This window comes from Halomonas sp. AOP7-B1-5 (genome assembly GCF_052353045.1).
Classification (GTDB): domain Bacteria; phylum Pseudomonadota; class Gammaproteobacteria; order Pseudomonadales; family Halomonadaceae; genus Vreelandella; species Vreelandella colorata.
Map to the genome: position 1 here is coordinate 1 of NZ_JBQTDC010000035.1, position 42,233 is coordinate 42,233.

The following is a 42,233-nucleotide window of genomic DNA, read 5'->3' on the forward strand; positions in this document are numbered from 1 at the left end:
CATGGACCCTTTGGTTTCAAAAATAAATCCAGCTTCACAAAACCGCATAGAAAAAGCTGACGAAATGCTGGACCATGTTAAGCCGCTGAGAAAGTATTTACTGGCATTCTTTATTATTCTTGTTGGAGATCCGTAGAGGCTTTTGGCAAATTCAAAAAGTTCCTCACCGTCATTCTCCCAATTTACCACAAAATAGTTATTCCCATACCATCGCTTAAAGCTTCCTCCTTTAGTGCATGGGAACCATTTTTTCCCAGATGATACAGATGCTTCCCTACTACTGCACCCCATCCCCAGTCTATTAAAACTTGGTTCATGCCACAGCCTTAGAAATCTATCATTATCACTTGTTTGCAAACCGGCGCATGGGTGAGCAATATCTTGGATGCGCTTTTTTTCTGAAAAAATATCTCGCAGCGTGTTGCTAATCCAGTAGGCAATTGGGTTCCCCGGGATTTTCTTGAAATCATCTGGCTTGGACTCATGAAGCCACCCACATTCTCGATTTCTAATGGCCTCTCGAAGTGCAAGTTTTTTCTCATCCTCAGACTTCCCATCTACTAGCCGTAAATATGAACCGAAGTGATCAGGTTTAGCCATTTTCTCCATTACAAAAGCGGTAGCTGAGACGACCTCCCCGCTAATACTGTCGAACGCTCTTCCACCAAGGTGCGCCATTGTGATGATAGTTGTATGCTTCAGGAGCCATTCACGAAGCTTTTCGTAACTGGAAAGGAACATCCACGACTGCATATTGATCTGGGCATTGTAGCCAAGCGGCGCCAGAAGGCTGAAAGCGTGTTCCATAAAGATGGCAAACAAATCTGACTTGCTGTTGGGGTATGCTTTTTTGGCGTAGTCCTTTAGTGCCTTGTTCATCCCCTTACTGCCCATATAGGGCGGATTGGCAATAACTGCATCATACCGCTGCGCCAATACCCACGCCTGCTGCACGATTGGAATCAGCTGCCTGGCTGCGGTCTTTTGTAGGATATCGCCGCTGTCGGCGAGCTCGGTGATCTCCTCCAGCAGGGTCTTAAGCGGAGTTTCGAAGCTGTTGGGTACCTCGATCAGGGAGCCGAAGGTCTTGGCGTCCTGGAAGCGCTCGATCAGATCGACGATGGCCTTGTAGGTACTGTTGTTATCAGGGCCAGCGTTGCTGGAGAGCTCCTTCTGCTCGCTCTCAAACAGGTTCTGCGACTGGCCCTGGTGCCAGTCACCGGTGAGGTTGAGGTCACGCCACAGGGTGCTGGCATCCAGGTGCTGGGTGCTCTGCAGGGCCATTACGTTGAGGCGGACACCTCTTGCGAAGATCCGGCGGTCGTCTTCGCGGGCCTTCATCAGCAGCGCGAAGCCGGCGAGCTGGGCAGCGCGGTCGTCGATGTCCAGGCCGAACAGGTTGTTTTCCAGAATCAGCTTGGGGATGTCGCGGGTACGGTAGCCACGCTCTTCGTAGATGGCCTTCAGCACGTTGTAGGCCTCGACCAGGATATGGCCGGAGCCGCAGGCGGGGTCGAGTACCTTAATGGTCTCGGGGTCGATGCTGGCCGGGGTGATGGCATCCAGCTGTGCCTGCACCTCAGGCTCCTGCTCGGCGGGCTCGATGTAGTACGGCATCTCGGCCTTGAGCGTTGATGTGGGGTAGGTTTGCAGCCACTGGCGGCCTACCGAGTTCTGCACCAGGTATTGAACGATCCAGTTGGGGGTGAATAGCTGGGTGGCGGCGGGAATGTCTTCGCTTTTCACCACCTTACCGATCACTTGGTCTTTTTTCTCACTGATGTAGAACTGGTAGAGCCAGCCGATCACTTCTACATCTTGCCAGTCTTCCTCGGGAATCGCCTCGACCAGCTCACGGATCAGAGAGTCGGTCTTGGTGAGGTTATCCGGCAGCAGCAGCTCGCTGGCGTCGTCCAAGGGTTCGAACAGAAACGGCATGGCGGCGTGCAGGGCGTGGCACTGGGCGAGTAGCAGCTCGCGGTAGAGGGTTTCATCCTGGGTGCCGTCGAGCTTGAGTTCGCGCACGCGGGCGGTGTCCAGCCCTGGCAGGTCTACCTCTAAGCATTCCTCCAGAATCTGGAACTGCCCGGCTTCGCCCCCTGCCCCGCTCAGCACGCGGCGGCCGTGGTCTAGGTAGCCGTGAATCTCCATATAGCGAATGGCGCACAGGCGGTTGAACCAGCTATAGGCGGCCTGCTCTATCGCTTGGGTAAAGCCATCGCGCTGCACCCACGCGGCCAGCGCTTCCCGTGCGCCTTTCAGGTGGGCGGGCACGGTGTGGGTTTGGCCATCCTGAGCGGTCATCACCAACACATCGCCCTTTTGCTCCAGGGGGGCAATCACCACACCGCCTTTGCCATCTGGGCTAATGCCCACACGAGCCGCCTGGCGCGTCATGGTGTCGATAAAGCGGGCGCGGGCTTTGGGGGCGTATTTTTTGATGTTGGCGGTGTTCATTGTGAATCCTTGAAAGTGTCTTGCAAAAAGCGCTGGCCTTTAGGCGTTAAGCGGTATTGTTGAAGGCGGCTATTGGGCTTTTCGGGCAGCGTCATTTCAATCAGCTGCTGCTGGCGTAAATTGCCTACTTGTTTATTGAGCTCACCGGAAACGCCCTTGTGACCCAGCTCACGCGCTATGGCAGCTTTACCCAGCGGCTCCTGCTGCAGTATCAACAGCACTCTGGCTGCCAGCGCTGACTCTAGCCGTGACTCTAGCCGTGACTCTAGCCGTGACTCTGACTGCACTGACTCAGCCTGGGTCACTGAAGCTGACTGCTGGATAGAAACCGGCGTTGCCAGCCGAATACTCAAACGCACGCGGTTGGCAATTTCTTCAATATGCGGTTCAGGCAGCCCTTGGACTTGGGCTTCCGAGAAAATACGCTTCACACCGCTGCCCCACTGCTCTATCAGCCCAAGCTCACGAAATACGCGGGCAATCACTGGGTTGCGAATCATCGAAACGCCGCGTTTCATGTCTTCAATCGTCATGCCGGGCATCAATAGCCCTGGGCTTTCAATCTCGATACGGTCATCAAAAAACGCAATGCGTATAGGGCTGCCCCTTTGGGAGTAGTCGCTGTGTACCAAGGCGTTAATAATCGCTTCACGCAGGATGGTCAGCGGGATACTCCACACATCGCGGCGACGCATGGCGCCAAACTCTGCCTGCTTGAAAGCATGTTTTTTGAGAAACAGCTCGATGTCATCAACCGCTTGGGGTAACGGCGCGTGAATATCTGTCTGGTCGAAAATCTCGACCTTATCGTTACCGCGAAAACGCCCGCACTGAATCCAAGCATCTTCAAAGTGCCATTGGCGCTCGCGGCCAAACAGCAAAATTCCGCCCACGCTGGGTACTAGGCGACCTTGATAAGAGACAAGTAGCCGTAACGTGCGAAGCTTATTGTCATCAAGCAGTTGTTCGCTGCGAAAGGCTTGCTGTATGGCGTTTTGGTCAAGGTCGTCACGGCTCAGCTCAGGCATGAGCTGAACGTCAAAGGTGGTTCCGCTCGCTTGGCGCTGCATTTCTTGAATGAGGGCCAGCCCCGCCTGCCGATTGCTAGAACCAAGTCGCACCAGCACACCATTTTCTTCGCCAAGCGCTTTGAAAAAGTGTGGGCGTGCGCTACTCAAAAACACCTCAATACACACCAGGGTATGTTCGCCCACGCTCACCAGTTCAATATTAGGCAGTAGCCGGGGGTGAATAGCATCCGCGATCATGCTGGTCAGGCGCTCTTCCATATCCAGCGGATCATCCACGCCTAGCACGGTGCCATCATCGTCAACACCAATGATCAACTGGCCACCGGCCGTATTGGCGAAGGCAACCAGTGTTTTCATCAGTGGCTTAGGCGATGATAGGTCGCGCTTGAACTCAAGCTGCTTGCCTTCTGGCTCGCTTAGGCGCTGTTCAATGGTCGCGGTGGTCATAGGTGTCTCGTTGACTTTTCATGTTTCTTTCCGCTTCGCTGTCCCGCGTCCCAGGACACGGGACGGCAGTGAACAGGCATATTGCCCGTGTCAACAAAAATCGTTCGAACACTAACGCACCTGTACCCGTTTGCCCGCTGAAAGTGACCCTTCCAGCTCTTTTCTCAGCTCGTCCATAAACGCATCGACTTCCGCTTGGCTTTCCAGGTACACCCCACTATGCACGCGGCTGAGTACGTCGCTTACACGCACTCTTGCCACGGGTTTGGGGGCATTTACCGCCGCCGGTGCTGTTTCGGTGTGCGGGTCGTACGTTTTATCACGTGATGCCGTTTGTGGGACTGGCTTGGGGTTCTCTGATGTTGGTGCCGGTGTTGTGGTGTTTCCCGCAGGCGCAGGCGGCTGCCGCTTGGCCGCCTCAGCCTGGGCGTTGTGAAGCGCATCCAAGCTTTCTTCTTCTAACTCGACGGCAGTTTCGGTTTGCAGCTGGTAGATTTGCGCGACGCTGACCGATTGACTGACCGAGGCTTTAAGCTGCTGCAGCGGGTGCAGCAAGCGGTTGCTGAGCTCGGCGGTGCCAATGCCGCTTTTGGCAATTTCAGCGCTCACCTTGGCAATGCGCGTGTCGATACGGGCAATGGCGTGCTGGCGTTTTTCATCCACGAGGCCGCTGTTAATCTCATTCAGCGTACGTACTAAGCCATCCACCTTGTTGAGCATGGCGTAGGGTGCTTCGGCGCGGTAAATACGCTCACACTCGGCCAGCGCTTGCTGGGCCTGGGTGTTTTTCTCAAGCTCTAGGCGGTTCACCGCAAACCGGTTGAGCGCTTGTTCTAGCTGCTGCCAGGTGGTGAGCTGCTTAGTAAAGAAGTCGTTGAGATCGCGGTAGTCTTCTTCAACATCGAGCAGCGTGTCTTGCTGGCTGGCGACGGTTTTGAAGAAGTCGAAGCTGTCGTCCAGGCGCAGCAGACGCTCCACTTCCCGCAGTGAGTTGTCAATGGCATTGCGACCGGGGAAGTTGCCCACGTCGGTTTTGCTTTTATACGCTTCTAGCTCCCGCCGCCAGTGGGATAAGCGGTCTACGTAATAGGTAAACAGCTCTTTTTCACTGGTGGGGCCTAGCTGGCCAAACAGCTCTTTGGTGAGGTTACGGGCTTTGTTGAGCACCGCATCTTCGGTTTGGCGCTTTTTCTGGAGGCGGACTTCACTGCGGCGGCGGGCGTTGTTGAGTAGCTCAAAGGCTTCTTTACCGTTGAGCGCAGGGCCAGCGGTGTGGAAGGTTAAGCGCCCAGCGGCATGCAGGCGGCCCAGAATCAGCAGCGTTTCGCCTTCCGGCCAGCCGAAAGGTCGATTGCTGAAGCGCTCAATCAGCGGGTTCAGCGGCACCGGTTCGCCGCCATGCAGCGAGATATACTGCTCTACCTCTTTCACCGCTTGAGCGTTGCCCTCTTCACCATCCAGGTTGAGGTTCTGGGTGCCCAGGTCATCGGCGGTTAATACGGCCTGCAGCTCTCGCATCGGCTCCGGGCTAAGCGCCGTGAGCTGGCTCAGCTTGTTGTAGGTGTTTTCCAGCAGGTAGCGGCAGGCCTCATCCAAGCGGGTATTCAACTGGTTGCGGTTGAGATCGAGCTTTTGCCCGAGCGCGTACACATCGGCATCCAGCAGCATCTCTTCCAGGCGTACCCGCAGGCGTTTTTTACGCTCTTGGTTTTCACGGCCACGGTCGGCCAGAATGCGCTCTACGCTGTGGTCGTTGGCCGATAGGTTCAGGCGAATAAACTTATCGGTTTTCAGCAGGGTACGCAGTTCATCGGTAAAGCGCTTATCGTCGGGCAGCTTAATCAGCACCTGCCCGCCGTTATCGCCGCTTTTGTGAATGCAGCCTGCTTCGCTTAGCTGTACGTACTCCACGTCCAGCGGCGAGACTACCTCTACCCTTAGCTGGCTTTGATAGCGGCCATCCAGGGTGTGGCCATCCAGGTAGCGGCCAATGCTATAGTCGGTTTTGTTGACCGGATAGCGGTATTTGTTGCGGTCACGAAACGAGTCTTTGAAGATCAGGCTGGAAAGCTCTTTGTTCTCGTCGCTGCTGGTGACTTCCGTGGCTTTGATCTTACGGGTGATGTCACGCTCTTCATTGGTGAGGAACTGGTACTCATCACCGTTACGGGTTATCAGGCTCTCTTTTTCCAGCCGTGCCAGGGTCGCTTCCAGCTGCTCCCGAATGGCTATGCGGTCATCGTCGATTTGGGTCAGTGAGAGCGTCACCAGGTTATCGACCGTACCCTTCACCAGATCCACATAGCGGATCATAAACAGCGTGCGTAGGGTTTCGACATCAAACGCCTCTAACACGGGGTTTTCGCTGGCCTGATCAATGGTGCGCTTCACCGCTGTATCGAGAAAACCTTCTACCGCTGTGTAGAAGCAGTGCATTGGTACTAGCGCGCCAATCGCTTTCTCCTGCACGGCTTTGGCGGCCATGTGGAACGCATCGAGCATGGAGCGCTCGCCATAGGCTAAGTGAGCGCCCGTCGCCCCTACCTTGCGGATCTCTTCAAAGACTTTTTGCACCAACTGGAAGTGGTACGGCACAAAGGGGTAATTGGCGATAAAGCTTTCCACGCCTTCGATGTTTTTTAGCGTGGGGCCAGAGCGGTCAAAGGTCAGTTGGTTACGCAGAATGGAGCCTTTGGCCTCAAACACGCCTTCAAGCTCGGCGCGTGCCGGGTCGGTTTTCACCAGCAGGCGCTTACGGATCACTTCGTCAGAGTTGGAGCTTGAGAGCGATAAGCGGGTTTTGAAGCGTCCGGCGATTTTGGAAAAATCGTTGGCTTTTGAGGCGGTCATTTCGCCTAGCACGGCATCCATATCCGCCTGGGAGGTGACCACGATCCAGGCACGCCCACCGCAAATCGTGCCCAGGTTTTCGGTGAGCGTTTGCAGAGTCAACATTAAGCGTGTGTCGCTACCAATGAACTGGCCAACTTCATCCACCATGAACACCATGCGCTGGGTCGCTGACTGCGACTCCAAAAACTCTTTCACCCAGTGGCAGAAGTTCTCTACCGAAACGCTGAAGTTGGTTTCAGATTCCTCAAACCATTTATGCGCCGCTTCAGGAGAGAGATCGAGCGCCGCCCCAATCGCATGCTCGATATCGTCCTGGTAGAACTGATAGCCGTCCCGCTCGTCTTCCCACACCACACCACTGGCCTCGTTAAAGGCCTGCTTAAAACGCTCATACACACCGCGTTTTTCTAGGTGGCGCTCCATATGAGCAATGTGCGGGTAATCAGAGCTAAAGCCTTGGTGCTCGTTAAACACGCGCAGGAAGACGTTCAGGATGGGGTTGCCGTCGTCATTCGAGCTGGCCTTGCTGTCGATGTTGAACAGCACCACGTGGGCAGGTTCACGAACGGCCTTGTTAATGTCTGCCCGGATAGAGCCGTCTACCAGCTTTTGCTCATCAAAAAAATCAGCGGCTCGCTTGGCTTGTCCGTTGGCATCAAACGCTTCTTTATTTTCCAGCAGATAAGAGAGCGTTTTCAAAAAATGCGATTTACCTGAACCAAAGAAGCCACTCACCCAAACGCCCACGCGGTTGGCGATGGAGGGGTCATCTAAAGGGGTGGTGTAAGATTCAAAAAAAGCGCGAAAGTGCTTTTCTAACTCGTTGGTGACGACATACTCATCCAGCTCTTGGTAGATGGTTTCCTGGTCACGCTGGTCGGCTTTGACCACGCCGTTGATTGACCGGCTAAGCGGTTTGAGGAAGAGCTCTTGAATGTGCATATCTGTCCTGTAAATGTTTAAACCCTGGGTGTTTCAGGCTGAGAGGTAAAGCGATATCAAAGACCACTACTCACCAAGCGAACGTAATAGACGGCATGACGTCATCTGTTGCGCTAGGGAACAAGCGCAAACGCACGGTAGTAGTTATTGCTTTTGATCTGCTTAAACAGCGACATCGTTTGCCCGTCGTAACGGCCTGGGTAGAAGAGCACCAATGGTTTATGGCCAAGCGGCCCGTGTAGAGCATTTAGCAAGCTGTGCGCACGCACCATGGGCCATAGGCTGCCGACACCGGTGAGCAAGACGATATCAGGCTCGTGCGACAAAGAGTGTCGGATGAGGTACGGGGCGAATTTGTCCATGTGCAGCGGCCCACGCAGCGCCTTCAGCAGTGCTGCATCGCCTTTGCTTTTTTGCATGGCAATGGCTTTGTCTAGGAAGCCGCGCTCGGCCAGGTAATCCTTTAGCACTTCCAGCAGATTGACCTGCGCTATTTTAATGTCGGGGTGCTGGCGTGCCATTAACGAGGGGAGGAAATTCAAGTAGGCACGCACCTGGAGTTCATGTTCAGGGGCGTAATCAAAAATCCAAAAGCCAATTTCGTTACCCAGCCCCTGGCCCGCTAAAAAATCGGGCCGAGTGATTTTCTCAGCGACTTGGTTCAACCGTGCCCGTAGCTGATCATCCTCGTAGTGGCTAAAACCGCTGGGGGGTGGGTAGTGATTGCTCTGTGACATGCGGATGCGTCCCTGTGTCTAGCATGTTTGATGCAAAGCTTTTTCTAATACAGAAAGCTGATTGGGTAAGACTATGCCGCTAGACACCTGTGTTGCAAGGTCTACTTAGTCGTGTTTTGACGTGAGCACGGTTTTAAAGAAAAGAACGAGGTTAAGAAGGCAACATGAATATTACCGCAGCCGGCGACAACATGTTTGTAGTCGTTCGTGCTGGTAGGTTTCAAGCAAGCTTTTTACTTCTGGCCGCAGCAGCAAGGGCTGTAACTTGCGCGAGCGACTGGATGCCAATACGCCGACGTCGGCCAACATACGGTACACCACCTGCCCCATTTTACGTCTAGAGCTTTCCGCCCACCCTGCTATTGCTTCATCGCGGTGGGCACGCTCAGCTAAAAACTCATCCCATTGGTAGGCCTGGAGCGCCTCCGCCTGAGTTAAAAATGCATCAGTGACGACACTTTCAAGAAATTCAACGAGCAACAGATTACGCGCCATAGTTGCACAGAAAGACACCTGCGTGGCGACCTGGTCGTCGCCATCGCGCAGCGCTTGCCAAAACGGTGGCTCCAGCTTCTCTAAGCGCTTACGAATAGCTTGCCCAGCACGTTTAGCAGTAGCGGGACGGTTCTTCTGGAGGCGGTTATCAATGATGATTGCCTGGTGCCACTGCTCTTCATCGGCATCAGACAGCAGCAAATCGGCAACGGCACGGCTTTCGCGCACCATCAGTCCACCGCCGATCAGGTCAGAATTGTAGCTGAAAGAAGTCAAAAGGTGCTCATCAAGGTCAATTACGTTGGAGTTGCAGGCGGCTGATCAGTAACGAGATCAGCTTTCGCTAGGCGCACTGCCCTTTTTAAGCTGTTCCAACAAGCGTTGGCGTTCTGCAGGGTCGAGTTTATCTAACTCAAGGATCAATTCTGCCACGGTATCGTCTTCGCAGAAAAAATAGGGAATCGGCACCTCTAGTGCCTCTGAAAGCCTCTTCAGCAACTGGAAATTGGGCGCATGCTGCCCCTTTTCATACTGCGTCATACGCGCACTCGCCAAATTCGGCTCCATGCCGAGGTATTCACCCAACTGCCTTTGTGTCATACCCGCTGCTTGCCTGGCGGCTCTCAAGCGATCTGGAAGCGGACTGTCCATGAAAACACCATCGCTACTTGGAAAGCCGTTAGGCTAGCGCAAGATGACACAAAAATATGCTAAGAGATTCTTAGCAAGAATGCAATAATGTTTTGAAAGTGCTATCATTTTGATTTAACAAAAGGAAATTTTTTCGGTAATTTGCTAATTTTTAGAAAATAATTCTCTAGTCGAAATTTTCCGACCAAACTGAGTCCCTATAAAAGTCTCAGACTCAACCGATGAGTAGCGATTATAAGATGCATATCGAGATACTTCGCTCAGTGGGACATCATCAATAGGCAGCTTGAATGGATTATCTTTATCAAAAAAAACGTTATCCAAAACATCAACAAAATGCTGCTTATGAACAGTATTATCTCCCTGCGACAAGGCTAAAAAAAGAACCTCATCGAGAATGTGTTTGATTTTTCTTACCTCACCTCGCGTTGCAGAAAAAAGTGGAAAGAGTATCTCATCACTATGAAGTGGCGGCGGTTCATGAAAGCCCATCCTTAGCGCCAAGCCTTTTAAAAATCTAACAAACTCTACACGATCGCTTTGTTTAAAAATTTTAAAATACGGCAGTTCAATTGAACACATTAATCGTGAGGCCCATTGAGGCTCGTTAGATATTTCAGAAGCCCAGGGCATACCTACTAAAACGATAGGTATACAAGCCTGCTCGCTGATCAACTTAAGTCTATTGGCAACACGTTGACGATCTTCAACCGACTTAAACTCTATTAGCTCTTGAAACTCATTGATGATAATTATTTGTGTTTTGCATTTCTTTAATACTTTGACTAATGCTTCTGCTAAACCCGTTTCACGACGACTACCTCTTCTTGCTTCCGAGCCAAAATGCCCCAAATCGCTCAACAATTGAATCATCATTTTTTCAACATCAGGCTTGCTTGGTATGCGCGAAACGAGTACTGGCTTTACTAGAACATCGCCCTCTCTGTAGCTTGGAAATGCCGAATAAAACTCATTGATTAATTTACTTTTACCAGTCCCTGTATCTCCTAACAGCAACATACACTGCTGCTCTCCGCCTAATAATTGATTATTCTTCAATCGATTCAAAGAACTCATCGCCTGTATTAAAGCTGCATGTTGGACAAAACAGTTTCTAAAACCAATTAACTGACTACATTTAGCTTCAGACAGTATGTTGCTCATTAATAAGGCTCCACATCATCAGCAATATCGTGCCAATCATCAATAAACTCAATTTTCTTTGAATCCGTTAAGCCGCCTCCTGAAGAATCATACATAGCGTTATCTCTACTTTTCATGTCACGATGCACACTTTCAAAAGTCACATCACTCTCACTATCCACGCCTATGAAAGCAGCAACGCTTTTCATTCCTTTTAGGCTACTTCTCTTCTTGACTAAAGCATTTTCCCTTATATCATCCATTCTCTCGCTGAGCTTCATATTTGCAAGGGCAAGCCCCTCATGATCGGTATTAATTTCGATATGATTATTCCACAACCTTCTCATAACTTGGTACTGGAAAATAGAGACACCATCTAACTGAAACTCCTGGCTAGTAGCATTAACTTTGACATACTTCTCCAAACTAGGTAAGAATACATACACAAAAGAAACATCAGACGGGTCTCGCTTAACACAAAGCTTATGTTTTTTCTGACCGGGGGGCGGTGGGTGATGTTTTCTGAACTCCACCAACATTTCGCTGCTATAGCTGATATGATCCACTTCTATACCAATTGGTCGTAAATCGCGATAGACGGTAGGAAAACTTTCGATTTTAAATCTTTGTTTTTCAGCACCTTGGTAAACAACCGGTGGAAAATTTTGACACCCAATCTGCCAAGATAAAGCAGGTATATTGGTTCTACGTTTATTTGGCTGCTGATTATAAATATCTACAACCCATATATGAAGCAGATGTAAAAACCTGGAAAATGGTAATAACGCATCTTTCTCGGGCTCATAACCTTCTAAATCTTTTGCACTTGAGAAAGTTTTTCCCGGTATCTGATGAATAAACTCTGTATTGTAGGTGTTAAATATTCTCTCGACTAAAGGTTTCTTCCACGGTTTTCCAACTGGATTGTACTCAACGCTCATTCCTATTGAGGCAGAAAATCTCTCAAGATCTTTCGACCAAAACTCTGCGCCGTTATCAACGACAAGTGTTTCAATACGTCCTTGACATGGCCAATCTTTTTCGATGTCTGGATATTTTTCCAACAAGTCTTTTTTATCCAAGCACGCATTTAATACTGCACACCTTACAGAATTATAGCTTGGCCCTCTAAAGCTTAAATAAAAACCCACGATACATTTACTAAATGTATCAATCAAGACAGTTATAAATGGCCTTCCAATAGGTGTGTTCAAGGTATCATCAAGCAAGATCAAATCAAGAGCAGTATGATCAATTTCAACACGCTCCATCACTCTAGTAGATTTTGTAAAACTATTGACCAATCGATATTTTTTATCCGCATATCGCTTGCCATAACGCTTCAAGTCACAAATATAAGGTGGAAGCTTTTTAACTCTATCGTAAAAGGCACTTCGCCCAACCGCTTCAAACTGATCATCTGGATTTTCATTATTATGGACTAATATTAAATCCTTATAAAACTGATAAGTGGTCGCAACAGACCCCCTCACGCGTGTAAGATATTTCTTTTCGATTGCGTCCCAAAAGAAAGTGTCTTTTGAGAAAGAATTAAAATCACAAAAATTATTTTTTATCGCTCTTCTATCAACCAAGCAAAGCAAATTTTTATCGACACGATACTTTGCATTCCATCTAGCTACGCTTTGCCACCCAGGCTTTTTGTCTATAACACCTTCATTATATAATTCATAGATAATTGGCTCTACGTTCTTCTTCGTCCAGCCACCGTTAAGCCTCTTATTGACCAATTTTACTACTTTATACTTGAACAAAGCTTTATCGGCACACTCCTCATCAAGATCATCTATTGTAATGAATGCGACATCCTCAATTTCATCGCGGCTTTTTTTACACGCTGTATACGAGAAACCTATACCTGCTAAAGACTCATCAAAAAAAGGATCCTCCAACATAAGTCACCTCATGCCCAAAGAAGCAAATCGTCACCAATTTCTTTTTCTAATATATTGGCCTTTAATTTCCCAGAGGCTATTAACGAAACCAGTGAGCGAATAACTCTAGGGCGGAAACCAATATCATATAGAGCACAAATTTCATGCAAGAAAATCGGAGAGTGCGCTTTCACAAGGCCATAAACACTATCATACAACTCGCAATGGCTTTGAAAACCAGCGTAACGATGTAGCAACTTATAATTATTCAAGATTGGATACTTTCTGATTTGAAGCTCAGTTACTAAGCTCAGCTCGAAACCCAACTGACAGGCTGCTTCTTTTTTTGCCTGGAATTTATGAACAAATTCTGGATGGAGGGTTTTACTATGGGGCTTGATCTCAATAAAGGCTATTTTTTGATTATTATTTATTATCTTAAAATCAGGAGTATAGGGGTTAGTTTTCCCATGAATCGAGTAAGTGAAACCCATAGGCTGGGCAATGAAGGACTTAACGTGGGGAGAGTATTCAAAGTGGTAGCAGGCATCAAACTCAAGGGAAGACTCTACAGTGTGCGCAGTAGCAGTTTTGAAGCTAGCAAATTTATAGAGGTTCTTTACACGGGAATGACGGAGCTTACGCCTGTACATGACAGCACCCCATTTCGTAGGTTTACTACAAAAATAGGCTATGTCACGAGAAACCGCAAATTATGTCATTTTAACCGGAATTTATGTCAAAACAGACCGGAAACGACAGCAGAAATGGAGGCGGCCCCAAAAGCCACATCCCGGCACACGCAGCCACCACTACCGTTGCTCCCTTCCGGGCCTGGCGGGGTTCGCAGTTTAGCGTTGCGGGAGGACCTAAGGGGCCACCATGGCAATACACATGAACTAAACGTGTACTGCGGCGCTGATTTTGGTGGCTACGCCCTGATTTGAACAGGGGACCCCATCATTATGAGTGATGTGCTCTAACCAGCTGAGCTACGTAGCCTTTCCGACATCAGCGGGTGCAGATTATGCCTATTCTCGATGCAAAAGGCAAGCCGCAAACAGGCTTGCCTTTGAATTGGCTGATAACCTGCTTATAGCGCAGCCTGAACCGCTGGCAGAGCTGGCTCACCCTCCAGAGTCGTCACGCCTTCAAGCCACGCCTCCAATAAATCGTGATTTTCTTTTAAATAGCGATTGGCGGCAGCGCGAGGATCAACGCCATCATCCATAATCGAACTCATTAACTGATTTTCCATTTCCAGCGTAAAGGTCATATTGCCAAGTAGCGTACCTACGTTCGGGCACGCTTCGACAAACCCGGCGCGTGTATTGGTGTGCACCGTGGCGCCCCCCAGTTCAGGCCCAAAGTAGTCATCCGCGCCTGATAAGTAGGCCATATCAAAATTGGTATTCATGGGATGCGGCTCCCACCCCAAGAAGACCATCCACTCTTCATTGGGAACCCGCGTAGTAAGCTCAGAAAGCATGCCCGCTTCACTGGAATCCACGACCTGCCAATCGCCCAGCTCGTAAGCGTTATCATCAATCATCTGCTGAATAAGCTCGTTGCCATCGTTACCAGCCTCAATGCCATGTACGCGATGTTTAAATTGATCAGCGTGGGCCGCTAAATCATTCACCGAGGTTACCCCTGCATCATACACGTACTGCGGAACGGCCAGCGTGTATTTAGCGCCTTTAAGATTGGCAACCAGACGTTCAACATCGCCACTTTCAATATACGGGTCACTGATGGACGCCATAGAGGGCATCCAATTACCTAGAAAGACATCAAAATCATTATTGCGCATGCCCGCATATGCAATCGGGACGGACACCGTATCGACTCTGGGCTCATAGCCCAGCGCCTCTAACACTTCACTTGCCAAAGCAGTGGTTGCGGTAATATCGGTCCAGCCAACTTCTGCAAAACGTACGCGCGAACAGTCATCCGCCTGAGCCATCGCCGGTACGGCAGTTCCCATTAGTAGCGCGCTTAAACCGCAAAAATAGACGTGTTTCATTACCACTCCCCTTCTACTTGTTTAAATGGACATATTGCTTAAATGTGCAGGTTTTTTCTTTAAACGCCAGTTCCATGTAGCATGTGTATTTTTATTGATTGAACGATCAATAAAAAAAGCTAAGATAGACAGGTAATCATGCCTAATCCTAGGTTGCAAGGTGGGCATTCAACGTCATTAGGAGATCGCTGTGCCCAAGGTGGGAATGGAACCGATACGCCGCCAGCAGTTAATTCATGCCACCATGGCGGCCATCGACGAGGTGGGATTAGCAGAAGCGACCATTATGCGGATTGCACGCCACGCGGGCGTTTCTGCGGGGATTATCAGCCATTATTTTGGCGGTAAGGATGGTCTGCTGGAAGCCACCATGCGTCAGATTCTGTCCGATCTGTCTGAAGCCGTTTCAGTGCGCCGTATGGCGTTGAATGATGACTCGCCCAGGGCGCACATTGGCGCCATTATTGAAGGCAACTTCGACCGCACCCAGGTGACCGGCCCTGCCGCCAAAACCTGGCTCGCCTTTTGGGCCAGCAGCATGCATAAGCCCATGCTTCAACGCCTGCAGCACGTCAATGATCGGCGCCTGTACGCCAATTTATGCCATCAGTTTCGCCGAGTGTTACCTCATGCCGAAGCCCGAAAGGCCGCCCGCGGGCTAGCCGCGATGGTTGATGGCTTATGGCTGCGCGGTGCTTTAACGCCCGAAGGTCTTGATGCCGATGAAGCTCGCTACCTTGCCTATCACTACCTTGATCAACTGCTAGCGCATCACGGATGCCAGCATGTTGCATCCGATCACTAAGCTTACCAAGGAAACCAACATGGCCGCTCAAGACGTACAGCCTCTGTATATTAATGGTCGCCCGTTCACCGCTACCTCTGGCAATACCTTTACCGTTACCAATCCTTATGACGGCAGCCTGCTGGCAACGATTGGCCAAGCAAGCCAACAGGATGTTGACGCGGCAGTAAAAGCCGCGCAAAACGGCCAACGTGAATGGGCCGCCATGACCGGCATGGAGCGCTCGCGTATTTTGCGACAGGCCGTTGCCCTGCTCCGCGAGCGCAATGATGAACTGGCGGAGCTTGAAACCCGCAATACCGGTAAGCCAATTAGCGAAACGGCCAGCGTTGATATCGTGACTGGCGCTGATGCGCTGGAGTACTACGCAGGTTTGGCGCCCGCCATTGAAGGTAGCCAAATCCCGCTGCGCGACAGCTCGTTTGTGTATACCCGCCGCGAGCCGCTGGGTGTTATTGGCGCTATCGGCGCCTGGAACTACCCGATTCAGATCGCCTGTTGGAAAGCCGCCCCTGCGCTGGCGGCAGGTAATGCGGTGGTGTTTAAACCCAGCGAAGTCACACCGCTGAGCGCGATCAAACTCGCCGAGATTTTTACCGAAGCAGGCCTGCCCGATGGCGTGTTTAACGTAGTGCAAGGCGATGGCCGTGTGGGCGCGATGCTGACAGGGCATTCAGACATTGCCAAAGTGTCATTTACCGGCGAAGCAGGTACCGGCAAGAAAGTCATGGCCGCAGCGGCAAGCTCCACGCTTAAAGACGTGACGATGGAACTGGGCGGCAAATCACCGCTGATCGTCTTTGCCGATGCAGATCTTGATCGCGCCGCCGATGCAGCCATGATGGCCAATTTCTACTCCAGCGGCCAAATTTGCACCAACGGTACGCGCGTATTTATCGAGCGCAGTGTTAAAGATGCGTTTGAAGCCAAGCTGACGGAGCGCGTCAAGCGCATCAAAGCGGGCGACCCGATGGATCCCAGTGTGAACTTCGGCCCGCTGGTCAGTTTTGAGCATCAGGAGAAGGTGCTTTCCTACATTGCGCTGGGCAAACAGCAAGGCGCGCGCGTATTGGTCGGGGGTGAAGACTGGACGAATGGCCACTGGGCTAACGGCGCCTGGGCGGCCCCTACAGTATTTACCGATTGCACCGACGATATGCGCATTGTGAAGGAAGAAATTTTTGGGCCAGTCATGTCGGTGCTGGCCTTTGATGACGAGGCCGAAGTGATCCGCCGCGCCAACGATACTCAATATGGCCTGGCGGCCGGCGTATTTAGCGAAAGTTTAAACTGCGCCCACCGCGTTATTCATCAGCTGGAAGCAGGTATTTGCTGGATCAATACGTGGGGTGAATCGCCTTCAGAAATGCCGGTGGGCGGTTATAAAGAGTCGGGTATTGGTCGTGAAAACGGTATCGAGACGCTTAACCACTATACCCAGACCAAGTCGATACAAATCGAGATGGGCCCCTTTGAGTCGGTGTTTTAAAGCGAAGCAGCAGGCACGCAGATTATCCAACTCTCTATCAAGGGGAAACCATGTCGCAATCGCATGAATTCGACTACATCATTATCGGCGCTGGCTCAGCGGGGAACGTACTGGCCACGCGTCTAACCGAAGATAACGATTTCAGCGTTTTGCTATTGGAAGCCGGTGGTCCGGACTATCGGCTCGATTTTCGTACCCAAATGCCAGCAGCACTTGCCTTTCCACTCCAGGGAAAGCGCTACAACTGGGCGTTTGAAACCGACCCGGAGCCCTATATGGATGGCCGCCGGATGGAGTGTGGCCGGGGCAAAGGATTGGGCGGATCTTCACTGATCAACGGCATGTGCTACATCCGCGGCAACGCGCTGGATTACGATAGCTGGGCCAAGCAGCCCGGCCTGGAAGATTGGAACTACTTAAGCTGTCTACCCTACTTTAAAAAATCGGAAACCCGTGACATTGGCCCGAACGATTACCACGGTGGCGACGGCCCGGTCAGCGTTACCACACCCAAAGACGGTAACAATCCGCTTTATCGAACCTTTATTGAAGCAGGCAAACAGGCAGGCTACCCCGAGACACAGGACGTTAACGGCTACCAGCAGGAGGGCTTTGGCCCTATGGATCGATTCGTTACGCCCAAGGGGCGGCGCGCCTCCACGGCAAGGGGCTATCTGGATATCGCCAAACAGCGCACCAACCTGACCATTAAAACCCATGCCGTTACCGATGTGATTACGTTTGACGGTAAACGCGCGGTGGGCGTGCGCTATGAGCGCAAAGGGAAAGCACAGACAGCTCGTGCCCGGCGAGAAGTACTGCTGTGCGGCGGCGCCATTGCCTCACCGCAAATTCTGCAGCGCTCAGGCGTAGGCAATCCCGAGCTGCTCGAGTCGTTAGGTATTGAGGTAGTTCATGCGCTGCCAGGGGTAGGTGAAAATCTTCAAGATCATTTGGAGATGTACATACAATACGAGTGTAAAGAGCCCATTTCGCTCTACCCTGCCCTTAAATGGCACAACCAGCCCATGATAGGCGCCGAGTGGCTATTCAAAGGAACGGGGATTGGTGCCAGCAACCAATTTGAAGCGTGTGCGTTTATCCGCAGCCGTGATGAAGAAGAGTGGCCTAATCTGCAGTACCACTTTTTACCCATCGCGATTAGCTATAACGGTAAAAGCGCTGTTCAAACCCATGGATTTCAGGCCCACGTGGGCTCCATGCGCTCTGAAAGCCGCGGGCGCATTAAGCTAACCTCTAAAGATCCCCACGCCGCGCCCAGCATTTTGTTTAATTACATGTCCAAGGCCAAAGACTGGCAAGAGTTTCGCGACGCGATTCGCCTGACCCGCGAGATTATCGCCCAGCCGGCGTTCGATCGATATCGAGGCCGCGAGGTTGCCCCCGGCGGTAAGGTACACACCGACGAAGCGCTTGATGAGTTCGTCAAACAGCATGCTGAAACGGCGTATCACCCTTGTGGCAGCTGCCGAATGGGCGAGGACGTGCTTTCGGTAACGGATAGCCAGGGCCGGGTACACGGCTTGGAAGGACTACGCGTAGTCGATGCCTCGCTGTTCCCGATAATTCCCACCGGCAACCTGAACGCGCCGACGATCATGCTCGCCGAAAAGATCGCTGACCGCATCCGCGGCCGCGAGCCGTTGCCAGCCGCCCAGGTCGATTACCATATCGCCAACGGCACACCGGCCAAACGGGTATAAATGGCGTTTAAAAACGTACTGAAAAAATAGCGCTTAAAGAAGGTGGATTACTTCACAAAACGCCACGGCTTACGGCCGTGGCATTTTTTTACTAGGCTACTATTAATAAATGTGACTTGTATTAATGCAGTGTGGCTTGCGCTGAACGGCGCTGGTCTGCCAATATTCAAACATCTGTTCGAATACACCTCACGCTTATGCCCTACTCAGCTGGTTAACGCGATAGACTGAGCAACGATAATAATCGGACAGCGCCTAATAATACATGGAGACGTTCTATGCTCACCCTACTACTTGTAATTCTTGCCGTGGTTGGCCTGCTAATAATCATGCGGCGCGAAGCAGGCGCTTCGGCGGCACTCACGCTGCTTGGCATACTGGGGTTGGTTGGCCTGCTGGTTGATGCCACGTTTATCGGCGTGGTGCTGCTTATCGGCGCCATTGCCGTTGCAGCGGCTGGCCTGCCCGCACTACGCAAACAGTGGCTCACGCCGCGTGTGTTTAATATCTTTAAGAAAGTAGCCCCCAAAGTTTCGGATACCGAGCGTACGGCGCTTGAAGCGGGGAGCGTCTCCTGGGATGGCGAGCTGTTTTCAGGCAAGCCCCAGTGGAGCAAGCTACTCAGCTATACAGATGAGGGCTTGCGCGAAGACGAACAAGCCTTTCTGGACATCCAGTGTGCCAAAGCGGCCGGTATGTGTAACGCCTGGGATATCGCCCAGGAGCGTGCTGACTTGCCTCAGCAGCTATGGGACTACCTGAAAAAAGAAGGCTTCTTCGGGATGATTATTCCCAAGGAGTACGGTGGTCTGGGCTTCTCGGCTAAAGCGCAGTCCATGGCGCTGCAGAAGCTCTCCGCCAATGAGACACTGATGGTTACCGTCGGCGTCCCCAACTCGCTCGGCCCGGGCGAGTTGCTGCTCAAGTACGGTACCGAAGAACAGAAAAACCACTACCTGCCTCGCCTGGCCGACGGCCGTGAAATCCCCTGCTTTGGCCTGACCGGCCCGCGCGCCGGCTCCGATGCCACGTCGCTTCCTGACGTTGGCGTGGTATGCAAAGAAGTCATCGATGGCAAGGAAGTACTTGGCCTTCGCTTAACGTTCGAAAAACGCTGGATTACCCTGGCACCCATTGCCACCGTGGTTGGCTTGGCCTTCCGTTTATTCGACCCTGAAAAGCTTCTGGGCAATGAAGAAGACCGCGGCATTACCCTTGCCTTAATTCCGCGCGATACCCAAGGTATGGAGATTGGCCGCCGTCACCACCCGATCGGCAGCCCGTTTATGAATGGCCCGATTAAAGGCGTGGATGTCTTTGTACCGCTGGATACCATCATCGGCGGCGAAGATATGATTGGCCAGGGCTGGCGTATGCTGGTGGAGTGCTTATCCATCGGCCGCTGTATCACCCTGCCCTCCGGCGCTACCGGTACCGCCCGTTATGCACTGGGCTGGAGCGGTGGTTTTACCCGCGTTCGCCGCCAGTTCAACGTGCCTGTGGCCGAAATGGAAGGTGTTCAAGAGCCGTTAGCCCGTATGGCCGCTCTGGCCTATATCTCTCAGGCAACGGTTTATCAAACGGCTAACCTGATTGATCATGGTGAAAAACCTGCGGTTCCCTCGGCTATTCTCAAAAGCCAGCTGACCGAATTCCAGCGCGTGCTATTAAGCGACGCGATGGATGTGCATGGCGGCAAAGCGGTTACCCTCGGCCCGCGTAACTATTTAGGTATTGGCTATAGTGCCAACCCGGTTGCGATTACCGTGGAAGGCGCCAACATCATGACGCGCAACCTGATGATCTTTGGTCAAGGCGCGATTCGCTGCCATCCCTACGTGCTGGATGAGCTAGCCGCCAAAGACGCCAATGATATCAAGGCATTTGATAAAGCCTTCTTTAGCCATGCGGGCCTTATTTTCGGTAACGCTGCGCGTGCGTTCACCATGGGGCTGGGGTTTGGTAAGGAAAGCGTGCCGTTTGACGGGCCAGCCGCTGCGTATGCGCAAGACATTGCACGCCTATCCGCCGGATTTGGCCTATGTGCCGACGCCGCCATGGCAAGCCTTGGCTCAGCGCTGAAAAAGCGCGAAATGCTTTCAGCCCGTTTGGGTGATGTGCTCTCAAACCTTTACTTAGCCTCCATGGTGCTTAAGCAGTGGCAGGCAGGTGAAAAAGTAGAAGGTGAAGACGCTCTGCTCCACTACAGCTGCCGCTTTCTGCTACACCGCGCCGAACAAGCCTTTGTTGAGATTTTCGACAACCTGCCTAACCGGGCATTAGGCCGTGTACTTAATGCGATAGTGATGCCTACCGGTCGTCGTTGGGATAAACCCCATGATGATTTAGCTCGCGACATCGCCAAGCGTGTTTCTACCCATAGCGCGCTGCGCACCAAGCTGCTTCAAAACACCTGGGATGCCGATGACGGTGAACAGCCTAACCCGCTGGCCCGCTACAACGCTCTACTGGTCGACTATGACCGTGCTGAAGCGATCTATCGTACGGTTAACAAGGCCTATGCCAAGGGTGAGCTGCCACAGACGGCGCTTCACCCAGAAGCGCGGGTTGAAGTCGCCTTTGAAAAAGGGCTGATCAGCGAAGAAGAAACTGTCTTTATGCGTGAATTCGAAACCCAGGTACTTGAGATGTTGACGGTGGACGACTTTGCCTACGATGCGTTTGCTATCAATAAAGACACCCTCATTGATCACAACGCTAAAAAGGCGGCTCCCATTCACCAACAGCAGACAGAAAACGCTAAATAAGCATTGGTGTCCAAATAAGCACTGAATCTCACGTAACAGCCCTTAACCGGCTCCATTATGGAGCCGGTTTTTTAATCTTTATCTACGCCTAAAAGCGTATCCCAATTACCCAAAAACGCATTGCGAGTTCACAAACGGTCAACTAGCCTTTCGGAAACGAAAGCAAAAAACCTAATAACCAACGCCGTTTAATCAATTTTCAACAGCACGCACGATCTAATGATCATCCCCAATTGATCATCTCCAATAACAATGACGCTTGCGAGATCGGCATGTCCTTACATTTGCAAAAGGTTGATCACATCGTTAACGGTGTGGCGCACATCAGTGAAATAGACTTAGCCCTTGAACCGGGCTCCTTCAATGTGCTCTTGGGCCGTACGCTAGCGGGTAAAACTACGCTTATGCGTCTTATGGCAGGGCTTGAGCCCCCTACTCAAGGAAAGATCATCCTGGATGGCAAAGACGTGACCAACGTCTCCGTGCGCAAGCGCAATGTTTCCATGGTGTATCAGCAGTTTATCAACTACCCCAGCCTCACCGTTTACGACAACATTGCCTCTCCGCTCAAGCTTGCCAAACATCCTAAAAGCGAAATTGACAAGCGGGTGGGCGAAATAGCCGAGATGCTGCATATCGAACACCTGCTTAACCGCTACCCTGAAGAGCTTTCCGGCGGCCAGCAGCAGCGCACCGCCATGGGGCGAGCGTTGGTCAAGGATGCCGATCTAATCCTGTTCGATGAACCGCTGGTCAATCTTGACTACAAGCTGCGTGAAGAACTGCGTGACGAACTGCGCGAACTGTTCAAGGCGCGCAACTGTATTGCGGTATACGCCACGACCGAACCCAACGAGGTGCTGGCGCTGGGCGGCAACACGGCGGTGCTGCACGAAGGCAAGCTGCTTCAGTACGGCCCTACCGAACAGGTCTACCGTGAGCCCAACGGCCGCTTTAGCGCCGAGATGTTTTCTGAGCCGCCCATTAACATTGTGCCCGGCCAGCTTACCGATACCGAAATCACCTTTGATCAAACGCTGCATTTTCCCTGCGATGACAATCTCAAACGCCTTGAACCGGGTGATTACGACTTTGGTGTGCGCGCGTCCCACCTCACCCTGGTGCCACAAAGCGCCGATGATCTGGCGCTGGATGTGCATGTAGACGTTGCCGAAATCAGTGGTTCAGAAACCTTTCTGCATGTTCACCACGAGTGCTTTCCGCTGGTACTTCATCTGGCAGGCATCCACCAATACAGCGTCAATGAGCCGCTGAAAGTCTACTTCCCTACCCATCAACTTTACGCCTTCAACAAACAGGGTCATACGGTTCACACGCCTGCGCGTCAGGGAGGAGCTGCCCATGGCTGAAATCACCCTTAAAGGCCTCGCACACTCCTATGAAAAAACGCCCACCCATGCAGCGGACTATGCCATTCGGCAGATGGACCACGTATGGCACCAGGGTGGCGCCTATGCGCTGTTAGGGCCCTCAGGGTGTGGTAAGTCAACGCTGCTCAATATTATTTCAGGGCTGCTTGAACCCTCTGAGGGTGACGTGCTGTTTGACGGCCAACGGGTAAATGAGCTGCCCCCTGAAGAGCGCAACATTGCCCAGGTGTTCCAGTTCCCGGTGATCTACGACACCATGACGGTGTTCGACAACCTCGCCTTTCCGCTGCGTAACATGAACACCCCCGAGCATCGCGTGAAACCCAAGGTGCTCGAAGTCGCCGATATTCTGGGCCTTACCCCGCTGTTAAAACGTAAAGCCAAGAACCTGACTGCCGATGAGAAGCAGAAGGTTTCCATGGGACGTGGTCTGGTGCGCGATGATGTAACGGCCATTTTGTTTGATGAGCCGCTGACCGTGATCGACCCGCAGTTGAAGTGGAAGCTGCGCCGCAAGCTCAAGGAGATTCACGAACGCTTCAATATCACCATGATCTACGTGACCCACGACCAGCTCGAAGCCTCTACTTTCGCAGATAAAATTGCCGTGATGTACGAGGGGCAGGTGGTTCAGTTCGGCACCCCGCGAGAGCTGTTTGAGCGTCCCGCGCATACCTTTGTAGGCTATTTCATTGGCAGCCCCGGCATGAACTTCCTGGCAGTAAAATATCAAGGCGGTCAGGTAATGTTCGGCTCACAGCCCCTACCGGTCAGCGCGCCGCTCAAGCACGCTATCGCCAGCGCGAACGCCAGCAATATCAAGCTGGGTATCCGCCCGGAATTCATCACTATCAGCTCCCACCAGACGACCGAAGGCATACCCATAGAGGTGACCAGCTTGCAGGATCTTGGCACCTACTCCCTGTTGACCTTCAGACTCAACGGGCAATCCTTCAAGGCACGCCTGCCCGAAGGCCACCCGCCGGTTGGTGAAACGGCGTTCGCGCACTTCGATAATGCCCATGTTGCGCTGTATATCGATGAATATCGGGTGGAGGCTGAGCATGAATAACAAAGTACCCAATAATAAAGCCTGGCTGCTGGTGCTTCCCATGCTGGTACTGGTGGCGTTCTCCGCCATCATCCCGCTGATGACCGTGGTCAACTACTCGGTGCAGGATGTGCTTGGCCCCAACGCGAGATTTTTTACCGGCACCGAGTGGTTTGAAAGCATGCTCAATGACAGTGCTCTTCAAGCAGCATTTCTTCGCCAGATTTCCTTCTCGCTGATTATTCTCGCCATTCAGATTCCGCTGGGAATCGGCATTGCGTTGATCATGCCCAAACGCGGCTGGCAGGCCTCAGCGGTACTGATCTTGATTACCCTGCCGTTGCTCATCCCTTGGAATGTGGTGGGCAGTATCTGGCAAATCTTTACCCGGGGAGATATCGGCTTGATGGGCTGGGGTCTGCGCGAGCTGGGCGTTGACTACAATATCACCCGCAACGCGGGCGATGCCTGGGTGACAATCGTGCTGATGGACGTCTGGCACTGGACGCCGCTGGTCGCGATGCTCTGCTACAGCGGCCTGCGCTCGATTCCTGAAGCTTACTACCAGGCCGCACGCATTGACCGCGCCTCCAAATGGGCCGTGTTCCGCTATATCCAGTTGCCCAAGCTGACCAATGTCCTGGTGATTGCCGTACTGCTGCGCTTCATGCACTCGTTCATGATTTACGCCGAGCCCTTTGTACTGACCGGCGGCGGGCCGGGCAGCGCCACCACGTTCCTGAGCCAGTCACTGACGACCATGGCGGTCGGACAGCAGGATCTGGGCCCTTCGGCGGCATTTTCGCTGATCTATTTTCTGGTCATTCTGCTGGTGAGCTGGGTGTTCTATACCACCATCATGCACATGCAGAAAGACAAGCACCCGCACGGAGGTGCCTAGCATGAGCTACCAACTCGAAAACACTCAGCGCGGCGAAAAGTACACCACCATTTTCAGCAAGGTAACGCCCGCCCAGCGGCGTAACCGCAACGCCCGCTCGCGTTGGCGTGCCAACTGCCTGCTTGGCCTCTATCTGATATTGATGATTCTGCCCATCTATTGGCTGATCAATATGTCGCTGCAGACCAATAGCGAAATTCTCGGCTCAATGACCCTGTGGCCACAAAACCTTACCTTCGATAACTATATCGGCATCTTTACCAATTCGAGCTGGTACATGGGCTACGTCAACTCGATGCTCTACGTGGCGATGAACATGCTCATCACTATCTGCGTAGCGCTGCCGGCCGCTTATGCCTTTAGCCGCTTCACCTTCATTGGCGACAAGCATCTGTTTTTCTGGCTGCTGACCAACCTGATGGCCCCACCTGCGGTATTCTTGCTGCCCTACTTTCAGCTCTACTATTCGGTCGGCCTGTTCGATACCCATATTGCCGTGGCGCTGGCCCACTGCCTGTTCAATATCCCGCTGGCGATCTGGATTCTTGAAGGCTTCATGAGCAGTGTGCCCAAAGAGATTGATGAAACGGCCTATATCGATGGCTACAGCTTTCCGCGCTTTTTCGTCAAGGTTTTCATCCCCATGATCCGCTCGGGTATCGGCGTCACGCTGTTCTTCCTGTTCATGTTCTCTTGGGTGGAGCTTCTACTGGCCCGTACGCTAACCGCGACCAGTGCCCAGCCTATCGGCATGATCATGACACGCACGTCTACCGCCTCCGGCATTGACTGGGGCACCCTGGCCGCCGCCGGGGTTCTCACCATTATCCCCGGCATTCTGGTCGTCTACTTCGTTCGTAATCATATCGCCAAGGGCTTTGCCCTGGGCCGTACCTGAGGAGATTCGCCATGTCCTGGATGGTATGGACCATGCCCACCGCCATATTCTTTTCGTCCATTGCGGCCATGCTGGCAGGGATGACGATATGGGAGATTCTGTCACCCACCATAGAGCGCAAAGGTTTCTTGCCCATTTCCACCACGCGCGGGGATAGGCTGTTTATCGGTCTGCTCACTGCTGCGTTTATCCATCTGGGTGTGATTGGCTTCACCTCACTATCCATCTGGATTGCACTAGCGGTATCAGCCATATGGCTGTTGATATTAATGCGCTGGGGCTAGCTGCCAGCGTTTAATCGGTATCAGGGACGGCCAAGCCATCAGGGAAGAACACAACAAAACGAGGTCACCATGCCAAAGCATTACAACAAATTCAGACTGACCACTCTCGCCGCGAGCCTGCTGCTAGCCTCGGGCGCGCTGTCAGCCCAGGAAAATGACGCTCGCGCCATCGCCGAACGCCTGGTCGATGAGCACTTTCAAAACTCAACGCTAAGCCGTGAAGAGCAGATCGAGGAGCTGATGTGGTTTGCCAACACTGCCGAGCCTTTCCGGGGCATGGATATTCAAACCGTGGCCGAAGGCCTCACGACTCACGTATATGAAAGTGAGGTTCTGACTGAAGCCTTTCAAGAACTGACCGGCATCAACGTCACCCACAACATCATTGGTGAGGGCGATGTGGTGGATACCATGCAGAATCAGATGCAGTCGGGTAACAGCATCTACGATGGTTTTGTGAACGATACCGACTCCATCGGCACGCATATCCGCTATGGCACGACGGTCAATCTGTCTGAAGCGATGGAAAATGAGTGGTCTGACTACACGCTGCCCACGCTGGACCTGGACGACTTTATTGGCTTGCAGTATGGCACCGGGCCGGACGGCAGCCTGTTCCAACTGCCCACCCAGCAGTTTGCCAACCTCTACTGGTTCCGCCATGATTGGTTCCAGCGCGAGGATCTGCAGGAACAGTTCCGGGAAATTTATGGCTACGACCTGGGGGTACCGACCAACTGGACAGCCTATGAAGACATTGCCGAGTTCTTCTCCGAACACGTGGGTGAAATCGATGGCGTCAAGGTATACGGCCATATGGACTACGGCCGCCGCGACCCGTCCCTGGGCTGGCGCTTCCACGATTCCTGGCTCTCCATGGCAGGCATGGGCAGCCCAGGCATCCCCTCAGGCAACCCGGTGGACGACTGGGGTATTCGCGTCAACGAAGATAGCCAGCCGGTAGGCGCCAGCGTGAGTCGCGGCGGTGCTACCAACTCGCCGGCATCGGTATTTGCGATGCAAAAAGCGGTCGATTGGCTACGCGATTTCGCACCACCTGAAGCTCAGGGCATGACCTTTGGGGAAGCAGGGCCGGTACCTGCGCAGGGGCATATCGCCCAGCAGATCTTCTGGTACACCACCTTTACGGCCGACATGGTCGACCCGGCAGTAGCGGTGACGGATGACGAAGGTAACCCTCTATGGCGCATGGCCCCTTCGCCTACCGGCCCATATTGGGAAGAGGGCATGAAGGTAGGCTACCAGGACGTGGGGGCATGGACGTTCTTCGACTCGACGCCTGAAGACCGCCGCACAGCTGCCTGGCTTTTCGCCCAGTTTACCGTGGCAAAAACGGTATCGCTTGAAAAGCTCATGCACGGTTTAACGCCCATTCGCGAGTCTGACATCTTCTCCGAACAGATGACCGAAATGGCCCCCAAGTTGGGCGGCCTGGTGGAATTCTACCGCAGCCCCAACGAGTCCAACTGGACACCTACTGGAACCAACGTGCCTGACTACCCACGTATGGCACCGCTTTGGTGGCAAAACCTGGCGCCGGTAATGAGCGGTGAAGTCTCGCCTCAGGAAGGTCTGGACAAGCTGGCAGCGGAAATGGACAGCACCATGAACCGCCTGGCACGCGCCAATGTCTTCGATAGCTATGCGCCGGTACTCAACGAAGAGGAGGATGCCCAGATCTGGCTAGACCGCGAAGGCGCGCCAAAACCCAAGCTTGATGACGAGATGCCCCAGGGCACGACGGTACCTTACGAAGAGATGATGGAAGCCTGGATGGCGGCTGGTTCACGCCAGGAGTAGCTAAGCACCCACCTGCAGGGCGGACAACCGCCCTGCACTAGGCATAATTGACAAGAAACCCTTAAGCGTAAAGCAACCTTCATTGATCGCTGCATCATGAAGGCAGCTTTTATGATCACCAATGTTCACTTTCAAACTTGAAAGATCGAAAACGATCACATATCCTTTCACAAATGAACATAACCGTTTCTAGCTCCGGCTAATACGCTTACCTATCCCACCAATGAGGCTTCCATGACGCTGCGCGAACAAAACGTTAGTCAATTAGCGAGCACCACCTTTGACGCGCTGGTGATTGGTGGCGGTATTAACGGTGCGGCCAGCGCAGCGGCGTTGGCTGGCAAAGGGGCGCGTGTCGCACTGATCGATCGTGGCGACTTCGCGGGTAGCACCAGCATGCACTCCTCTAATCTGGTATGGGGAGGTATCAAATATATGGAGAGCAATGATTTTGGCTTGGTGCGTAAACTTTGCAAAAGCCGCAACCACTTAATCAAGAGCTACCCTTCTACGGTGCAGGAAATTCGCTTTCTTACCACCATCACCAAAGGCTTTCGTCACTCGCCACGCTATCTCTGGGCGGGCACATGGCTTTATTGGTTAATGGGTAACGGGTTTACCAAACGCCCGCGCCTGCTCGCACCTAAGCATATTAAACACGAAGAACCCATTATCAATATCGACCGCTCTATAGGTGGGTTTGAATATTCCGACGCCTATCTCCACGATAACGATGCACGGTTCGTGTTCAATTTTATACGCCACGCGCTCGACTTCGGCGCGACAGCGGCCAACTATGTGGAGTCGCTGGGTGCTCAACGTAAAGACGGCGTATGGGTCACCAAAGCTCGTAATACCATGGATGGCAGCACATTTGAAATACGCGCCAAAGTATTGATTAACGCTGCGGGGCCATGGGTCGACCATCACAATGAGCTTACCGGCGAGCAAACGTCTCATCAGCACCTTTACTCCAAGGGCATTCATCTGATTGTGCCCCAACTGACGGACTCGAAGCGCGTCCTGGCCTTCTTTGCTGACGATGGGCGGCTATTTTTTGTAATACCCATGGGCAACCGGACCTGCATTGGCACAACCGACACCCATATGGATCACCCTGATGCGGTGGTTACCCAGGAAGACATCGATTTCGTGTTGGATAATATTAATAAGCGGCTAACGCTGGATAAGCCACTTACCCCCAGTGATATTATTTCTACCCGTTGCGGCGTGCGTCCCCTGGCCGTGGAATCAGATCAAGGTAGCGATCGTGATTTTCTGCAGCTTTCGCGTAAACACGTGATCGACACTAATATCGATAACGCGCATATCAGTATTTTCGGCGGCAAGCTTACCGATTGCTTAAACGTGGGCGATGAAATCTCTGATGCACTGCTCGCGCTCGGCATAACGTTACCCAAGCCTGATTTTCACTGGTATGGCGAACCGGCATTGCCCATCAAGCAGCAGTTTATGGCGCAGGCCAAACGTATGGATCTTGATTCGATGACCGCGCCAACGTCGTCAGAGCCTCTTTCGATACGCCTATGGCGTCGCTACGCCGATAAAGCCTTCGCGATGCTTGAGCAAATCGAAAAAGACCCAAGCCAAGGGGCATTATTGATTGAAGGCACCGAATATATTCGCGTTGAGCTTGAACATGCGCGCGATCATGAAATGATTACCGAGCTTGAAGACTTCCTGCGTCGGCGCTCCAAAATATCGCTTGTGGTTGACCAGGAGCAGCTGCGCCATTCAGAAGGTTTAAAACAGGCGTGCCGCGTGCTGTTTGGCGAACAGGCCGAACAACGGCTCGCCACCTATTTTGATAATCGCGTTAATACTGCGCAGCCTGAAGCCCTGCAAGCATAGTGCGATAATCATCTCGGTACTTTGAAAGGTTCACTTCACGAAATATAGAGCTACTTATAAAAAAAGCCCCTTCAAACGCTGAAGGGGCTGAGTATCAGACGCTCAACCTCACGCCGTCACCTACTCTTCATTAATGATAAGCAGCTGTGAATCACCGGACAGCACCTCATCCCAGGCTTCATCAAGCGTACAGCCCTTTCGACTATCGATAGTATCGATCACTTCAACGGCGTGCTGGAGCGACTCACGGTTGTTTTTAAGAGCGAGCACCAGTTTAGCCAAATCTAGTTTGCTAAACGTACTGGCTATCTGGTCGGCCTGCTGGCTAAGTTCAATACAGTTCATGGTCAGTACCTCATGGTATGGTCATCCGCTGCTGTGTGCGTATCCATCAACACATAGGCAGTCGTCTAATGGCGTATGGTGACGTTGCTACTCATGCCAGGCCGGATAAGTGCCTGGTTCGGTGACTGCGAACGGTCGCAAGCTTTATAGACCTTCGCCCTTTAGCGCCTGGTTATGCTGAAGCACTATGGTTACGTAGCAGGGCTTGAATAGGATAATCGGGATAGCGACCCCCTACCTAAGCCACGCTTTTACTATGGGAGATGGATGGCAAACCAACAATGCATCATTGGACGCACACCGGGTTGTAGCTCGACTACATTAGCCATCAACAGCGCCTAAACGTGTCAAAGACTTACAGCGGCTAAGGTGAAGAGTGAAGGCAGCGTAGCCATCGATTGAGCGTTATGGCTACGCGAGGTTTTTACCGGTGGGGATTTATCCGCTCTCGCTTAGGCGACATGCAACATAACTTCATATTGCGAAAGCAACTGCCGAATAGCCTCTGGCGGCTTACGGTCAGTAAACAGCGCATCCAGCTGTGATAGGTTGCCTTGACGCACCACCGGATTACGGTGGAATTTGGAATAGTCAGCTGCCAGATACACCCGCCGTGAATTGGCAATGATAGCCTGCGCTACCCGTGCTTCCTGGTAGTCAAACTCCAGAAGCGAGCCGTCTTCGTCGATACCGCTGATGCCAATAATGCCGTAATCAACCTTGAACTGATTGATAAAATCGATCGTGGCTTCACCGATAATACCGCCATCCCGAGAGCGCACCTGCCCACCGGCGATAATCACGTTGAAGTCTTCTTTATGCTGCAAAATAGCCGCCACGTTCAGGTTGTTGGTGATGATCTCCAACCCCTGATGCTCAAGCAGCGCCTGGGCAATCACCTCATTGCTGGTGCCGATATTGATGAACAGCGATGCATGGTTAGGAATGTGCTGTGCCAGGCAGTGCGCTATACGCTCCTTTTCTTCCAGATGAAGCGTTTTACGCGTGCTGTAAGCCGTATTCACGGTGCTTGATTCAATACCCACGCCCCCATGAACACGCCGGGCCCGCCCTTCATTAGCTAAGGTATTTAAATCACGCCGAATGGTTTGTGGCGTTACAGCGAAGTGATCAGTCAGCTGCTCAATGCTCATATAGCCGTGTTGGCGAACCAGCTCGACGATCGCATCCTGACGGTATTGTTGGTTCATAGGCCCGGCCCGTTCACTTTGTAATTATCGCTAAGCGTAACAGGGTAATAAAATTTTCGAAATCTGATGTTCTTGATGAATAGTTCTTGATGAATAGCTCTTGAGGGATAGCTGTAATAAATAGCATTGGGCAAAGGGCCGGGCCGCTTACCGAACGCACGTTTACATCTTATAGCGGCCACACCCATAAGATCGCAGGCAACGCGACGATTAACACCACGATCGAAAGCGGCAGCCCTAACTTCCAATAGTCGCCAAAGCTATACCCGCCGGGACCTAATACCAACGTGTTGGACTGATGCCCAATGGGCGTTAAAAAAGCACACGAGGCACTGACGGCCACCACCATCAAAAATGGGTCGAGCGATACATCAAAACCCTGAGCCAGGCTCGCCGCAATAGGTGCCATCAGCAGCGCTGCAGCAGCATTGTTCACCACGTTTGAAAGCAGCATGGTAAGCACGAACAGACCAATCAAGGAGATAAAGATGGGCCACTCGGCACCCAAAGTAAGCAAGGTGTTAGCGACAATATCGGCCCCGCCGCTTGTTTCCAGGGCCTCCCCCACGGGCAGCATCGCGGCAAGCAATACGATGACCGGCCCATCAATTGCCTGATAGCCATCACGCAGGGGCAATACACCGATCAACAACGAAACCACGGCGGCACTGCTCATCGCCACGGCCGCAGGCAACAGGTCCAACAGCATGGCGACAATCGCCAGGGCAAATATTCCGATAGAGATAGCCAGCTTACGCGGCTGACCTAAATTAAGCGCCCGGCTGGCTAGGGGCAGGCAGCCGAGAGTTGAAAGGCTATCGCTTATCTCATTTTCGCTGCCCTGGAGCAGCAGGACATCCCCGGTTTTAAAGCGGATATCCCTTAGCCGCTGTTTCAAACGGCTACCATCCCGGGCGACGGCCACTAGGTGCAAGCCAAACTGCTGATTTAAACGCAGCTGCCGTACACTGCGGTTATTCATCATCGAGTCATTACGTACTACAGCTTCGATCAGCTGTAGCCCTTCGGTATTGACCGGTTGGCGGGCATCTGTGCTGTCCGCTTCGTCCTCGGTAGTTTTATCGGTTGTCGCATCGTTTTCATCCGGCGCTTCTTCTGGCTCGGCTATAGCGCTTAAACCCACTTTATCTTCCAGAAGCTTAAGCTCATCGGGCCCAGCCTCCAGCAGTAGAATATCGCCCTCTTGCAAGATGCCATGAAAAGAGTAGCCCGCCCGGCGGTTATCGTCACGCACGACGGCAAGTACAGGAATAGCTTCTTCAAGCTCATCGCGCAGCTGAGGCAGCGTTAGACCGTTGGCTTTAGAGTCTTTAGTGACGTTTAGCTCTACCAAGTAATTCGCGGTATCAAACATCTCGTCGGTAGAGGATTGCCCGCTACGCTTTGGTGTTAAGCGCCAGCCAATGAGCACAATAAAGGCCAGACCCGCCCCAGCTACCGCGATGCCTACGGGTGAAAAGCTGAACATGCCAAAGTTTTCGCCGGTAATATTACCTCGATACGTAGAGATAATAATGTTGGGTGGCGTGCCAATCAGCGTAGTAAGGCCGCCCAATAACGAACCGAAGGCAAGCGGCATCAGAAGTATTGAAGGCGAGGTATCATGTTCCCGGGCGAGACGCATGGCGACCGGCAGTAACAGCGCCAGCGCACCAACGTTATTCATAATCCCTGACAGCACCACGACGGTACCCACCAGCACCAGCAGCTGGAGGATTAGCCGATCACCCACTTTCAGCACCTGGTTAGAGATAATATCCACGACGCCAGAACGCTCAAACCCCCGGCTTAACACCAGTACGGCAGCAACGGTAATCACTGCAGGGTGACCAAATCCGGCAAACGCTGAATCAGCGGGCACAAGGCCTAACATCACCGATGCTAAAAGCGCCGTCAGGGCCACCAAGTCATAACGAAAGCGCCCCCAAACAAATGCCATGAGCGTTAACCCCAGTACCATAAATACCAGGGTGCTGGGCGCCAAACCGATCATTTCTGCCGCCATGCCAATCACCTCCTTGTGCCGCCATTGGGTATGAGCAAGGCGACTGCAGTACTCTATCGGCTTGCTTTTCTGAGCCGCCACATAAGCTAACGGTCAAATAACCCTCACACATTAGGCGATATTTATACAACCGTATAGGCCCTGCAGATGATGAAGAATAATAAAAAGTTTTCACTTACCTGCCCTTAGCGCCAGAAATCGATAAAATAATAGCGCTTAAGATTTTTTAGCATACTGGAGGTCATATGAACTTGTGTCATCGCTTGCGCGAGGCTGCCCAGCCTTACTGGAATGCCTCGGTCAATCACCGCTTTGTAGACCAACTGCTTGAAGGGCAAATAGCGGATGACGTTTTTGCTCGCTACCTAATTCAGGACTTCCGTTTTTGCGATAGTTTTGTACGCCTACTCGGCGCGGCGGTCTGCGCCGCCGACGACCCGGAAGCCCGTCTGACCCATGCGCGTCAGCTGTCGGTGTTGGCGGGTAGTGAATATCGCTATTTTATCGACTCATTCGAAGCATTAAACATCCCCGAAACACAGTGGCGACACTCCCCGCTGGCAGAGCCAACCCAGGCGTTTATTGCGCTGATGGAGCAGGCCTGTGACTCCCAGGACTATGCATTCATCCTGGTCGTACTGGTCGTTGCCGAATGGCTTTATCTTGAGTGGGCCCAACGCGCAGAGGAGCCGCTGCCTTCTCGGCCAGAGCACCGCGACTGGATCGTGCTGCACAACGAGCCTGACTTTGTTCGCTGGGTGAGTTTTTTATGCGATGAGCTTAACCGTGTGGGCGCCGAGCGCGAATTTGAAACGCTGAGCAAGCCGTTTATTGAAGCCAGCCAAATCGAGCAGCGCTTCTTTGACATGGCGTTTGATAACGAGCATTGAGCCGACCGCTTTGCCCCTGACCAATAAAAGCCGCCAGAATAAACGGCGGCCTTTGCTTAAAATATACGACCCTTTCAGGGAAGCAGCACGGTTGACCCCGTGGTTTGACGGTTTTGCAGCGCATCCTGCGCCTTGCCCGCGTCGGCCAACGCATAGCGGTTAGCAACGTCAATTTTGATTTTGCCACTTTCAATCATGCTGAAGAAATCTTCACACATCATTTCCAGGCGCTCGCGCGTATCGGCATAGCCATTAAGGCTGGGGCGCGTTACAAAAAGCGAGCCTTTCTGATTGAGAATGCCGATATTCACGCCATCTACCGGGCCTGATGAATTACCAAAGCTCACCATCAACGAGCGAGGCTTCAAGCAGTTTAGAGAAATTTCCCAGGTGTCCTTACCCACGGAGTCGTAAACCACGTCACACATCTCGCCGTTGGTCAATTCACGTACCCGCTCAACCACGTCTTCTTCGGTGTAGTTAATCGTTGCCCAGGCGCCATTCGCCATGGCTAAATCAGCCTTCTCTTTCGAGCTGACCGTACCGATCAGCTTGACGCCCAAAGCCTTGGCCCACTGACATGCGATAGAACCCACCCCACCCGCTGCGGCATGAAACAGAATCGTCTCGCCACCTTTTAGCTCATGGGTCTGGCGTAAAAGGTACTGCACGGTAAGGCCTTTCAGCATGCTGGCGGCGGCCGTTTCAAAATCGATAAAGTCGGGAAGCTTAATCACTTTTGCAGCGGGCAACGTATGCAGTTCGGCGTAAGCGCCCAACGGCCCTTGAGCGTACGCTACCCGATCGCCCTCTTTTAGATGGGTCACGCCCTCGCCAAAAGCGTCGACAACACCTGCGCCCTCGGTTCCCAGGCCTGTTGGCATGGAAGGCGCCGGGTAAAGCCCGGTACGGAAATAGATATCGATAAAGTTAAGCCCAACGGCTTTATTGGCAATTCTTACTTCACCAGCACTCGGCGCTTTCGGCTCAGCATCGGCCCATTCCAGCACCTCGGAACCACCTGTTTTGGAAAGCTGAATACGCTTGGACATAAATGAAACTCCTTGTTAATTATTGGCAACACTAGGTGCTGTTATCCAACCGCGTCACGCTTTAGAAATCAAGCAATCCCTTGAGCTTACTCACATCGACCGCGCTTGAGTGACACGCTGATGTCATAGGCTCGTGCTAAACTCAGATCACTTTAACCGGTAACGCTTTTGGACGAACGATGACCCATCCCGCTATTACGCTTCCCACGCTGATTGCCCATCGCGGGTACTCCGCCGCCGCCCCAGAAAACACCCTTGCCGCCGTGCGCGCAGCTTATGAAGCGGGCGCCCGCTGGGTGGAGCTTGATGTTCAGCTACTCGGCGATGGCACGCCGGTTATCTGGCACGATGCTGATGTAGCGCGCTGCTCGGATGGGCGCGGCGCGCTTAATAGGCTCACTTGGCCAGAGGCCCAGGCATTAGATGTCGGCAGCTGGTTTAGTGATCGTTTTGCTGGCGAAAAAATAGCAAGCCTCGAGGTGATGCTCGAGCTTCTTAACGAGCTGGAAATGGGCGTCAACCTGGAAATCAAGGTCAACAAGGGCCGCGACCCTATTGAGCTGGTTGATCGCGTCATGCCAGAAGTACTGGAGGCCCTACCTCCCGAGCGTCTGGTTATCTCGTCCTTCGATCTTAGCGCGCTTCACCACTGCCGCACCTTTGCTTCTAAAAAAGACCTGGCGCTGGGGGTTTTGTTTGGCAGCACGCCCAAAGCGTGGCGTACTCAGTGTGAGGCCGTTGACGCGTATAGCATTCATCCGCACTGGCCCCGCCTGAAACGCGCCCAGGCTGACGCCATGCATGAAGCGGGCTATCAGCTCCTTTGCTACACCGCCAACGACCCCAGCGCCTTTCAGAGCCGTTGGAGCTGGGGGATTGCTAGCGTGATTACTGATGAACCTGCTATTTTTCAGCGCTTTCTGGATAATCAACGCTTAGCCAAACAGTAAGGGATAACAATGAAGTATGTAGGTGCCCATGTAAGTGCTGCCGGGGGTGCAGATCAGGCGGTACATCGGGCGGTTGAGATCGGCGCAAATGCCTTTGCACTATTTACCAAAAACCAGCGCCAGTGGCAGGGCAAGCCGCTGACCGAGCAAGCCATCAAGGCATTTAAAGATGCCTGCCGCCAGCACGGCTTTAAACCTGAGCAGATTTTGCCCCACGATAGCTACCTGATTAACCTGGGCCACCCGGAAGCCGAAGGTCTGCAGAAATCGCGCAACGCTTTTTTAGATGAAATGCAGCGCTGCGAGCAGCTAGGTTTAACGCTGCTGAATTTTCACCCAGGCAGCCACTTGAACAAGATCAGTGAAGGCGACTGCTTAAAGCGCATTGCAGAGTCCGTTAATGAAGCTCTCGCCCAGACCATGGGCGTGACCGCGGTGATTGAAAACACCGCCGGGCAAGGCACCAATCTTGGCTGGCGCTTTGAGCATCTTGCTGAAATTATCCAGCATGTCGATGATAAATCGCGCGTCGGCGTGTGTATTGATACCTGCCATGCGTTTGCCGCCGGGTATGATTTGCGCAGCCGCGAGGCAACGCAGGCCACCCTGGATGAGCTTGGCAGCGTTGTAGGATTTGAGTATCTTCGCGGGATGCATTTAAACGATGCGAAAAGCGGTTTTGCCAGCCGGGTAGACCGTCATCACAGCTTGGGAAAAGGTAATATTGGCCTGCCAGCGTTTATCACCATCATGCAGGAGCCACGTATCAGCGGTATTCCCATGATTTTAGAAACCGTCGAGCCTGAAATCTGGGATGAAGAAATCCGCTGGCTGCGTGCTCAAGCGTTGGATGCCGCGCCGGGTAAATAGTGAATAACATCATGAAAGCGTAAACGTGTTGTCGCGGTATTACGCATTGCGTGGGGGCGGTCAGCGAAAAAGCGCAGCCCCTCGCCCACGCCAAGCGTTTGCCAGTGCTCATCAATACGCAGCTCCATTTCTCCTTCAATCACCACAATATGTTCTACCACGCCCTCGGCATGTGGCGTTGACTCACTGATCGCACCGGGCGCCAACTCGATGATGAACATCTCAAAGCCTAACAACGGATCGTAAGGGAAAATCAGCCGTGCCTGCATGCCCGCGCTGTCATCCCCCCATACCGACTCCCCGCTATCCCGGCGCAGTTCGCCCTGCACCGGTTTCTGACTATCGAACAGGGTAGAAAACGACACCCGAAAGCCACTGGCTATTTTCCAGAGCGTTGAGATAGTCGGGCTGGATTCACCGCGCTCGATTTGTCCGAGCATCGCTTTGCTGACTCCGGTTTCACCGGCAGCACGATCCAGGCTCCAATCACACTCTTTACGCAGTCGTTTAACGGTACTGGCAACGTGCTCAGCAATAGCGGGGGGCTGGGTAGGCATTATTATCTCCTCAGGATTTGGCTATTTTACCTCTCTAATCCCCGTTAAAACAGCCAGCCTACTCGGGCTATTACTGAGTTCTTAAATGTTTGATCGTTCAAGCATCTAGCGCTTACGGGCAAGCGTCAGGGTTTATAAAACGTTAGGATTTATAAAGCTTCGGTGTTTATTCTAAATCCCAATCTTCAACCCAATTGTGCGTTATGACGCACAGTGATAGTGTGACCTTTGTGCGCTATAGCGCACATAAAAATTTAATCATAGCCATTAATTGATAGACATCCAGCCACCTTAGAGGAGCGCAGTATGGCGGCCAATAATGATGCTATAGAACAGGCCCAGCCGCCTGCCAAGCGGCCCGCCTTCTGGCAAGATGTCAGCCTTTCAACCGTCACTGCAGGATTTGTCGCGGTCACGATTGGCTATACAAGTTCTGCTGCGATTATCTTTCAGGCAGCCGAAGCCAGCGGCGCCTCTGCCGCGCAAATCAGTTCCTGGCTTTGGGCGCTGGGTATTGGCATGGGGTTTACATCCTTTGGCCTTTCATTGCGTTATCGCATGCCGCTGCTTACCGCCTGGTCTACGCCGGGGGCAGCTTTTCTGGCGACCAGCTTGCCGGGCATTCCGCTTGAAGAAGCTATCGGGGCTTTTCTTTTCTCGGCGCTATTGATCACCCTATGCGGAGTAACCGGCCTTTTTGAGCGCTTGATGCGCTACATTCCCGGCGCGATTGCGGCAGCGATGCTGGCCGGTATTTTGCTGCGCTTTGGCCTTGAGCTATTTAACGCGATGGAAAGCCAGTGGCTAATGCCCCTGGTGATGCTAGCCGCCTGGGTAATGGGTAGGCGCCTTTGGCCAACACTGGCGGTGCCCGGCGTACTGTTAACCGGCGTAGCGGTTGCAGTACTGCAGGGGCAAATCAATCTGCAGGGTATTCCGCTGTCCCCCACTATGCCTGTGTTTATGACGCCTGCGTTTTCAATTGCCACATTAATCGGCGTGGGCATTCCGCTTTTTGTTATCACCATGGCAACGCAGAATCTGCCGGGCATGGCGGTATTACGGGCTGCGGGCTATCAAGTTAACAGCTCACCGCTGATCAGTTGGACCGGTGGGGCCTCTCTGCTTCTTGCGCCCTTTGGTGGTTTTGCGCTCAATATGGCCGCCATCAGCGCTGCGGTTTGCATGGGCCCAGATGCTCATGCCGACCCTCGCCGCCGCTATACGGCGGGTATGGCCGCCGGCGTTTTTTATATCATCATGGGGATTTTCGGTGCTACGGTGACCGGGGTGTTTAATGCGCTCCCCAGCGTGCTGGTTATCGCCCTGGCGGGCATTGCGCTATTGGGTACGCTTGCCGGAGGTTTGGCAAGCGCCTTTGCCGATAGCCGTCATCGCGATGCGGCCATAGTCACCTTTTTGCTGACGGGTTCGGGCATTACGCTGCTTGGCATTGGCGGGCCTTTCTGGGGTTTAGTGGCAGGATTGATTACCCTGAAACTTACCGCTGCCAAATAGCCTGCCCATAAAACGACAAAACCCCATACGCGTAAGCGTCTCTGGGGTTTTGTGTAGCAACGCAGCCGTTGGGCAATTTACATGGTTGCCAGGCGCTCTTCATCCATTACGCCTGACATCCGCACCATGGCGAGCGCTTCTTCCAGGTTGTCCATCTCTTCAATCATCACCAGCTCGCTTTTTAAACTCACCGGCTTGCCCGCTTTATCGGACAGCAGCTTTTCAAGTGACGCCACGTTCAACGTATCCTCCAGGTGCAGAACATCAACAGATGCGCTGTTATTGCCTGGCAAATAGATAGTGCCATTTGAAAAATCGACCGCGTAGGCAATAACGCCCGGCACGATAAAAAACAGAAGGCCCACACCGTTGGCAACCGCAATAACCGGGTCGATCTGGCCGCTTAACTGGCCTTTTCGCTCAGGGTGAAACATAGTACCGCAACCACTCAACGTTATAATGGAAGCGCCTACAACGGCCCCCGCTAACCAACGGCGTACAGATTGCTGCATGAAGGTCCCCTCATTAATAAATAGAAACGATAGCGGTATTGAGGCTGAATTATTGAAATAATGCTCGTCATCGCTCGCAAAATCACGGCCATATTAGCACAAACTACCCGGCGCACAGCGCTTATGGCGGCTGCATGATTTTGCCGCCTTAACCGCTAAGACGTACAATGCTCACATTCAACGCTAAGCCAGCGGCTTTTTTAACACTAAGGAATTTTACCGCCCATGCGCGCCAGCCAATTATTAATCGCTACGTTAAAAGAAACCCCGGCCGACGCCGAAGTCATTAGCCACCAGTTAATGCTGCGTGCTGGGATGATTCGCCGCCTCACCTCAGGCCTTTATACGTGGTTGCCTCTAGGCCTGCGTACACTACGCAAAGTAGAAGCTATTGTACGTGAAGAGATGAACCGTGCTGGCGCCCAGGAAGTATTGATGCCCGCCGTTCAGCCAGCCGAGCTATGGCAAGAGTCCGGCCGCTGGGAGCAGTACGGCCCAGAGCTTCTGCGCGTCAAAGACCGTCATGAACGTGACTACTGTGTGGGTCCAACTCATGAAGAAGTGATCACCGACCTCGTGCGCAAAGAGATCGCAAGTTACAAGCAGCTGCCGGTCAATTTCTACCAAATCCAGACCAAGTTCCGCGACGAAATTCGCCCGCGCTTTGGGGTAATGCGCTCGCGTGAGTTCATCATGAAAGATGCCTACTCCTTCCACTTGGATGAAGCATCACTGAAAGAAACATATCAGGGCATGTACGATGCCTACACGCGAATCTTTACTCGCTTGGGTTTGGATTTCCGTCCGGTGATCGCCGATAACGGCTCTATCGGCGGTACCGGGTCCCATGAATTCCATGTGCTCGCAAGTTCCGGCGAGGACGACATCGTGTTCTCCAATGAGTCTGACTACGCCGCCAACATGGAAAAGGCCGAAGCCTTACCAGCGCCGTTAGGTAGCAACGTTGAGCGCGCAGCACCTAGTGAAGAAATCCGTGTAGTGGATACGCCGAACGCCAAAACCATCGCAGCTCTGGTTGAACAGTTTAAACTGCCGATCGAGAAAACCGTCAAAACGCTGATGGTTCATGCTGCCGAAGGCGGATTGATTACGCTGCTGGTGCGCGGCGACCATGAGTTAAACGAGGTGAAGGCAGAAAACCTTCCTCAGGTCGCGACACCACTTACGATGGCCAATGAAGAAGAAATCCGTGCCTCTGTAGGTGCAGGCCCGGGCTCTCTGGGGCCAATCGGCCTTAAGATGCCGGTTATTATTGACCGTAGTGTTGCCTTGATGAGTGACTTCGGCGCGGGCGCGAATATTGATGGCAAGCACTACTTCGGCATTAACTGGGAACGTGATGTTGCCCTGCCCCAGGTTGCCGATTTGCGTAAGGTGCAAGAAGGTGACCCGTCACCCGATGGTAAAGGCACGCTTTCCATCAAACGCGGCATCGAGGTAGGCCACGTGTTCCAGCTGGGTCAGAAATATTCTGAAGCCATGAATGCAAGCGTGCTGGGCGATAACGGCAAAACCAGTCATCCGTGGATGGGGTGCTATGGTATTGGTATTACTCGGGTAGTGGCAGCCGCCATTGAGCAGAACCATGACGACGCAGGAATTACCTGGCCCAATGCAATTGCGCCCTTCCAAGTAGCGCTTGTGCCTATGAATGCGCACAAGTCGCAGCGCGTACGGGAAGAGTCAGAGCGTCTCTACCAAGCGTTAACTACCGCAGGCCTGGACGTCCTACTGGATGATCGCGATACGCGCCCCGGCGTTAAGTTTGCCGACCTGGAACTGATGGGCGTTCCGCATCGCTTGGTAATTGGTGATCGTAGTCTGGATAACGGCGAGCTTGAGTACAAAGGCCGTCGCGACAGTGAAGCAACAATGGTGCCCTCTGAGCATATTGTTGATTTCCTGCTTGAAAAAGCCAGCGTAAACCAGCCCCAGTAAGCGTTAGGCTGCCCACCGCTATGTTCTTTAACGAGTAAGCGTGGCGGTGGGTGGTGGTTAATCAAGCCCTTGGTGGTAGTTAATCAAGCTCTTGGGGTAGCTATTAATTAGCAAAAAAGGGTATCGTTCAAAAACGCATCACGTCGTCATCATTACTTTATGGTTATTAACATTATTCTGCTATAAAAGTGAGCGAAGAATGCACTTTAGAATGCGCCTCTTTTTAACTTTTCTATTGGTTATTCTTCTGTCACAGCTGCCTATCGGTATCCTGCTCGTTATCGACCCCTACTTCGCCTCCTCTACTAAAAGTCCTCAAATCGCTTATTCAGCCCTGTTTAGCGCCTTACCCGATTCGCTGTCAGCGCTTTCAAATGGGTACAGATGGCTAAAAAAAGAACTTCTAGTAAGCTCAATGTTAACCATGGGATGCTTAATTCTTTTTTCGTTATGGATATCCAAACGCTTAAGTTCGCCACTCAGCAAACTCAGCCATACGGCCAGCCAAATAAGCGACGGCTATCGATTTACCCCATCATCCCAAGTCCAAAAACACCCCGAAACCCGGCTTATCAGTAACACAATTCTGACTTTACAAGCCGATATTGAAAAGCGCGACAAAACCTTACTGTTCCAAAACAGAAGTGACCCTCTCACCCAAC

33 protein-coding genes, 1 tRNA gene and 1 other RNA gene are annotated in these 42,233 nt (G+C 52.5%); 17 read left to right on the forward strand and 18 right to left on the reverse strand.

Annotated features, from left to right (window positions below; genetic code table 11):
- The 12 genes from pglX to ACT3XD_RS15380 all read right to left on the reverse strand — a co-directional run.
- The coding region (gene pglX, locus ACT3XD_RS15325; RefSeq protein WP_444280606.1) for a BREX-1 system adenine-specific DNA-methyltransferase PglX at nucleotides 1-2,457 on the reverse strand (2,457 nt) is incomplete at its 3' end.
- Nucleotides 2,454-3,935, reverse strand: a complete 1,482-nt coding sequence (locus ACT3XD_RS15330; RefSeq protein ID WP_192538996.1) for an AlbA family DNA-binding domain-containing protein — start codon at nucleotides 3,933-3,935, stop codon at nucleotides 2,454-2,456. The genes ACT3XD_RS15330 and pglX, both read right to left, overlap by 4 nt.
- A gap of 111 nt (nucleotides 3,936-4,046) precedes the next feature.
- A complete protein-coding gene (gene brxC / locus ACT3XD_RS15335) occupies nucleotides 4,047-7,730 on the reverse strand; it encodes a BREX system P-loop protein BrxC (protein WP_192538995.1) in 3,684 nt (1,227 codons plus the stop codon).
- A gap of 113 nt (nucleotides 7,731-7,843) precedes the next feature.
- Nucleotides 7,844-8,467 (reverse strand): DUF1788 domain-containing protein, encoded by a 624-nt coding sequence (locus tag ACT3XD_RS15340; RefSeq protein WP_225736246.1) that lies wholly within the window; start codon nucleotides 8,465-8,467, stop codon nucleotides 7,844-7,846.
- A gap of 171 nt (nucleotides 8,468-8,638) precedes the next feature.
- Nucleotides 8,639-9,238 carry a DUF1819 family protein gene (locus tag ACT3XD_RS15345; protein ID WP_192538994.1) on the reverse strand — a complete coding sequence of 200 codons (600 nt, stop codon included), beginning with the start codon at nucleotides 9,236-9,238 and terminating at the stop codon, nucleotides 8,639-8,641.
- 57 nt (nucleotides 9,239-9,295) lie between these two features.
- Nucleotides 9,296-9,613: a helix-turn-helix domain-containing protein gene (locus ACT3XD_RS15350; protein ID WP_009095642.1), complete on the reverse strand. Its 318-nt coding sequence runs from the start codon at nucleotides 9,611-9,613 to the stop codon at nucleotides 9,296-9,298.
- A 144-nt stretch (nucleotides 9,614-9,757) separates the two neighbouring features.
- Nucleotides 9,758-10,777, reverse strand: coding sequence for a TniB family NTP-binding protein (locus ACT3XD_RS15355; RefSeq protein WP_192538993.1), 1,020 nt, complete (start codon nucleotides 10,775-10,777; stop codon nucleotides 9,758-9,760).
- Nucleotides 10,777-12,672: an integrase catalytic domain-containing protein gene (locus tag ACT3XD_RS15360; RefSeq protein ID WP_192538992.1), complete on the reverse strand. Its 1,896-nt coding sequence runs from the start codon at nucleotides 12,670-12,672 to the stop codon at nucleotides 10,777-10,779. The genes ACT3XD_RS15355 and ACT3XD_RS15360 overlap by 1 nt, the downstream gene beginning before the upstream one ends.
- A gap of 8 nt (nucleotides 12,673-12,680) precedes the next feature.
- Nucleotides 12,681-13,304 (reverse strand): TnsA endonuclease N-terminal domain-containing protein, encoded by a 624-nt coding sequence (locus ACT3XD_RS15365; protein ID WP_192538991.1) that lies wholly within the window; start codon nucleotides 13,302-13,304, stop codon nucleotides 12,681-12,683.
- Nucleotides 13,305-13,428: 124 nt separating this feature from the next.
- An RNA gene (ffs, locus tag ACT3XD_RS15370) (signal recognition particle sRNA small type) lies at nucleotides 13,429-13,525 on the reverse strand.
- Between the two features lie 51 nt (nucleotides 13,526-13,576).
- A tRNA-Met gene (locus ACT3XD_RS15375) sits at nucleotides 13,577-13,653 on the reverse strand.
- 91 nt (nucleotides 13,654-13,744) lie between these two features.
- Nucleotides 13,745-14,677, reverse strand: coding sequence for a choline ABC transporter substrate-binding protein (locus tag ACT3XD_RS15380; protein WP_192538990.1), 933 nt, complete (start codon nucleotides 14,675-14,677; stop codon nucleotides 13,745-13,747).
- Between the two features lie 190 nt (nucleotides 14,678-14,867).
- On the opposite strand from ACT3XD_RS15380, the gene betI reads away from it, so the two are divergent.
- From betI to ACT3XD_RS15435, 11 genes are all read left to right on the forward strand, one after another.
- Complete coding sequence (betI, locus tag ACT3XD_RS15385; RefSeq protein WP_192538989.1) at nucleotides 14,868-15,482, forward strand: transcriptional regulator BetI; 615 nt, start codon at nucleotides 14,868-14,870, stop codon at nucleotides 15,480-15,482.
- Between the two features lie 19 nt (nucleotides 15,483-15,501).
- Nucleotides 15,502-16,971 (forward strand): betaine-aldehyde dehydrogenase, encoded by a 1,470-nt coding sequence (gene betB, locus ACT3XD_RS15390; protein WP_192538998.1) that lies wholly within the window; start codon nucleotides 15,502-15,504, stop codon nucleotides 16,969-16,971.
- A gap of 50 nt (nucleotides 16,972-17,021) precedes the next feature.
- The gene (gene betA, locus ACT3XD_RS15395) at nucleotides 17,022-18,695 is read left to right on the forward strand and encodes a choline dehydrogenase (protein WP_192538988.1); all 1,674 of its coding nucleotides are present in this window, start codon (nucleotides 17,022-17,024) and stop codon (nucleotides 18,693-18,695) included.
- Between the two features lie 278 nt (nucleotides 18,696-18,973).
- Nucleotides 18,974-21,463 carry an acyl-CoA dehydrogenase gene (locus tag ACT3XD_RS15400; protein ID WP_192538987.1) on the forward strand — a complete coding sequence of 830 codons (2,490 nt, stop codon included), beginning with the start codon at nucleotides 18,974-18,976 and terminating at the stop codon, nucleotides 21,461-21,463.
- 272 nt (nucleotides 21,464-21,735) lie between these two features.
- On the forward strand, nucleotides 21,736-22,833 hold the full coding sequence (locus ACT3XD_RS15405; RefSeq protein WP_192538986.1) for an ABC transporter ATP-binding protein: 1,098 nt from the start codon (nucleotides 21,736-21,738) through the stop codon (nucleotides 22,831-22,833).
- Nucleotides 22,826-23,926 carry an ABC transporter ATP-binding protein gene (locus tag ACT3XD_RS15410; protein ID WP_192538985.1) on the forward strand — a complete coding sequence of 367 codons (1,101 nt, stop codon included), beginning with the start codon at nucleotides 22,826-22,828 and terminating at the stop codon, nucleotides 23,924-23,926. Before ACT3XD_RS15405 ends, ACT3XD_RS15410 begins: the two co-directional genes overlap by 8 nt.
- The gene (locus ACT3XD_RS15415) at nucleotides 23,919-24,806 is read left to right on the forward strand and encodes a carbohydrate ABC transporter permease (RefSeq protein WP_192538984.1); all 888 of its coding nucleotides are present in this window, start codon (nucleotides 23,919-23,921) and stop codon (nucleotides 24,804-24,806) included. Before ACT3XD_RS15410 ends, ACT3XD_RS15415 begins: the two co-directional genes overlap by 8 nt.
- A 1-nt stretch (nucleotide 24,807) precedes the next feature.
- On the forward strand, nucleotides 24,808-25,704 hold the full coding sequence (locus ACT3XD_RS15420; RefSeq protein ID WP_192538983.1) for a carbohydrate ABC transporter permease: 897 nt from the start codon (nucleotides 24,808-24,810) through the stop codon (nucleotides 25,702-25,704).
- 11 nt (nucleotides 25,705-25,715) lie between these two features.
- A complete protein-coding gene (locus ACT3XD_RS15425; protein ID WP_192538982.1) occupies nucleotides 25,716-25,988 on the forward strand; it encodes a DUF2160 domain-containing protein in 273 nt (90 codons plus the stop codon).
- Nucleotides 25,989-26,057: 69 nt separating this feature from the next.
- Nucleotides 26,058-27,809 (forward strand): ABC transporter substrate-binding protein, encoded by a 1,752-nt coding sequence (locus ACT3XD_RS15430; RefSeq protein ID WP_192538981.1) that lies wholly within the window; start codon nucleotides 26,058-26,060, stop codon nucleotides 27,807-27,809.
- A 234-nt stretch (nucleotides 27,810-28,043) separates the two neighbouring features.
- Nucleotides 28,044-29,681 (forward strand): glycerol-3-phosphate dehydrogenase/oxidase, encoded by a 1,638-nt coding sequence (locus ACT3XD_RS15435; RefSeq protein WP_192538980.1) that lies wholly within the window; start codon nucleotides 28,044-28,046, stop codon nucleotides 29,679-29,681.
- Between the two features lie 120 nt (nucleotides 29,682-29,801).
- Here ACT3XD_RS15435 and ACT3XD_RS15440 read toward each other — a convergent pair whose 3' ends face one another.
- The 3 genes from ACT3XD_RS15440 to ACT3XD_RS15450 all read right to left on the reverse strand — a co-directional run bounded on the left by ACT3XD_RS15440 (nucleotide 29,802) and on the right by ACT3XD_RS15450 (nucleotide 33,263).
- Nucleotides 29,802-30,026 (reverse strand): hypothetical protein, encoded by a 225-nt coding sequence (locus ACT3XD_RS15440; RefSeq protein ID WP_192538979.1) that lies wholly within the window; start codon nucleotides 30,024-30,026, stop codon nucleotides 29,802-29,804.
- 452 nt (nucleotides 30,027-30,478) lie between these two features.
- Nucleotides 30,479-31,237 carry a DeoR/GlpR family transcriptional regulator gene (locus tag ACT3XD_RS15445; RefSeq protein WP_192538978.1) on the reverse strand — a complete coding sequence of 253 codons (759 nt, stop codon included), beginning with the start codon at nucleotides 31,235-31,237 and terminating at the stop codon, nucleotides 30,479-30,481.
- Between the two features lie 169 nt (nucleotides 31,238-31,406).
- On the reverse strand, nucleotides 31,407-33,263 hold the full coding sequence (locus tag ACT3XD_RS15450) for an SLC13 family permease (RefSeq protein WP_192538977.1): 1,857 nt from the start codon (nucleotides 33,261-33,263) through the stop codon (nucleotides 31,407-31,409).
- A 245-nt stretch (nucleotides 33,264-33,508) separates the two neighbouring features.
- Here ACT3XD_RS15450 and ACT3XD_RS15455 point away from each other — a divergent pair, with 245 nt between their 5' ends.
- Entirely contained in the window at nucleotides 33,509-34,153 is a 645-nt protein-coding gene (locus tag ACT3XD_RS15455) for a TenA family protein (RefSeq protein WP_192538976.1), read from the forward strand.
- Nucleotides 34,154-34,227: 74 nt separating this feature from the next.
- Here the strand turns inward: ACT3XD_RS15455 and ACT3XD_RS15460 are convergent, their stop codons facing one another.
- The gene (locus ACT3XD_RS15460) at nucleotides 34,228-35,205 is read right to left on the reverse strand and encodes an NADPH:quinone reductase (RefSeq protein ID WP_192538975.1); all 978 of its coding nucleotides are present in this window, start codon (nucleotides 35,203-35,205) and stop codon (nucleotides 34,228-34,230) included.
- A 179-nt stretch (nucleotides 35,206-35,384) separates the two neighbouring features.
- Between ACT3XD_RS15460 and ACT3XD_RS15465 the strand changes: the two genes are divergently transcribed.
- Both ACT3XD_RS15465 and nfo read left to right on the forward strand, forming a co-directional pair.
- A complete protein-coding gene (locus ACT3XD_RS15465) occupies nucleotides 35,385-36,155 on the forward strand; it encodes a glycerophosphoryl diester phosphodiesterase (RefSeq protein WP_192538974.1) in 771 nt (256 codons plus the stop codon).
- Nucleotides 36,156-36,164: 9 nt separating this feature from the next.
- Nucleotides 36,165-37,025 carry a deoxyribonuclease IV gene (gene nfo, locus ACT3XD_RS15470; RefSeq protein ID WP_192538973.1) on the forward strand — a complete coding sequence of 287 codons (861 nt, stop codon included), beginning with the start codon at nucleotides 36,165-36,167 and terminating at the stop codon, nucleotides 37,023-37,025.
- Here nfo and ACT3XD_RS15475 read toward each other — a convergent pair.
- Complete coding sequence (locus tag ACT3XD_RS15475; protein ID WP_192538972.1) at nucleotides 36,995-37,582, reverse strand: helix-turn-helix domain-containing protein; 588 nt, start codon at nucleotides 37,580-37,582, stop codon at nucleotides 36,995-36,997. The genes nfo and ACT3XD_RS15475 overlap by 31 nt on opposite strands.
- A gap of 306 nt (nucleotides 37,583-37,888) precedes the next feature.
- On the opposite strand from ACT3XD_RS15475, the gene ACT3XD_RS15480 reads away from it, so the two are divergent.
- Nucleotides 37,889-39,100: a benzoate/H(+) symporter BenE family transporter gene (locus tag ACT3XD_RS15480; RefSeq protein ID WP_225736245.1), complete on the forward strand. Its 1,212-nt coding sequence runs from the start codon at nucleotides 37,889-37,891 to the stop codon at nucleotides 39,098-39,100.
- Nucleotides 39,101-39,177: 77 nt separating this feature from the next.
- Here the strand turns inward: ACT3XD_RS15480 and ACT3XD_RS15485 are convergent, their stop codons facing one another.
- Entirely contained in the window at nucleotides 39,178-39,612 is a 435-nt protein-coding gene (locus tag ACT3XD_RS15485; protein WP_192538971.1) for a hypothetical protein, read from the reverse strand.
- A 225-nt stretch (nucleotides 39,613-39,837) separates the two neighbouring features.
- Between ACT3XD_RS15485 and ACT3XD_RS15490 the strand changes: the two genes are divergently transcribed.
- Complete coding sequence (locus ACT3XD_RS15490) at nucleotides 39,838-41,571, forward strand: proline--tRNA ligase (RefSeq protein ID WP_192538970.1); 1,734 nt, start codon at nucleotides 39,838-39,840, stop codon at nucleotides 41,569-41,571.
- A 199-nt stretch (nucleotides 41,572-41,770) separates the two neighbouring features.
- A partial coding sequence (locus tag ACT3XD_RS15495) for a hypothetical protein (RefSeq protein WP_444280607.1) occupies nucleotides 41,771-42,233 on the forward strand: 463 nt, incomplete at its 3' end.

What these genes read in the sequence shown, in the direction of transcription:
- ACT3XD_RS15330 (WP_192538996.1), bottom strand. Translation starts at nt 3,935, where the DNA reads ATGACCACCGCGACCATTGAACAGCGCCTAAGCGAGCCAGAAGGCAAG.
- brxC (WP_192538995.1), bottom strand. Translation starts at nt 7,730, where the DNA reads ATGCACATTCAAGAGCTCTTCCTCAAACCGCTTAGCCGGTCAATCAAC.
- ACT3XD_RS15340 (WP_225736246.1), bottom strand. Translation starts at nt 8,467, where the DNA reads ATGTCACAGAGCAATCACTACCCACCCCCCAGCGGTTTTAGCCACTAC.
- ACT3XD_RS15350 (WP_009095642.1), bottom strand. Translation starts at nt 9,613, where the DNA reads ATGGACAGTCCGCTTCCAGATCGCTTGAGAGCCGCCAGGCAAGCAGCG.
- ACT3XD_RS15355 (WP_192538993.1), bottom strand. Translation starts at nt 10,777, where the DNA reads ATGAGCAACATACTGTCTGAAGCTAAATGTAGTCAGTTAATTGGTTTT.
- ACT3XD_RS15360 (WP_192538992.1), bottom strand. Translation starts at nt 12,672, where the DNA reads ATGTTGGAGGATCCTTTTTTTGATGAGTCTTTAGCAGGTATAGGTTTC.
- ACT3XD_RS15365 (WP_192538991.1), bottom strand. Translation starts at nt 13,304, where the DNA reads ATGTACAGGCGTAAGCTCCGTCATTCCCGTGTAAAGAACCTCTATAAA.
- ACT3XD_RS15380 (WP_192538990.1), bottom strand. Translation starts at nt 14,677, where the DNA reads ATGAAACACGTCTATTTTTGCGGTTTAAGCGCGCTACTAATGGGAACT.
- betB (WP_192538998.1), top strand. Translation starts at nt 15,502, where the DNA reads ATGGCCGCTCAAGACGTACAGCCTCTGTATATTAATGGTCGCCCGTTC.
- betA (WP_192538988.1), top strand. Translation starts at nt 17,022, where the DNA reads ATGTCGCAATCGCATGAATTCGACTACATCATTATCGGCGCTGGCTCA.
- ACT3XD_RS15400 (WP_192538987.1), top strand. Translation starts at nt 18,974, where the DNA reads ATGCTCACCCTACTACTTGTAATTCTTGCCGTGGTTGGCCTGCTAATA.
- ACT3XD_RS15405 (WP_192538986.1), top strand. Translation starts at nt 21,736, where the DNA reads ATGTCCTTACATTTGCAAAAGGTTGATCACATCGTTAACGGTGTGGCG.
- ACT3XD_RS15410 (WP_192538985.1), top strand. Translation starts at nt 22,826, where the DNA reads ATGGCTGAAATCACCCTTAAAGGCCTCGCACACTCCTATGAAAAAACG.
- ACT3XD_RS15415 (WP_192538984.1), top strand. Translation starts at nt 23,919, where the DNA reads ATGAATAACAAAGTACCCAATAATAAAGCCTGGCTGCTGGTGCTTCCC.
- ACT3XD_RS15420 (WP_192538983.1), top strand. Translation starts at nt 24,808, where the DNA reads ATGAGCTACCAACTCGAAAACACTCAGCGCGGCGAAAAGTACACCACC.
- ACT3XD_RS15425 (WP_192538982.1), top strand. Translation starts at nt 25,716, where the DNA reads ATGTCCTGGATGGTATGGACCATGCCCACCGCCATATTCTTTTCGTCC.
- ACT3XD_RS15430 (WP_192538981.1), top strand. Translation starts at nt 26,058, where the DNA reads ATGCCAAAGCATTACAACAAATTCAGACTGACCACTCTCGCCGCGAGC.
- ACT3XD_RS15435 (WP_192538980.1), top strand. Translation starts at nt 28,044, where the DNA reads ATGACGCTGCGCGAACAAAACGTTAGTCAATTAGCGAGCACCACCTTT.
- ACT3XD_RS15440 (WP_192538979.1), bottom strand. Translation starts at nt 30,026, where the DNA reads ATGAACTGTATTGAACTTAGCCAGCAGGCCGACCAGATAGCCAGTACG.
- ACT3XD_RS15445 (WP_192538978.1), bottom strand. Translation starts at nt 31,237, where the DNA reads ATGAACCAACAATACCGTCAGGATGCGATCGTCGAGCTGGTTCGCCAA.
- ACT3XD_RS15450 (WP_192538977.1), bottom strand. Translation starts at nt 33,263, where the DNA reads ATGGCGGCAGAAATGATCGGTTTGGCGCCCAGCACCCTGGTATTTATG.
- ACT3XD_RS15455 (WP_192538976.1), top strand. Translation starts at nt 33,509, where the DNA reads ATGAACTTGTGTCATCGCTTGCGCGAGGCTGCCCAGCCTTACTGGAAT.
- ACT3XD_RS15460 (WP_192538975.1), bottom strand. Translation starts at nt 35,205, where the DNA reads ATGTCCAAGCGTATTCAGCTTTCCAAAACAGGTGGTTCCGAGGTGCTG.
- ACT3XD_RS15465 (WP_192538974.1), top strand. Translation starts at nt 35,385, where the DNA reads ATGACCCATCCCGCTATTACGCTTCCCACGCTGATTGCCCATCGCGGG.
- nfo (WP_192538973.1), top strand. Translation starts at nt 36,165, where the DNA reads ATGAAGTATGTAGGTGCCCATGTAAGTGCTGCCGGGGGTGCAGATCAG.
- ACT3XD_RS15475 (WP_192538972.1), bottom strand. Translation starts at nt 37,582, where the DNA reads ATGCCTACCCAGCCCCCCGCTATTGCTGAGCACGTTGCCAGTACCGTT.
- ACT3XD_RS15480 (WP_225736245.1), top strand. Translation starts at nt 37,889, where the DNA reads ATGGCGGCCAATAATGATGCTATAGAACAGGCCCAGCCGCCTGCCAAG.
- ACT3XD_RS15485 (WP_192538971.1), bottom strand. Translation starts at nt 39,612, where the DNA reads ATGCAGCAATCTGTACGCCGTTGGTTAGCGGGGGCCGTTGTAGGCGCT.
- ACT3XD_RS15490 (WP_192538970.1), top strand. Translation starts at nt 39,838, where the DNA reads ATGCGCGCCAGCCAATTATTAATCGCTACGTTAAAAGAAACCCCGGCC.